Here is a 57,671-nt window from a genome sequence, read left to right as displayed (position 1 = left end):
CTTGAATCCATTGATACTAAGAAATTATTGCTTCGACTTTCAACTTTGAACGAAATAACGCTATCGTCTGATACAATCATTGGTCGCACAAATAGATTATGTGGACAAATCGGCGTTATAATAAAATTAGCTGAATGTGGCATTACTAATGGCCCTCCACAACTTAAGGAATATCCTGTTGACCCTGTTGCAGTTGCTACCATCAAACCATCTGCCCAGTAAGTGTTCAAAAATTCTCCGTTGATGTAAGCATGAACTACAATCATGGAAGACGTATCTGTTTTTGAAATAGCTATTTCATTAAGAGCAAAATTCGTGCCTTCTTCAAACAATTCAGTTTCTGAGTTTGCAGAAATCATTGTTCGCTCATCAACGCTGAAATATCCGTTGACTAATTGATAAATTGTTCTTTCTATTTTTTCAGGAGAAACGGCTGCTAGAAAACCTAATCGACCAAAATTAAAACCTAAAATTGGAATCTCCCGCTTACCCACATGAGCGAGGGTTTCGAGAAATGTTCCATCGCCTCCTAGGCTAAAAGCAAAGTCCGCATCAAAAATTTCATTAGGAGTCACATAAACAGCTTTGCTTTCAAGACGAATGCCAGATTGGAGAAGGATGCGTTTGAATGGGTCGGATAATTGAACTTCTATTTTATGTTGTTTCAATTCATCAAAAACTTGCTGAATATACGGAACCGATTCAACACTAAATTTTCGACCGTGAATGGCTATTTTCATTGGAAATAATTCTGAATGAATGAAAGCGTTTTTCTGAAAAACAAAACACTTTCTACAAATGGATTTAGTGCAAAATTACGAAGGATTGCCTCAAAAACTATATAAAATATTTTTTAGTATGTTATAAATCAAAGCTTTCTCCTTGTGTTGGAATGTAGATTTCGTGGAAACCAACATTATTAAGACGGTTTTTGAATACTAATTGGTTGTCTATTTCGCCATGAACTAAAAATAATTTTTTAACTTTTGTCGCATCCTGACAAGATAAGTGTTTTATCATTTCTTTATAATCAGCATGGGCTGAGAACGAATCCATAATTTCGATGTCAGCTCTTACCTTAAAGGTTTCACCAAAAACCCTTATTTCTTTTGGATGCGTTTTTAAAACAGCTCCCAAGCTTCCAGGAGAGCAATAACCAACTAATAAAATTGTAGTTGATGGTTTTTCTACATTATTTTTGATATGATGTTTTATTCGCCCAGCTTCCGCCATGCCCGAAGAAGAAATAATAATACACGCTTCTCGGCTATCGTTCAGAGCTTTTGATTCCATCACATCGCTTATATAATGTAGGTTTTCAAAAGCAAATGCATCTCCATCGTGTTTGATATAAGCCAAAATTTCAGGATTAAAACATTCTTCATTATCTTTCATCACCATAGTGGCTTTGACTGACAATGGGCTATCAACATAGACTGGTATTTTGGGCAGAAGTCCTTCGTGAGCAAGTTGGTCAAGGGCATAAATTAGTTCTTGCGTTCTATCAACGGCAAACGCAGGAATGAGTAATTTTCCTTTCTTTTCGATGCAAGTTTGATAAACAATTCGTAACAAGTGTTTTTTCATATCAACTTCTGGCTCGTGTAATCGATTACCATAAGTAGATTCACAAATAATATAATCGGCTTGTGGAAAAGGCATAGGACTTCTCAAGATTTTATCGTCAGGTCGGCCAATATCACCTGTAAAAAACAATGTTTTGGTTTTGTACTCTTCTTCAAAAGTCAGATAAATTCCTGCACTTCCCAATAGATGACCTGCATCAAAAAAATTTGCAATAACCCCTTCTTCTATCACAAATGGGGTTTCGTAATCTATTGTTTTAAAGAGTTTGAGTGCAGTTTCAACATCTTTTTCGTCATAAAGTACTTCATAAGGCTCTTCATCTCTCCCAATTCGTCTTTTATTGATTCGTTCGAGGTCTTTTTCTTGAATATGTGCCGAATCAAGGAGCATTATTTCACACAAATCTTTGGTTGCGGGCGTGGCATAGATTGTTCCGTTAAATCCTTTTCTTACTAGCCTTGGCACTAAGCCTGTATGGTCAATATGGGCATGACTTAAAATAAGAAAATCTACATCTTTAGGGTCAAACCCAAAATGTAGATTTAATTCGGTCGTGCCGATTCCTTGAAAAAGGCCACAATCCAATAATATATTTGTTCCTTTATTGGTCGTAACTAGATGTTTACTTCCTGTAACACGTTGAGCTGCTCCGTAAAATTGAATTTTCATACGTAAACCTTTTAATAAGGTGTTTTATTTTTTGCAAATAAGTGAAAAATATAGCACGATTAAAAAGATTTATGAAATTACTGAGATTGATTCTCTCTTTTTCCTTTTTAGGCATTGCTACTAAAACAATTTTCATTCTTATTGAAAAAAATAAATCTAAGTCTGGCTATAAATTTACACCTCTTTTCCAAGGAATAAAATCATCTTGTCCGAGTGTTTCGGCTTTGGTTAAATAATCGCCATTGGCGAGTCCAATCAGCCAATTTAGGAGCGATTCGCCATTTTGTTCAATTGTTTCTTCGCCAGTAATAATTTTGCCTGAGCTAAAATCAATAATATCTGACATTTTTTCAGCCAAACGATTATTAGTCGAAATCTTAACAGTTGGCGTAATCGGATTTCCCGTTGGCGTACCAAGCCCTGTTGTAAATAAAATAATTGTTGCACCCGAAGCCGCCATTCCTGTTGTTGCTAAAACATCGTTTCCTGGTGTGCAAAGTAAATTCAAACCTGCTTGTGTTGGCTGCTCGGTATAATTGAGTACATCTGAAACTGGAGCATTTCCGCCTTTTTTGGCTGCTCCTGCCGACTTTATTGCATCAGTTATTAAACCATCTTTTATGTTTCCAACTGATGGATTCATATCAAAGGTTGCACCAACAGCGGCCGCTTGGTCAGAATACTCTTTCATTAAATGAGCAAATTTTTGGGCTTTCGCTTCATCAACACAACGGTTAATTAGCTCTTGTTCAACACCACAAAGCTCTGGAAATTCGGCAAGAAGCGTTGTTCCCCCTAAACTTACCATAATATCTGATAAATGTCCAATGGCAGGGTTTGCCGAAATTCCAGAAAAACCGTCTGAGCCTCCGCATTTCAACCCGATGTTCAATTTACTCAGAGGAGCTGGTTTACGTGTTTCTTTATTTATTCCGATAATACCTTTAAATGTCTCACGAATGGCGTCTGACATCATAGCATTTTCTGTGCCATACGTTTGTTGGTCAAAGTACAGAATTGGACGGTCAAATTTTGGGTTACGTCTTAGTATTTCTTTCTTTAAATAATCAATTTGTGATTTTTGACAGCCTAAACTTAAAACCGTTACTCCTGCTACATTCGGATTGACAATCATTCCTGCAAATAAATCGCACAAGGCATCAGTATCACGATTGGTTCCTCCACAACCTGTTTCATGTGTCAAAAACTTGATTCCATCAACATTTGCAAAAATATGGTTCGGCGAATTTTTTATTGTCTCATTTTCTTGTTCAGCCAATTGCACTTTTTCAATTTCTGCTAGATTTCCAGATTGATATGCTGTCAGTAAATCTCTTACCTGATTTCGGTAGATTTCGGGTTGTGCGTAGCCTAATTCTCGTTCAAAGGCATCTTTCATTACCATTATGTTTCGGTTTTCGCAAAAAACCAAAGGAACGACCAACCAATAATTACGAATACCAACGCTGCCATCATTTCGGTGATAACCATTGAAAGTTTTTTCTTTCCAAGAAGTAACGTCTAACGGATTCCATACTGGAGCTGGCTGACGCTTTTCAACCGAATATGGGTCAGATTCATGCTTGAGATTAAACGTTGTAATTTGAGCTCCTCGTTTTATAGCTTGCGTTGCTTTTCCAACCAAAACACCATACATTGTTACGTGGTCGCCGATGGCTAAATCTTCGGTAACAAATTTATGCTTGGCTTCGAGGTTATGTTGTATTTCGTAACTTTCGCCTTCGTATGTTACTATTTCGCCAGCTTTTAGATTTTGTAGAGCAACAATTACATTATCGTTTTTATGTAGTTTCAGAACATTGTTCATAGGTTGTACTCCGAAATATTATAGGTTGAATAATTATTTTAGCAAATGTAACTGCAATTTATTTTTTGTTCCAGATTTGACAAGTAATTTTGAACTGAAAAATGGGCATTTTTGACCCAAATATCAAAAAAATATTAGAATTAAGTTATTTTTCACAAAAAGCAGTTTATAAAAAATAGCTATCCATCAAATAAATTATATCAAACTATTTAACCTTCGTCTAAAATGTTTCGTCTTGACAATAAAGTAGCCATCGTGACAGGTGGAGCAAGTGGTATTGGTCTTGCCATTTCTCGTCTTTTTGCTCAACAGGGTGCAATCGTTCATATATTTGAAATGAATGTTGACCTCGCCGAGCGAGAAACCGACCTTATCAATGCCAATGGTGGAGAAGCGTATTTTCATCAAGTTGATGTGTCGAAACAAAAAGATGTAAAAAGAATGGTTGATAAAATTGCTAAAGAAAACACGATTGACATCTTAGTCAATAATGCAGGCATTGCACACGTTGGAACGGTAGAAACAACAATTGAAGAAGATTTCGAGCGAGTTTTCAATGTCAACGTAAAAGGAACATACAATTGCTTGCAGGCAGTTATTCCTTACCTCAAAGATAAGGGTGGCGTTATTTTGAATGTAGCATCGATTGCGGCAACAGTCGGAATTCCTGATAGATTTGCTTATTCCATGTCGAAAGGAGCTGTTTATACCATGACTTTACAAGTTGCCAAAGATTATCTGAAACACAATATCCGTTGTAATAGCATTTCGCCAGCTCGTGTACATACGCCTTTCGTTGATGGTTTTTTGAAGAAAACTTATCCTGGAAAAGAAAAAGAAATGTTTGATAAACTCTCGAAAACCCAACCGATTGGACGAATGGCAAAACCTGAAGAAATTGGTGCTTTGGCGGTTTATCTTTGCTCCGACGCAGCTGGTTTTATAACGGGTTGTGATTACTTAATTGATGGCGGTTTTGTAAAATTAAATAATTGATTTCTTTTCAACCCAAAGAATCACTGTTAATAACTTGTTAAAGAATGATAAGTTATCAAATAATTTCATCAAAAATTGGCTAATTTGTTGTTCAAAACATCAAAAAAACATGAAAAAAACATTTTTGCTTAGCACCTTTCTTCTTATTACAAACATAGTTTTTTCACAAGGAATCATTTTTGAACCAACCATTGAAGGGGCATTTCAGAAAGCAAAAGCCACAGGAAAACCTGTTTTTGTGGAATGTTACCATCCAAACTGCCCAATTTGTATGGCTTTAGAGCCTACGCTCAAAAAAGCAGAAGTTGGGAAATATTATAATCAGACATTCATTAACTATAAGTTAAATTTGAGCGATGCCAAACAGGTTGCATTCTTGACAAAGAAAAAGATATACTTACCTGGTTTTCCTCTTTTCATATTTTTTGATAAAAACCAAAATATTTTACACCATACAGACCCCGTAAATACAGCAAAAGATTTGGTTCAACATGGAAAAGATGCCATGAATCCAGACGTACAAACGGGTGCTTCCTGGAAAAAATATCAAGCAGGAAATAGAGAAATCAGTATTTTATCTGGACTTGCATATTTGCTGCGAATTACACAAGATACTACTCGAAATATCCAAGTGGCGAACGATTTGTATGCCATTTATCCAAAAAAACAAATGAATGATAAATTAAGTTGGTTCATCACCAAAAAATGTATCATGGATTTAGATAATGGTTTTGCAGAGCATTGGTTAAATAATGTGGCAACGGCAAAAAACTATGAAGCTGAGGAAGGACACGCTGGCAATGAAATGAACTCTCTCGGAATGCTCGTTCAAATGGCAATTTACAGTCCAAAAGCTTCTAAATACTCTTTGGCGAAAGTAAATAAACTCAAAAATTATATGGGAGTTGTTGGTGCTGCTCAATATACAACTGGAGCAACTTGGCAAATCGAATGCCCAGCTTTGCTTCGTGAACAAGGTCAAGACCGAGCATTTGCTTTTTTACAAAACCTCATAAATGAGCAAACGCAGCCACAATTATTGGTTTATTACGTAACTTTTTATAACACAAATTTCCCTGATGGAAAATATGCTAATAACGTTCGTCAATGGCTTACAAAAGCCCGACCTCAATTACGAACTGAGTATGACATAGCAAATCTAAACTACGAATCAGCTCGATTGTATAAAAAAGCTGGAGATTTGACCAATGCAAAAAAGGAAATTGCTATCGCAAAAACCAATATCTCGTCGGCCAAAGCAAAAGCTTCTGACCAAAACCTAAAAAAGTTGATTGTTTCTATCGAAGCAAGTATCAATAAATTGGCAGGAGAAATAAAATAAGCATATAACAAAACCAAAGCAAAACATATAAAAATGACTCTTTTTAACGTATATCCTCTTTATGACATAGAGCCCGTGAAGGCTCAGGGTTCTTATCTTTGGGATAAGAATGGCCAACAGTATCTTGACCTTTACGGTGGACACGCCGTCATTTCGATTGGGCATACACACCCTTATTATGTACGAAAATTGACTCAACAGCTTAAAAATATTGGGTTTTACTCAAATTCGGTCAAAATTCCTTCGCAAGATGAATTAGCTGATAAATTGGGAAAACTTTCGGGTTTAAAAGATTACTTTTTGTTTTTGGTAAATTCGGGAGCAGAAGCCAACGAAAATGCTCTAAAATTGGCGTCTTTTTATAATGGTAGAAAAAAAATTATTGCTTTCTCAAAAGGATTTCATGGACGAACTTCAGCAGCAGTTGCCGTAACCGATAATCCTTCGATTAAAGCTCCTATCAATTTTGCTGACCATGTGCAGATTTTGCCTTTCAATGATGTTGAAGCTGTAAAAAAAGCGGTTGACAACGAAACTTGTGCGGTCATTGTTGAAGGAATTCAAGGTGTTGGTGGAATAAATGTAGCAACCGACGAATTTATGCGGGCAATTCGCAAAGCTTGCGATAAAACTGGAGCGATTTTTATTCACGATAGCGTACAATGTGGTTATGGTCGTTCGGGTAAATTTTTCTCATTTCAACACAGTGGCGTAAAACCAGATATTATTACAACTGCTAAAGGTATGGGAAATGGTTTCCCAATCGGTGGTGTTTTGATTGCTCCAAAGTTTGAAGCAAAACACGGAATGCTTGGTACAACTTTCGGTGGAAACCACTTAGCCTGTACTGCCGCTAATGCCGTTTTGGATATTATTAAGAAAGAAAAATTAATTCAAAATGCTGCAAATATTGGTGATTATTTCTTTGAAAACCTTAAAGGACTAGCAGGAATAAAAGAATTACGTGGGCAAGGTTTAATGATTGGCATCGAGTTTGAAAAGCCCGTTGGGCCAATTAGAAATGCCATGCTTTTTGAACACAAAATATTTACGGGTGTGGCTGGCACACACACCATGCGACTTTTACCAAGCCTCGCTATGACAATCAAAGAAGCGGATATTTTCTTAGATGCTTTGAAGAAAGTTCTAGCTCAATAAATACAAAAAGCTCCCGAATGCTATAAAACCTTCGGGAGCTTTTCTTTAAACAGTCCCTTCAACCGCTAACAAATAAAGTGTCATTTGTTGAGCATCGGTTATTATCCAAGTGTCATAATCAGCCATTGCTTGTTTGCGTAATTCTTCCGAACAATATCCATCTTGAACAACTTGTTTTCCACGTGTTTCGGCTACAATATGCCAAATTCTGATGGCAGCCTCAAAACCTTCTTCACCACGCAAGCACGTTTCATGTTGTTTTATGATATTAATATCAGACAAACTTAAACTTTTATAAATACTTGACAAATTATCTGCAATCTGATTATCAAAGCCTGCGTCATGCCGCCAACGCAAAAATGCGTCATAAAAATCTAACATTGATTTTGGCGGAGCAGGCGACCATTCAATTTTTGTGTGATTATAGTCATTAATAGAAACTTTTCCACCTGTTTTCAACAAACTGACCATTTTGGCCACAACTTCCACAGGATTATTGACCCATTGTAACGTTCGGGCAGCAATCACCAAATCAAAAGATTCGTCCGAAACATAATCATTGATATTAGCTACTTCAAAACTCAGGTTTGGAATATGCCCATAGTTTTTTTGAGCCATTTCGATTAAATGTTGGCTAAAATCAATACCCACAACCTTTCCGTTTACTCTTTGAGCAATATCGGCGGTAATCGCTCCCGAGCCACAACCCACATCCAACACCGACAGTTCACTCGTGAGTAGCCCAAGCAGACTCGAATAAGAATTTTCAATATTTCTACGGTCAAGGACTTTATTAGCTCCTTGCGGCATTTCTGCTCGTGCTTGGAAGGTTTGTCTCATTTTTTTTAAACGAATGATTATTCAAAATAGAACACAAAGTTTTATATTATTTTAATACCAAAAAAGTAGAATCTACTCTTTGTAATACCCATTCACAATAAAAGATTCATTGGGTTTAGCATTAAAATTAAAACCTCTACGCATGACAATTACAATAGCACAGTCAACATTGCCATAGGTAGGAGGCACTATATTTTCAAAAATCATAATTTTTTCAACAGATGATGGACTAATATCAAAATCAATATTCGCCATATCTTCTTTTAATAACATTTGAGAATCAATAAATACACGAAGGTTTGCAAACCTAATACCACGCCCTCTCATTAACATCTCTAAAATGCTTGACATTGAAGGTTTATTTACAATCTTTTTTTCTTCAATAACTATGCTAGGCGATATCCCATTTATTGCATTTGGGTCTAGTTTCTTAGCTTTTACAACTATTTCTTCGAGCATTATATTTTCTCGCTCTTTCCTGATTTTCTCTAAAGTCAAAGTGTTTTTTTTCTTTTCTAATTCGGTCAATTCATAAGAATTATCAACCAGCTTCCAATTAATAGGCACTTTTTGTCGATTAATTGACGGAACAGATAATGCGGTATCCATGGTTATGGTATTATTCGGTGCTACAAATGTTACTCGTTTTTTACCATAAAAATCAAGATTTTCAAAAATAAACTTATCCTTGCTGGTAATAAAGAATGGAGTTGTCTTTTGTGTTGTAGTATCATCTTTTGTTGCGGTCAAAACCATTGAGAGTTGCATTTCTTTTTTTTGTTCCTTACCATTCAATCGACTTACTCTTCCAGAAATAGAAAGACCCTTTTCAATAGTAAACGGAAGTGATTTGATAAAGAATAATGAATGGGAAGGTTGTTTTGTCAATAAAATAATATCGTTCGTTAAAATATCAACAAGGGAATCACTTGCGGGTATTTCAACGGAACGTTCAGCTAATTCGGTGCTATTCTTATCGATTAAAAAACATTGAATGATTCCTTTTAAATCATTTTTAGGAATGTTGATTAGCAACGATGGTTTATTATTCTGATAATATTTCCAATAAATTAGCTCACCATTATGCATTAAAACCAAACCAATCGAATCCGTTTTAGCATTATTGTTTTGTATGAAAACGCGTATTTTTTCTTTATTACTCAAATTATCTACCATCAATACAGAACCTTCTGTTTTTGTTTTTGGCAGATAAAATATCTTGTTTTTTACAATAACTTGATACTTTTCATCCAATTTAGGTACTAAATCAAAAACTGCAAGACCCAATGTGTCTGTTTGTGTGTTTACCAAAGTGTCTTTTTTGTTGTTTATCAGCAGAAATGGAACACTTATTTTTAAACCAAAATTATCTTTGGTTTCAATCACAATTTTAGACTTTAATCCATTAACCAATTGACCTCCTTCCACATGAATCAGTAAAGTATCAATGTCTGTTTGTTTATTGACTTTAGACATTTCTTCTTTAAAATTTTGAGAGAAAACTGTGAAGTTTTGTGTAAAAAAACCATTTTCTGAAAAATTTCTCATCCAATTAGTATAAGCCCTTATTTGATAATTACCCGTTACTAACTCTGATGGTAGTGAAACAGAAAGAGAAACTTTTCCATTCTCCATTTTCAAAATATAGTGTTTTATTAACTTACCATTAGCTAAATCAATGAAGTCAACATATAAAGGAATACTTAATTCTGTTTCTTTTTGAGTATCCGATTCTTTGACAATCGCCATCAAGCTAAGTTTTTCGCCCGCTAAATAATAATCTTTAATTCCCGAAGCACAAACTATTTCTCTTGGATTTTCAACTACTTTTTCAAGAAAATGTGGCGTTTGTGCAAGGGAATTCGAAGTTAAAACAGACAGCAATAAAATTATATAAAGTTTCATATGGTTGTTATTTAGGTGGTTAATGTTGTGGTTTTATTGAGACAATGCAACAACTAACTGAATAGTTGTATTACAAAAAAATTATTTGAGTAATTCTCTCAAAATCACAGTTAAACAGTCTTGTTTGATGAAACAAAAAATATTTTTATTAGTATGCTTGCATAATAATTTTAAAAACATTTATCTTTGTAACAGTATGCACGCATAATAATTTCACAGGCAATATTCAACTATAAATACCATGACAGCAACCGAAAACAAAGCATCGATAAAAGGTGGCGAATTTTTGATAAAAGACGTAGAAGCTCACCAAATTTTCATTCCTGAAGAATTTACGGAAGAACAACAAATGATTGCCGAAACGTGTCGTGATTTCTTGAAAACAGAAGTTCATCCACGCCTCAACGAAATCGATTCAGCCAAATCTCCAGAATTAATGTCAACATTGATGACAAAAGCAGGTGAATTAGGACTTTTGGGCGTGGCGGTTCCTGAAGAGTATGGCGGTTTTGGTATGAATTTTAATACTTCGATGTTGGTTGCTGAGGCTCTCGGAACTGGTCACTCGTTTTCGGTGGCTCAATCGGCTCATACAGGTATCGGAACTTTGCCGATTGTTTATTATGGAAACGAAGAGCAAAAAGCAAAATATTTACCACTTTTGGCTTCTGGTGAGTGGAAAGCCGCTTACTGTTTGACAGAACCAGATTCGGGTTCAGATGCTAATTCGGGCAAATCGAAAGCTGTTCTTTCGGGAGATGGCAAACACTATATCATTAATGGCCAAAAAATGTGGATTACCAACGGTGGCTTTGCGGAACTATATATTGTTTTCGCAAAAATTGATGATGACAAAAGCCTTACTGCATTTATTGTAGAAAAATCGTTTGGTGGAATTACGATGAACGAACCTGAGCATAAACTTGGTATCAAAGGCTCAGATACTCGTCAAGTTTTCTTTAATGATTGTCACGTTCCTGTTGAAAATATGCTTTCAACCCGTGGAAATGGGTTTAAAATTGCCGTAAATATTCTAAATATTGGTCGTATCAAATTAGGTATTGCCGTAGTTGGTGGCTCGAAAGGTTCATTGAATTATGCTATTAATTACGCCAACGAACGCAAACAATTTGGGGTTTCGATTGCTACTTTTGGAGCAATAAAATATAAATTGGCAGAAATGGCAACACGTATTTTTGCTTCTGAAACAGCTAATTACCGTGCAGGACAAAATATTGATGATGCCATTGAAGATTTAAAAGCACAAGGATTAAATGATGCCGAAGCAAAATTGAAAGCTTTGGAGCAGTTTTCTATCGAATGTGCAATTATGAAGGTACATAGCTCGGAAGTTCTTGACTATGTAGTTGACGAAAGTTTACAAGTTTATGGCGGAATGGGTTATTCGGCCGATGCTCCAATGGAGCGTTCGTACCGTGATGCTCGTATCAATCGTATTTTTGAAGGCACAAACGAAATCAACCGTATGTTGATTGTTGATATGCTTTTGAAACGTGCCATGAAAGGTGAAATTGATTTAATGGGTCCAGCAATGGCGGTTGCCAAAGAAATCATGTCGATTCCTGATTTTGGAGCTTCTGATGATGAAACAATTTTTGCGGCAGAGAAAAAAGTATTGAAAAACTTGAAAAAAGCTGCATTGATGGTTTCTGGAGCGGCTGTTCAGAAATTCATGATGTCGCTTTCGAGTGAACAAGAAATTTTGATGAATGTTGCAGATATGGCTATCGAAATTTATGTAGCCGAATCAGCATTATTAAGGGTAGAAAAATTAATCGGTATCAAAGGAGAGGCGGCTTGTGAATTGCAAAAAGATATGGCATTAATTTATTTGAACGAAGCTGTAACTAAAGTTAATAACGCAGGACGTGAAGCGATTACCTCTTTTGCCGAAGGTGATGAGCTAAGAGTGATGCTCATGGGCTTGAAAAGGTTCACGAAGATTGAACCAATGAACCTCAAAAATGCTCGTCGTCGTGTAGCCGACGCCATGATTGCGGAAAACAAATACATTTTTTAAAGAATAGGGTATATTTTTTAAAATGGCTTAGAATCAACAATTAAAAACCAATAAACCGTCTTTCTATTTTGAGAGGCGGTTTTTATTTTAAACTTGGTACAAATTGCCAAAAATCAGATACGCCAATATACTTTTCAGTTTTGATAGCCGTTGAACCAATATAATAACCAAATCCAATATATACTTTACCTGAGACCATGGCGGTGGCAACCTTGATATTTCCACTTCCTGGATAAGTTGCAAAATTACGCCATTGGTTTGTTTGAGGGTCGTACTGCCAAATATCTCTAAATCCTTTTGCTTCGGTTTTACTTTGTCCAAGGCCATAATAGATTTTATCATCTACGCCAAACATCGTTCCTTCGTAACGGTCTTCTCCTGGGAAATCTGCTTTTTTTGTCCAAATATCTAAATCTGTGTCATATTGATAAAAATCTTTGGTTCTAATTTTTTCATCTTGACTTTCAGCAATCATAAAACCATAATCTTTATGCTTAATTTTGGCAGATGACATTACAAATTTATCAAAAAAATCGCCTGAAAATGGTTTCTTTTTTTCATAAACTTGAATCTTGCTTATGTACCAAAGCTGTTTTTTTTCATTATTTTCAATAAAATACCCTCCATTGTTGGCCATAAAACTTGTCAGCAGCGTATTTGGTACGATTTCGCCACTTTGGTTAAAATCCGATCTTAACCAACGGTCTTTAAAAAACTCAATACCTGTTGGATAACTTTCATCAATAGAATATCCACCACCAAATAAAGAGAAATAAAGCACATCTACACGGTTAAAAACAGCTAAGGGGCCAATCAAAATGGGTGAATAACGAGGTTTCCCTTCACTTTTTTGTAAAGTCCAATAATTATTTTCAGGAATATACGAACCTGCAATAATTGTGTTGGCATCAATATTTCCCATTATGTCAATATGACTGAAATTATCTACTTTCAAGTGGTCGTTTAATGTATCTGGTCTTGCCATGACGCAAGTATAAAGGTTTTCGGATTGTGTCCTAAGAAGCCCATTTGAATATTCAAAATTAATTGGAGACGCTAGTTTTTTCCACATAGGCGAATCTGGCGTGTACGTTGGAGGTATTTCCTGAGCTGGTGTTTTATCAACTATTGGAAGCTCATTCTTTTTACACGCGAAAATTAAAATTATCAAACTACTGACGAGTAATTTTGTGGCGGTCTTTTTCATAAAAAATATTATTTCCATTCTACGGGTGGAGTACAGCCATAAGAAGGATAAGTGGTTTCGCAATTTCCAGAAAGGCGTGTTGTTACTACAACTGGTGGACGAAGATTTATGCTTTCTTCGGTTGAAAAACTTAGATTGGCGGGTTCAACCATTAATCTTTTGGTAGTCACGCCCGAAACACCAAAAAAACCTAAAGCAAAATCTTTATCATTTTTTTCATTTACTATATTTCCAATAATCGTAGCTGGCAACGGGTCAAAAATACTTCCTGTACGTGTTTTTTGCTCTTCATATTGTTGCCAAAAAAGATACGCTTCTTGTGAAATAGACATCTGCTTTACTTCGGCATAATGTCGAGAAAGTGGAGCGGTTTCTTCAATGGGTGAAAAAAGCACCAAGCGTTTTTTTATTTCATTTCCATTGATATATCTATCTGAAAAAATATTAGCAGCATCTTCTCGATTATATGCCCAACAAGACGTACTACATGTGCCGTTGGCATTTCCACTCTCATTTGAGTTTGACGGTCCAATTGTTGATTTCAAACTTATCGAATAGCTTTTCCAACGGTAATAATCAACCGAATTGGCTGGGTCTTTTGTATCAATATAAAATCGAATAAAGTTCTTGATTTTATTGGCATAAATATTCGTTATTGGTGAAACGTCTTTCATTAACTGAGGCTTAGTAATATAGACTTTTCCATCGGGCATTTCTATTCGCAACGCATACGTTCGACCAATTTCGCACCTAAATTTTGCGTCTGTTTGATAAAGTGCTGGTTCGTAAATATTTTGTTTGAATCGTACCGAGTTTCCCTTCTCGTCCGATAATATTACTCTCGCACCATTCACAGCCAAATTTGATGTAATAATGCTACCCGAAACAAACTTTCCTGAATAGCTTAACCGCAGATTATATGGCGGAGCTTCATTGGTTACTTCACCATCAACAACCAAAATTGGCTCTTCGTTTCGATATGGCAATTCCAATTCTTCAATGCACGATAATTGCATCATAACAGCCAAAAACAATAATATTATGTTCTTTTTCATAGTTTCAGAAGTTGTATGTGACTGATATTGCTGGAATAATATTTCCAAAAACCGACAAACGATACGCTCTAATTGAGTTATTGAATCGAGCAAAATAAACCGAATACGGGTTTCGCTGACCATACAGATTATAAAATGACAGTGAATATGTCTTGTATCGTTTTTGGTCAGATGTTTTTCGACTGTCTTTTATTAAGGCCACATCTAAGCGATGATAAGCAGGAATTCTATCAAGATTTCGTGATGAATAATCAATTACGGTTTTTCCTAAAAGTCGATAGGTTCGGTCTGGATAGGTTGCGGGGCGACCAGAGGCATAAACAAAATTGGATGAAAACGTCCAACCATTTCCTAAAAATTGTTGAATCGAAATCGATAAATTATGCGGCTTGTCAAAGGTTGACGGAAACCATTGGCCTCGATTAATTTGTTCGGTTGGAAAATCTGAATCTACTTTAGCTAGCGTTCTTGAATAAGCATACGCAAATGAGCCTTTCAAGTTTCCTTTGTTTTTTTGAACACTAACCTCTACCCCATAAGCCTTACCTTTAGCAGCCAAAAGCTCGGTTTCGAGGTTTGGATTGAAAAATAATCTAGCTCCATTTTTATATTCTACTAAATTCTGAATATTTTTATAATACGTCTCTATCGACGTTTCGTATGTATTATCTTTAAAGTTTTTGAAAATACCCAATGCCAATTGGTCAGCAATTTGTGGCGGAATGTACGTGTCAGAAACTTTCCAAAAATCGACAGGAGAAATAGCAGTAGTATTTGAAATCAAATGAACATATTGCCGCATTCGATTAAAGTTCACTTTAATAGCAGTCGTTTTTGACAAAGCAACCCTAAAAGAAAGTCTTGGTTCTATACCGCTGTATTGCTGAATTGGTTTGCTTTTGGCAAATAAAATACTGTCTTGAATTGTCTGATTGGTTCGTGATTGTCCTTCAACATAATTAAAGACCAATTTTGGACCTAAATTCTGAAAAGATGAATAACGAACACCTGCTTGCAAGCTCAATTTTGGATTAATCGTCCAATCAAAACTTAAATACGGTGATGTTTCACGAGCAAATTCTCTTGGAAGTTTTATCGAAATGATATTTGACTTCTCCAAATCAGGTTGTAAATCGCCTTGATTAATTGCATAGTCTATGACATTCGCTCCAATTTCAGCCTTAACTTTTTCGTTTGGCGTAAAAAGAGCAAATGCTCGCAATTCGTTGTGTTGAATTTTTGAACTTAACGTAAATTCATAATCTTGCTGAAAACCTTGTGTTCCGAATTTATAATTACAATAAATACCTTGTATATTTAGTGAAACTGACTTGCTCACATTACTGCTATATTGCAAACTTAGGGTTTGTGTTTTGGCAAAATAAAGTGTATCATCGGCAAATTTAAAATTATCAAAACTTCCATAAGTATTGAGTGTCAGCACATTTTTTGCATTAATTTTATACTGAAGTTTGCCGTTAAAATCATAAAAGAAAGCTTTGCTTTTATCGGAAGGGGCAGGAAATTGCTTTATCATAAAATTGGGATAGGCAATTCGTCCTGCGAGCATAAAGGTTAATTTATTTTTCAAAATTGGCCCCTCAAATACAGCTTTTGTTGTAATCAGACCAACGCCAACTGAGCCTTTAATCTTTTCATTATTACCGCTTTTGGTATTCATTTCAAGCAAAGAAGATAAACGGCCTCCGTATTGAGCTGGAATTCCTGCTTTATATAATGAAACGTTCGATAAAGCGTCCGCATTCACACTACTCAAAAACCCCAAAAGATGAGATGTATTATAAATAGGCATTCCATCGAGTAAAACTAAATTTTGGTCAACTCGCCCACCACGAACATTAAATCCGCCCGCCCCCTCTCCTACTGTCGTAATACCAGGCTGTAAAGTCAATGCCTTTATGATGTCTGTTTCACCAAAAACAACAGGGATTTTCTTGAGATTTTTCATTTCAAGTTTTACAACACCCATTTGAGTTTCTTTAATATTTCGGTCTTCTTTGGTGGTTTTTATTTCCACCTCTTCTAATTCGCCCACACGAGTAGAAAGCGGAATTATTTTAGATATATTTTGATTAAGGTTTATGGTAAAAGATTCGGGACGATAACCAAGTGAACGAACAGTAATTGTATATCCACGAGCAGGAAGGCGAACACTAAACTTGCCCAAACTATCCGTAAGTATTCCCCCCGATAAACCCGAAAAAAAAACACTTGCTTGTGGCAATCCTTGCCCCGAAATATTATCCGTAACTGTACCTGAGAGAAAAAACTTTGTTTGGGCAACAAGGCTCAATGAAAAACAAAGAAAAAGAAAACTAAGTAGCGTAGTTCTCATATCGGTTGCCTGAATTTATTGGTTAAAGTATAATATCAAAAATACACATTATTTTCTAAAAGTTATCCTTAGAAACCATTAGTATACAAAAATAATAGCGTTTCTTCATGCTTTTACTTATATGCTTGAAATAGAAGGTTTTTTATTTTTTAGAAAATCGTTACCTTTGAGCCACAAACAGATGTGGACATATAAGAATTAACATTTGAGATATGTCATCATAACTTATTATTCGTAATTCTTTTAACGTAATCAATCGCACGGGCGACCCCGTCGAAAATTCAAATCATGGCATACGGACTCCTTAAAGGTAAAACTGGTATCATTTCTGGTGCATTAAATGAAAAATCAATCGCTTGGAAAGTAGCTTTGAGAGCGAAAGAAGAAGGTGCAAAAATCGTTTTGACAAATGCACCAATCGCAATGCGTATGGGCGAAATCAATAAATTGGCTGAAATTTGTGAAGCTCCAATCATTGCGGCTGATGCAACATCGGTTGAAGATATTGAAAATCTTTATATTAAATCAATGGAATCCTTCGGTGGAAAAGTTGATTTTGTACTACATTCAATCGGAATGTCACCTAATATTCGCAAAGGAAAAGCTTATGGTGATTTGAACTACGATTGGTTTTTGAAAAGCGTTGATATTTCGGCCTTATCATTCCATAAATTTTTACAAACTGCCGAAAAATTAGATGCAATCAATGAATGGGGTTCGGTTGTTGGATTAAGCTATATGGCTGCTCAACGTACGTTTCCTTTTTACACTGACATGGCGGAAGCAAAAGCTATGTTGGAATCAATTGCTCGTAGCTATGGCTACCGTTACGGCAAACTCAAAAAAGTACGTGTAAATACCGTTTCGCAGTCACCAACAGAAACATCTGCGGGTTCAGGTATTGGTGGTTTTGATAAATTCTTTGATTTTGCTGATAAAATTGCTCCATTAGGAAATGCCTCAGCCGACTCTTGTGCCGATTACGTAGTTACGTTATTTTCTGACCTTACTCGTATGGTAACAATGCAAAACCTTTTCCACGATGGTGGTTTTGTAAACACTGGTATTTCGGAAGATGTAATGGCTTTAATGGAAAAATAAGCTTTTAATATATCTCAAAAATCCCCAATAGTTGAAAAGCTATTGGGGATTTTTTTGTACTTTTTAAAGTATTAGCTGTGATTATTACGTAAAATGAACTATTTGGTATAATTTTTCCATTATTTAAGTGAAACCAAAAAAAATTATGGAAACATTAGGATACATAGCGGGCATTTTGACGACATTGGCGTTTGTACCGCAAGTTTTACAAATTTATAAAACCAAATCAGCCAAAGATGTTTCATTGGCCATGTTCTTGATTTTTACAACGGGTGTAATTATGTGGTTAGTTTATGGAATAAAAGCTCAAGCATTTCCAGTAATTGCTGCCAACGCCATTACCTTGATTTTATCTTTAGTAATTTTATTCTTTAAGTTTAAATATCGAAAAACGTCTGTTTAGTTTCTCGGCTTTGCTCAAACAAATGTTTGTTTATGAGAAACACTAATAGCTATTTCTTCTCAATAATTTCGTCAATTACGAAAAATGGGCGTTTTTTCACTTCAATGTAAATGCGACTGATATATTCGCCAATTATACCCAACATTGTCAACATTACTCCACCCAAGAAAAACATTCCAACAGCCAAAGATGCCAAGCCTGGTGTTTCTTCTGGTGTATGTCCAAAAACTTTGAAGCCAAACAATCGGTGAATTAGAAAAAAAACACCTACAATAAGAGAAGGTATCGCAATTGTTATTCCTAAATAAGTAGAAAGTCGCAACGGAAAACTCGAAAAGCCAAATAGCCCATCAAGAGCTAATTGTATCAATTTCTTGAGTGTATATTTTACTTCGCCTGCAGCTCGCTCTGCTCGCTCGTAAGTTACTCCAATTTGTTTGAAACCTGCATAAGCACGCATTCCACGAATAAAACGAATTTGTTCGGGCATATCATGAACAAGTACATTCACGACTTTTCTATCCATTACACAAAAATCTCCCGAATCAAGCGGAATTTCAATATCCGAAATGGCAGCCATGATTCTATAAAAGCTCGAATATGCTATTTTCTTAAAAAACCCTTCTTTTCTTTTTGTTCTGATAGCATAAACTACTTCATACCCTTCACGCCATTTGTCCAAAAAACGATACAACTCTTCGGGCGGGTCTTGTAAATCTCCATCCATGATTATAATTGCATCTCCTTTTGCTTCTTGGATTCCTGCTGAAATAGCGGGTTGATGCCCAAAATTTCTCGAAAGTTTTATCACCCTTACGTGTGTATCTTTTTCTGCCATTACTCTCATCATAGTCAATGAACTATCACGAGAGCCATCATCAATCAATACGATTTCATAATCTTCTTTCCAAGATGGAGCAGCATTGGCTAGACGGGTGTAAAGATTTTGTAGGTTTTCTTCTTCGTTATAAATTGGGATAACAATTGAAATCATGTGTTTGCTAAGTAGGCGAGTATAAATGTTAATAATCAACAAAATAATTGATACCAACAATTCTCATTTTGTGAGTAATTAAAACTTTAATAGTTGCAAAGATATACTTTTTGAAGGAGAATAGGAATGTGAGGAGGTCAAGAAAGCAAAAAAGTCTTACCTAATTGATAGATAAGACTTTTGTTTTTGAAGTGCGTACGATATAAAAACGCATAAATGTTCTAAAAAGTTTTAACCTTGAAAAACTATTTAACTATTTTCCAATTTACTATTAAAACCCAATTTTTGCAGAAAGTGATGCTCCCAAAGGAACAAAGTCAGCATTTATGCCCATTGTTTTACACGCTTCTGCCGCAACCCTGATTGAGTTATTAGTACTTCGTTCGTCTGGATAAATATGAACCATGTTTGCTAAAAACAGATTTTCGGTAGCTGTTTTGCAAGAAGGCACTTTCTCCGAAAAATTCAAATCACAAACAGTTGCTGCTGTATTAGTTTTGAAAACAAAGATGTTTTTTATCCAATCTTCTGAAAAATCAGGGTTTATTCGCTTCAACGGTGGAATCATTACAGCTTTTATTTCATCTTCGCTCATGGTTGCCAAATCTTCTGACATAGCAAAATAACGAGAAAGATAAATAATGTGTGAGCCGTTATATTCTTCTTTTGGAATAAAATTAGTATGCTCTATGACACCCCCAAAAGGAAAACCTTCGTCGGCAACATTCATCCAATAAATATGACTAAACGATTTTTTTAATTCTAAAATCGTACAAACGGCACCAAAATACTCAACGCCATTCGTGCCTAATGAACAATTTTTGATTTTATTAAAATAAATAGATGGAATCGTTATAAGATATTTTCCTCCTTCAATCGTTAGATTATCGGTAACAATTCCTTCAATTTTGCCATTATTAATTTTAAATTCTTGAACAGCTTCGTTTTTAATCAACTCAACACCCATTTCTTGCAAACGAGTTACTAATACGTCCATCATTGTTTTCCAACTTCCATTGATGTAGCCGAGTCTTTCATCTCCACCTTTACGAGAATTTAGGCGTTGAGCCATTCGACCAATCATCCATGCTAATGGAACTTTATTGGCATAAGGTCCAAATTTGATATTGAGCATCGGTTTCCAAAGTGCATCCGTAATGTCTTTTCCTGCCCAACGATAAAACCAATCCAAAGTTGGTATTCCTTCGTTTTTTGTCCAATTAGCCAATTTTCCAAGAAAAAGGCTTGTTAGGCCAAAGCGTACTTTACCTATTAAACCAACAGGCTTGAATTTTAATAAATCAATAGGCGTGTTAAAATCATAGATTTTTCCTTTACGAAAAACACCCATTGTTGTTTTTTTGTAAAATGCCTTATCCGAAATTTTTAAGTCTTCTAGTAACCAACGCAGTTCGGCATCCTGCGTAAAAAAATGGTGATAGTAATGTTCTAGTTGATTTCCTCCAATTTCAAAAGTGTTCAAAAGTCCGCCAAATTTATCACTTCCCTCAACGACCGTAACCTTTACGCCTTGTTTCGCTGCAATATATGCGGCCGCCAGACCAGTCATTCCACCACCAATTATTGTAAGTTTTTCCATAAAAGTCGATTTAGTGTCACAATATTCTCTATTGTATTTTGATTATTTGTTCTTTAATTACTTTAAATTGATTATCTTGAAGTTTGCCGATTTGCATTTTAAACTCTCCAATTGGCAAATCGGGTTTTGCTATTATTGTATCTATACGCGTATTATAAAACCTTTGTGTTGACAAAAATGTGGAAAACTTATTTGCTTGTGTTTCCAAAGGAAAAGCCAATCGGTTATTTTTATTGGTAAATATTGCATAATAACCATCAAACCTTGTGTTAAATGGCACAAAAGCCTTTGTTATTTCGATACGAAAAAAGTTTGACCCCTCTATAAATTTTACATCTTCTTCTGCACTACCAATTACTTGGTTTTCATACAAAGCTTTATTCAAAACATCTATTTCGGCAGGTGGCGTATAATTTTTGAAATGAACTCGACTTATCCACAAAATATCGTTGACATATTTCATCACGCCATGTACAAATCCCGCATAATTATATGGAGGAATAGGAAGTTTTTGGTATTGGCTAATGGGTGCGTGGTCGTCAGGGTTTCGAGAGTTAGCAAAAGCATAATAAAAATAACGACCATTATTTTTCCAGTTTAGAATCGTTGTTCCAAAAAACTTACGACGGTTTTCAACATCATCCCAGCTTTCGTAATAAGAAAACGCACTAAATAAAATAGTAATAATGACCGATATCTTCAGGTATTTATCCCATTTTTTTCTTTCAATAAAGTTAAAAACGCTCAGGTAAATAATTATGAACAATATTAATGATACTGTTTTGTATCTGCTAACAAATGCTTGTTCAAGTCCTTGACTAGCTCTTGACGCCGCAAATGCAGCTCCGCTTAAACCTACAAACACAAAAGAAGCAAAAAGGTATAAATTGAATTTTGGATATTTGACAATATTTTGATACAAAATACTCGTTTTTTCAAGAGAAATGCTTTGTTTTTTTATTTTTAACCAAAAATAAAAAAAGGTAAATAATTGATAAACAACCCAAAGTATCATTAAAACACCTGCTGTAATGGCAACTGTATATTTAAGATTAATACTATAAAACTGCACAGTACTGTCAATTGGTGAACCAAAAAACGCAAAAAAATCACCAAGAATAATATGAGGATATTTTGTGAAATTTATCATCACATCAGGACGAATGCCTGGTTTTTTGAAATCGAAGAAATAGAGGAAGAAACAAAATACAAGAATACCTAAAAACTGAAATTTCTCACTTCGTGTTCGTGCATAAAAAATCAACGGAATAGCTGCTATAAAAGCAAACATTCCGTTTCCGTTGGTAAACATTGCCAAGAAAAACAAAAAGTTAGCTAAATAAAACGCCCATTTTTTTTGATAAAATAACAACAAGGAAAATCCCCAAAGGCCAAAAATAATTACAGTATTTGGTTGTAAGGATGTAATAGCCCAAAAGATATTTTCAATTGGTTGTGTATTGAAAATGATAAAAATAATAGGAATTAAATAGGCTAATTTGACATTTATTTCACGTAAAACCCTATAAAAAACAAAAGGAAGTATTAGCAAATAAGCTACTCCCATAAGCATCATTGTTTTGTAGTTTACTTCGCCAAATAAATGGTAACTCAGTAACGTACTTAGGCGAACGTACAAAATTCGGTGTTCGCACATTTGAGAAAACAGCAGCGTTATTTTATCGCTCACGGTTACTTGTTGCATCCAACTCGCCAAAAAACCTTCTATACCATGCCAATCGTCATTCCATCCGATATTGAAAGCATTCTGAAAAACAAACACATAAAAGACAACAATCGGCAATAAAATCAACAAGTATGTTATTAGTTTTTTATTCATGCTATATTTTGAAGAAAAAGGTTATATTTTTTCAATTGATTGAATATAATCTTGAAAATGTACCGCAGGAAGAAAGTTAAAATTGACACGGTATGAAAGTACAGTAAAAACCAAAATTAATGTGCTAAGAAACGCTTGCATCAGGATGCCAAAAAACAACAACAATCCCCAAGCTGGAAAATGATATTCAAAAAGAAATACAAGTGAAATGCCTAAAATGGCTGTCAAAACCAATAACGAAACCGCAATCAACAAACGAACAGAAACCGTATCAATATAAACAGCTACTGCACTTAAACCATGAATCACCAAAGAAGTATAATTCATTTTAGATTTACCTGTGTAGCGTTCGCCTCGCTCCAAACCAACTGATTTGTATAACAAACGTGAGCGGATAACTCCTCCTGGATAATGATTCCAAATGTCAGAAATGTGCGTTACTTTATCTAAAAGTTTTTGTGGAATAACAGAATAATTTCCGAAGTTGATGACTTTTCCTGTCAAAAAAACAAAAATAAATTTATAAACTCTATAAAAAATCTTGAAGAAAAAGCTTTCTTTTCGTTTGGTTCGACGAGCAAAAACTATCTCATTTGCTTTTTCCTTGATTGCTTCCTCCAATAGTATTGGTAAATGATTCGGTTGGTCTTCGCCATCAACATCCATCACAACCACTAAGTCTTGATTGCCATTTTTATTGAGGTACGAAAGTCCGATGGCTATTGATTTCTGGTGTCCTAAATTTTTATTTAAATGAATTATTTCAATCGGGTGGCCTTCCAGTTTTTTATGGTCAAATTCTAAACTCGAACAATCATCAATAACCACAATTCTGTAATCAGAATATTTAGTAGGTGAAAGTACCGTACGAATATCTTCTACGAGTTTGTACAAACAATCCCAGTCATTAAAAAGAGGAGTAACTATTGCGATTTTATGAGACATACCTCCAGTCCCTAAAGGGGAGATTTTTTTATTGTTGTTTTGCAAATTTTTCTATTCTGCAAATTTATGAAAAATTACCTTCAAGTGCTTGAATTTGTTTGTCGTAAGACATTAATGTTGCCCGAATAGTTGATTCGTATTTAAAATCTAGCCATTCGTTTACCTCACTAAACATTTGTTTTCTATTCTTCAAGAAATAAAGGTTTGTTGACGATTGAACATTACTTAATCCACCACGATGTTTTCTATAAACACCCATTGCTTCAGAGAAATAACGAATTTTCCCAGTGGCGGCCAATTGTATTACCAATGCCCAGTCGCCAGCTGCTGCTCGACTGTGCCAGTCGGCAAAATCATTTTCAAGAAAAATATTTCGATAAAGAGTCGCCGCAGTAGCTATAAACCAACGGTCTTCCAGAACATCAACAATGCTTGATGTGGTTTTCTGATTTTTGTCGTTGAAGAAATGTTCGGGCGAACCATCTTCATAAATCACTTGCATATTATGGTGACTTATGGCATAATCAGGATTGGCGTCCATAAAATCTACTTGTTTTTGCAATTTATGTGGGTCTGTCCAATAGTCATCTCCTTCGCAAAGAGCCACATAACTTCCTTTACAGGCTTTCAAAAGCCCCAAAACATTATTTCTACCCCCAAATTCTTTTGGTTCTTTTGGTCCTTGATTTTCTTTATGTAGAAAAGCACGAATGATGTTTGGGTATTTATCCACATACTCTTGAATGATTTGTTGATTATTGTCCGTAGAAGCGTCATCACCGATAACGATTTCAATGTCAAAATTGGTTTGCTGCATCAACGCACCATCTAAGGTTTGTCGAATAAACTTTTCATGATTAAACGTTGGTACACAAACACTAACTTTTGGCGTCATAATGCAATTCAAGAACTGGTGTTTTTAAAATATTGATTTTTACGTTTAATTTCCTTTTAAACGATGAGGTAAAAGAGCAAAAAAACTGTAAACTTTGCTCAACCATTTCGGAAAAATATATTCTCTAATAATTTCTTTTTTTACTTCTTTACTTGGTTTCGCTAATAATAGATACTGAATCGCAACTGGCATTTGTTTAAAATATTTGCCTACAAATTGTTTGCTATCAAGCATCATTCGGTAATAACGTGCAATATTTTTATTAAGCGTTGTATGAAATTTATGGTTTAGTTCTTTGTCTATTCCTCTGTACATTCCAATCCGATTTTGCAGAAAGTCAGCATCTTTGTAACCATCCGTGAAACTCATACCACTATTACGGTTTTTGCGGTAAACCGACATGACTTCGTTTATATATTTAAACTTCGTTCCTCCCTTTCCAAGTAAAATATAACGAGGAATATCTCCACTTTTTGATTCATGAAACCATTGTGGATAATGATTTATAATGCCATTGCGAAACAAAATAGCTGACGTGGCAATAAACCAAACTTCATCTTCTCCAATAAAATCTTCGACAGTAACTATTTCTTTTTGGTCTGAAGCATTTACAAACTGATTCGGGTGTGAATCATCATCAAAAATAATTTCGGCATTATGAAAACATGCAACAAAATCTTGATTATTATCCAAGAAATCGGCCATTTTTTGAAGTTTCTGGTCGGAAGTCCAATAGTCATCGCCATCCATTGGGGCAATATATTTGCCTTTCGCAATTGCTAATGCTGCTAATGTATTATTCTTCCCAAAACCGCCAAGATTTTTTTCGTGAAGAATTGGAACAATTACATCAGGATATTTTGTGTAATATTCTCTAATTATATCTGCCGTTGAATCTGGAGAAGCATCATCTCCAACAAGCACTTCAAACTTAAAGTTTACTTTTTGCGAAAGAATAGAATCGAGTGTTTTACGAATAAACTTTTCGTGATTATAAGTTAACACCACAACACTGACTTTAATATCCGAATTCCCAACAACATCATTTTTGTGGGAAGCTAACTGTTCTATTTTCAAGGAATTTTTAATTACAATGAATTAACATTAAACTCTCTTTTGCGAATTTTCACAAAACTGTTGACAAAATTAACCCAAAAAGCCCTTTCAATAATATATTATTCTTAAATATTACGTTATTAGACTTTTTTTTCCTTTTAAAATATCTCATACCAAGAAATCGTCTTATTTTTACATCGAAAAATACAAACAAACTATAAAACCATTATGCCTGTTACCGCTGAAACTTACCCTTGGCTCAAACATTATCCCCAAGGAATTCCCTACGAAATTAATCCTGAAGCTTACCCTTCTATTCTAGAATTGATGGATGAAGGCTTCACAAAATTTAGTCATAAGTCTGCGTATGCTTGCATGGGTAAAGAAATGACTTATGGTCAATTAGATACACTTTCTCGAAATTTTGCAGCTTATTTGCAAAGTATTGGCATGGAAAAGGGCGACCGAATCGCTATACAAATGCCAAATGTGCTACAATATCCTGTGGCGATGTTTGGTGCTTTACGAGCAGGATTAACGGTTGTGAATACGAATCCGCTTTACACACCTCGTGAAATGGAACATCAATTTAAAGATTCGGGAGCAAAAGCGATTGTAATCGTTGCCAATTTTGCTTCAAGTCTTGAAAAGATTATTGCGAACACAAATATTAAGCATGTTTTTGTTACACAATTGGGAGATATGCTTGGTTTTCCGAAAAAACAGATTGTTAATTTTGTTGTGAAAAGTGTTAAGAAAATGGTTCCTCCATTCAACTTACCAACAGCTCAATTATTTACAGATGCTGTGCAAAAAGGAGCGAATTTGAAATGGACAAAACCAAGTATGAAAAACACAGACTTGGCTTTTATTCAATATACTGGTGGAACTACAGGCGTTTCGAAAGGAGCAATGCTAACACACCGAAATATCGTGGCAAATCTCGAAGCAAATAATGTTTGGCAAGGTGTTTTGACTAATAAAATTACCGATGATAAAATTGTAATAGTAGCTGCTTTACCTCTTTATCATATTTATGCCTTGACGGTAAACGCTTTAACTGCTTTAAAAACAGGAACAATGAATCTACTTATTACGAATCCTCGTGATTTGGAAGCTTTCATTAAAGATTTAAAGAAATACCCTCCGCACGTTTTCACAGGTGTGAATACATTATATAATGGCTTGCTTAATCATCCAAAAATTGGTGAAGTAGATTTTAGTAATTTAGTTATTACATCGGCTGGCGGAATGGCTTTGCAAGGTGTAGTAGCTAATCGTTGGAAGGAATTGACAGGAAACTTACCTGCCGAGGGATACGGTTTGTCAGAAACTTCACCAGTACTAACCTCTAATCCATTGATTGGTGAAAATAGAGTAGGAACAATTGGTGTGCCTTGGCCAAGTACTGAGATAAAAATCTTAAAAGATGATGAAACTTGGGCAGAAATTGGCGAACCTGGCGAAATTGTAGCTTTTGGTCCACAAGTAATGGCTGGATATTATAATCGCCCTGATGAAACCGCAAAAGTGACTTTTGAAGATAATACAAAAAAATCTTGGTTCAGAACTGGTGATGTGGGTGTAATGAGTGCCGATGGCTACTTTAAGATTGTCGATAGAAAAAAAGACATGATTCTAGTTTCTGGTTTTAATGTGTATCCAAATGAAATTGAAGATGTAGTTGCAACTTGCCCTGGTGTTTTGGAGGTTGCTTGTATAGGCGTAGCCGATGCAAAATCAACTGAAGCTGTGAAAATTTTTGTCGTTAAAAAAGACCAAAATATAACTTCAGAGCAAATTTTGTCTTATTGTCGAGAAAACCTAACAGGTTATAAATGTCCTAAACACATCGAGTTTCGTACAGAATTACCAAAAACCAACGTTGGGAAAATTTTGCGTAGAACCTTGAAAGAAGAAGAAAAGGCAAAGAAGTAAGTTTTGGGGGAAATTGAAAATGAGAGACCTATGCAATCATAGTGTCTAAAAAAAGGCACTTTAATTGCAGAAAAATCCTTAGTAAGCTGTTTTTAGGTATAAATTATACATGAAAAACAATTTCATCGTTTAAAAAGTACCAAATAATATTTTTTTCTCTTTTATATTTTGATTTCAAAATTTTATCACTAATTTTCAGAAACATTTGAAAATCAACCTAATATAATCTATTCTTTACTCAAAAAATTGGCAAAGTATTTGTTTTGTTTACAAAAAAAACAGAACTTTGCACCCCAAAACATATTTACATCAATGACAAACACTAAAAGTCTCTTATTTGATGAGGAAGCATTTATGCGTAAAGCCTCATATAGAGTGTCTCAGAAAAAGGGGATAGTGAATGGAGAGGAAGATGCTTTTGAAAAGTTAAATCTTAATAAACGAGTAATAGAGCATCTTGAAACAAAATTTTTGAACTTTTTAACAGGTAAATCTTTACCGTTTTAAATACTATTTTCTTTAAAGGAAAAGACGGCTTCTATGGGGTCGTCTTTTTATTTGAGAATTTTTTAAATTCATATGGCTGGAAAATTCACTTTCTTATCGGAAAAAGGGGAAAAAGGAACTAAAAGATTAGAAGAAGTAAATCTTTTAGTTGAATCGTTTTATGGTCTATCTAAAACTCCAGACTTCCATGACAAATTCGGTGTAGATGAAATTAATCTCATCCAAGATGCCTCGCTAAAAATATGTGACACATATTATAAGAACTTAAAAGAGAATAAATCTTTTATGGAATCAAAAGATGGTGAAGAAGATACGAGAGTAAACAGGTATAAAATAGCTTCTGGTATAGAAATAGCTATCTGCGAAGTACAGCCATTTGCTACGAGTAGTCATGTTAATAATGTCCGAATAGTAAACTCATACTTTGCTGTTTTTGCGGCAATAGGTATCCTTATGGCATGGGAAGACGGAAATGATTACTTAATGGACTACACCTTCCCTAACTTGAATCCTTCTGAACAAAAAGAAATTCATAGATTACTAATTGAGCATATAGATTGGCTATGTTTAGTAAAAAGTAATGCTCATTTATATTACTTTTCAAATGCTCAAACTTGGTGGGCATTAAGAATGTTATTGAGAGAACTCAACGAAATACGAATATAAAATTTATGTCAACACTTTTAGATATTCTTAAAAATAGTAAGTTAAAACTTCCTTTAGTATATTCAAATGGTGGGGTGGACATAATAGAGCTATTAAAAGAAACTTTTGACGAACTTTCTAAAGAAATGTCGAAAGAAGAAAACTATTCAATTATAGAAAAAGGCTATTATGACCAAATTAATACCTATTCCGTAAAAATAATAGCGACAATTTCCAGATGGTTTGAGGGGAATATTAGCGAAGCCAAAAAGACATTTGATGATACACTAAAAGAAAGTCTCTTAAAACTACCACAAAAAGAACTACCCACAAAGCAATGTTTTTATAGAGTTCGTACTTCTAATGAACATAAAATATTAAGTCGAAAAGACTTGTTTCATATTCCTTTTGAACTTAGAAATAAAATTTCTACTCAACGTTTTAGTATTCCTGGTTTTCCTTGTCTTTATCTGGGAAATTCAGTCTATATATGCTGGGAGGAATTAAATAGACCTAATTTTCATGATATTCAAGTTGCTAAATTTGAAAATAACTCCAAAATAAACCTTTACAATCTATCTTACGAGCAATATAATCTCCAAAAATTAGTAATTCAAAATTTAAACGATGAAGAAGTAATCAAATTACTTCTCGCATACCCCATAATTGCAGCGTGTTCTATTCAAGTTCCTCAGAAACGACAGTTTGACCCCTTCAAACCAGAATATCTAATACCACAAATTGTTTTGCAAACATTGATGGAACAAAAAGATACTGGAACTATTGGTATTGTTTACTCTTCAACAAAGATATATAAAGACAATAGTAAGAATGAGGGTGCTTTCGAGAATTTTGTTTTGCCAGTCACATCAAAAGTCCGACCAGACGGATATTGTTCAGATTTGACCAAACTATTTAATATGACATCAGTTGTTGTAGGTTGGCCTGTTGATTTTGTGAGTTCTTATAATACTACAACTAATGAATGTAGTTTTGCCGTACAGGGGTTGGACTTAGATGGTGTTATTGTAGATTATGCATCAACTCAGTTTGCATTATTAGAGAAAGCTTTAGGGGAGAAAAAACCAATACCTATTTTACGAGATTTTAACGGAGACTCAATATAATAAAGATTAAATCTAAAAACCCCGCAAAATCAAAAACTTTTGAGGGGTTTTTCGTTTCTATGTAGCAATAGTTTAACTTTGCAGACTTAATTTTTGAATACTAAAGAAGATATGACCGAAACTCCGCAAAAATATACCGTTACGGCCGCTTTGATTTATGCCAATGGCCCCATTCATATTGGGCATTTGGCTGGCTGTTATATTCCTGCTGATATTTACGTACGTTATCTCCGCTCAAAAGGGGCAGATGTGGCGTTTATCAGCGGCACTGACGAACATGGCGTTCCGATAACCGTAAAAGCTCGCAAAGAAGGCAAAACACCTCAACAAGTGGTTGATTTTTATTACGAACAAATCAAACAGTCTTTTGCTGATTTCGGCATTTCGTTCGATATTTATTCTCGTACGTCTAATCAAACACATCACAAAAACTCGCAAGAGATTTTTACTACTTTGTTCGATAAAGGCTATTTCGATGAAGAAACTAGCGAACAATATTTCGATGAAGTAGCTCAACAATTTTTGGCAGATAGATACATTGTGGGTGAATGTCCTGTTTGTGCAAATCCAAATGCTTATGGCGACCAATGTGAAAAATGTGGTTCGACACTTTCTCCAACTGAATTGAAAAACCCTCGTTCGACGCTTTCTGGCTCAAAACCTGTCATGAAAAGTACCAAAAACTGGTATTTGCCACTCGACCGTATGCAGCCCGAAATAGAGAAATATGTGAACAGCCACAAAGAATGGAAGCCAAATGTTTTTGGTCAATGCCAATCTTGGTTAAAAGATGGACTAAGACCACGTGCCATGACTCGTGATTTGGACTGGGGAATCAGCGTGCCCTTGCCCGACACCGAAGGTAAGGTTTTATATGTTTGGTTCGATGCCCCGATTGGCTACATTACATTTACACAAGAATGGGCTGCCCTAAATGGCAAAAACTGGGAAGATTATTGGAAAAACGATAAAACGAAGCTTGTTCATTTCATCGGTAAAGATAATATCGTTTTTCACTGTATTATTTTCCCTGCGATGTTGATGGCCGAAGGAAGTTATATTTTAGCTGATAATGTGCCTGCCAATGAGTTTATGAATTTGGAAGGGGATAAAATTTCAACATCGAGAAATTGGGCTGTTTGGTTGCACGAGTATTTAGAAGAATTTCCGAATAAACAAGATGTTTTGCGTTATGCTCTTTCGGCAAATATGCCAGAATCAAAAGACAATGATTTTACTTGGAAAGATTTCCAAACCAAAAACAATAGTGAATTAGTTGCCATTTATGGAAACTTCGTGAACCGTGCCGTTGTGCTTACGCATAAGTTTTATGGAGGAAAAGTTCCTGCTCAGGGCGAATTGACAGAATACGATAAAGAAACAATTGCTACATTATCAGATTTTCCAAAGAAAATCGGTGATTCTATCGAAAATTATCGTTTCCGTGAAGGATTAGCCAATATGATGGATTTAGCACGTTTAGGCAATAAATATTTGGCAGAGACCGAGCCATGGAAAGTCATTAAAGAAAATCCTGCTCGTGTAGAAACGATTATGAATATTGCGTTGCAGATTGCCGCCAACTTGGCAATTTTATCAGAACCATTTTTACCTTTCACTTCCGAGAAATTAAGAAATCAATTAGGATTGAATGAAACAACTTGGGCAGAAACTGGTGGTGCGGATTTATTGCCAGTTGGTACATTAATCGGTGAATCAAGTCTATTATTTGAAAAAATAGAAGATGATGCCATTGAAAAACAAGTAAAAAAATTACAAGAATCAAAACGCATGAATGAGTTAGAAAATATAAAAGTTCCTGCATTGAAGGAAACTATCCAATACGATGATTTTGCCAAATTAGATATTCGTATTGGTACAATCTTAGAAGCAGAAAAGTTACCAAAAAGTGATAAACTATTAAAATTCTTGGTTGATGATGGTTTTGAAAAACGCACTATTTTGAGCGGAATTGCGAAACATTTTACTCCAGAAGAAATGATTGGTAAACAGGTAACTTTCTTGGCAAATCTTGCTCCTAGAAAAATGATGGGAATAGAATCGAACGGAATGATATTGATGGCTGAAAACCGTGACGGAAGTTTGGCACTTCTTCAACCACATAAAGAAGTTTGGAATGGTGGGCCTGTTAGCTAATTTTTATTTGTAATATGGAAGAATGTTTAACATTCTTCCATATTACAAATTCATTTATACGCCTGCTTTCACAAAAGGCAATTTCGTAACTACGCCTTTTAGCAATTTCTCTCTTACTTTGATATATACTTCTGTACCGACTTTGGCAAATGCCGTTGGCACGTGTCCCATTGCAATTCCTTTCTGTAATGTTGGCGATTGTGTTCCTGATGTTACTTCTCCTAATTTATTTCCATTCGCATCACAGATTTCGTAATGGCTGCGAGGAATAGCTCGGTCAATCATTTCAATACCTACTAATTTACGAGTTAATCCTGCTTCTTTCTGAGCTTTTAGGTTTTCTGAATTGATAAAGTTTTTAGTAAACTTAGTCACCCAACCTAAACCAGCTTCTAGTGGTGAATCTATCTCATTGAGTTCATGTCCATAAAGACAATAGCCCATTTCCAAACGTAAAGTGTCTCTTGCTCCTAAACCAATCGGCTTGATGTCAAACTCTGCTCCTGCTTCAAAAATAGCATTCCACATTTTTTCAGCATCTTTATTCCACACATAAATTTCAAAACCACCAGCACCTGTATAGCCCGTTGCAGAGATAATTACGTCGTCAATTCCAGCCAAAGAGCCAGCCTTAAAAGTATAATAATCCATTGACGATAAATCTATATCTGTTAGTTTTTGGAGCGTTGGTAAAGCCTTTGGCCCTTGCACAGCAAACAAACAAAGCCTATCTGAAAGGTTTTCAAGTTCTACACCAAAAGTATTATTCTGTTGTACCCAATTCCAATCTTTATCAATATTTGAGGCGTTTACTACTAAGTAATATTCGTTTTCGTTCCAACGGTAAACCAATAAATCATCAACAACTCCGCCTTCATTATTTGGGAAATAAGCATATTGCACTTTTCCATCAAAAAGGGCAGAAATATCATTCGATACAATATGCTGCAAAAATTCTGTTGCACGCTCGCCTTTCACAACAAACTCACCCATGTGAGACACATCAAAAACGCCCACGCCATTTCTTACACAATTGTGTTCTTCAATATCAGATGAATAACGAACTGGCATCATAAAGCCACCAAAAGGCACCATTTTTCCGCCTAATTTTTCGTGTAAATCGTTGAGAGGTATTTTCTTATTTTCCGCTTCCATTAAATGTTAATTTTTATTGATGAAAAAAATTTGTGTAAAGGTACTTGTTTACTTTTAGAATTTGATTGATTTAGATGCTTTGACTTAGTTATAATCTTTGAATTTATTCTCCGAAAGCTTCTCTCAAAACTTCTTTGTCATCGAAATGGTGCTTTACCCCTTTGATTTCTTGATAAGTTTCATGGCCTTTTCCAGCAACCAAAATGATGTCTTCGGGTTTTGCCATTTTTACTGCTGCAATGATTGCTTCATGTCGGTCTTCAATTATTTGTGTTTTCTTGAAATAAATAGCAGGAACGCCTTTTTCCATTTGAGATAATATATCTAATGGGTCTTCATTTCTTGGATTATCAGAAGTTAAAATCACATTATCGCTAAATTTACAGGCTATTTCTGCCATGATTGGTCGCTTTGTTGTATCTCGATTTCCGCCACATCCTACAACTGTTATTATTTTTTGGTTTCCTTCTCTCAAATCAACTATTGTTTCCAAAACATTTTTCAATGCATCTGGTGTATGAGCATAATCTACAATTCCAACAATGTTGTTTTTAGAAACAACTTGTTCAAATCGTCCTGCGGGTGGTTGAATATCCGATAGTTGCATCAAAACTTCGTCCGAATTTTCACCTAATAATATCGCTGCACCATAAACTCCCAATAAATTATAAGCATTAAACGAACCGATAAGTTTAAACCAGACTTCCTTATTATCAATTTCCATTTGAAGACCTAATAATCCACAAGCCAAAACTTTTCCTTTAAACGTACCTATATTTTTTAGTGAATACGTTTCTTTTCTTGCTGCTGTATTTTGCAACATTACTTTTCCTACCTTATCATCAGTGTTTACTAATGCAAAAGCTGATGCGGGTAATTGGTCGAAGAAGCCCTTTTTGGCTTTGATATAATTATCAACCGTTCCATGAAAATCGAGGTGGTCATGAGTCAGATTAGTAAAAATTCCTCCTACAAATTGTAAACCTGTAATACGTTCCTGTACAACAGCATGCGAACTTACTTCCATGAAACAATACGTTACTCCTTTTTTTACCATTTCTGCTAATAGCTCATTTACTTTCACCGAATCAGGTGTTGTATGTGTTGATGGGATAATTTCGTCATCAATTTGATTCTGAACTGTTGAAAGTAAACCACAACGGTAACCTAGTTTTCGGAAAAGTCTAAAAAGTAACGTTGCTATTGACGTTTTTCCGTTCGTACCTGTTACACCTACTAGCTTTAGTTTTTTGGATGGATGTTCATAAAAGTTGGCAGCAACCAAACCCATTGCTTTTGCCGAATTTTCAACTTTTAAATACGCAACTTCGTCATTTAATTGTTGGGGAAGATATTCGCATAAAATTGCCTTTGCCCCTTTTTCGATGGCTGTTTCAATAAAATTATGTCCATCAACTTGTGTTCCACCAATGGCCACAAAAAGACTTCCCTCTTGCACTTGGCGAGAATCAAAAACTATATTCGTGATTTTTATATCTGTTTTCCCTGAAACTGCCAAGAGGGAAACTTTGTATAGTAATTCGCTTAATATCATCTTTTTATTATTTTACAGTAAGCTTCTTGTTGTTTTAAAATCAAAATTACCAGTTTTTACTCTACTACAAATTCATAATTTCCACCTACAACTTCAAAAATAGCTTTATCTTTTTCGATTTTCACGAATGTGATGCCTTCAACTTTTGCTGGTTTATTTTTTATTGTGAATGGTTTTCCACTTTCTTTTATATTATTGATTGTTTTCCCTTTTGCTGGTAATTGTATTTGTGCTGAACTATTAGTTGGGATGTTTACTTTCAGGATAAATTTTGTTCCTTGTAAATCCCATCTAGTCGAAATTTTTCCATAATTTGAGTCATAACTTCCTTCCGCCCAAGTCAAATTTCCTGCTGGCATTGGTGCTACAATAAAATGTTTAAAACCTGCACTTTGCGGGTCAATCTTGATTCCTGCCAAATATGCGTAGAACCATTCGCCTATTGAACCATAAGCAAAATGATTTCTTGAATTCATCCCTTCTGGTTTTTCGGTGTCAGAATTCCATAATTCCCACATCGTTGTTGCTCCTTTTTCAACCATGTAACCCAAACTTGGATATGTTTTTTGAACCGCAACTTTATATGCTAATTCGTGTTCACCTGCTTCACTTAGACTTGGTAAAAGCATTTCCGTAGAAATAAAACCTGTTGAAAGATGATTATCTTTTGAACGAACATTTTCGGCAATATTTTGGGCAACTGCCAAACGGTCGGTGTCCTTAGTAATTCCTAAACTCAACGGAATCAAGTTTGCTCCCTGTGTTTTTCCTTGATAGTTTTTGCTTTGAGCATCAAAATATATTTCGTTATATTTATCTCCTACTTTTTTTGCTACATCGGTATATTTTTGTGCATCGGCTGTTTTACCAATAACCTTCGCCATTTCTCCTAAAAGTTTATTAGAAAAAAATTGGTAACTGCCGCCTATTGGTTTTGTTGGTGACGTTTCAACTGGTACCCAGTCGCCATATCCGTACCAAGCTTTATCTCCTTCACCTGTTTGAAAATGATAAATTCCATTTTTTTGGGTGTTTGGATGATTATTCAAATATTCAACCCAACGTTTCATCGATTCATAGTTTTCTTCGATAATTCGTTTGTCGCCATAAAATTGATACATTCTATATGGCACGATTACTACTGCATCGCCCCAAGCTGGTTTCGATGGCCCACCAACAACCATTTTAGGATTTACATCATATACATATCCTGATGAATGTTGTGAGTCAACAATGTCTCGTTCCCATTTAGCAAAGAACCCATTCATATTCATTATATAGCTTGCCGTTGGGGCAAAAATTTGAGCATCTCCCATCCATCCTAAACGTTCATCTCGTTGTGGACAATCGGTTGGAACACTATGCATATTGCTCCTTTGTCCCCAAGTAATATTCTTGTATATTTTATTAAGTATGTCTTCTGAGCAAGCAAAGTTTCCTGTAAATGGTACGCTCGAATAAATCACTTTAGCAACCAATGTATTTTCATCTGGTTTTTTAGGTAAGCCTTCAACTTCAACATAACGAAAGCCATGATAGGTAAATTTAGGTTCCCATTCTTCGACACCATACCCTTTTAATATATACTTATCTGTCGGTCGAATACTTCGTAAATTTGCTTGGTCAACCAATCCTTTTTCGGTTAGAAGCTCTGCAAACTTCATTTCGATTTCTTTTCCTGCTTTTCCTTCAACTTTTAGATGAGTGAATCCAACAAGATTTTGTCCAAAATCAAAAACAAAATGACCTTTACGTGGCTCTGTAATTTTGATTGCTTTGATTTCTTGTTGAACCTGTATTTGTGGCACTAATGAAGATTTTAAATTTATGTTTTTTGTGCTGAATATTTCTGATTCTTCATTTTTATTATTCACTTGGTCCTTTTCGTTAGTCGAGAATAGGGTTGTTTTATTCTCAACGTCATCCATGATGGCTGCATTTTGCCAATCTTTTCCATATTCAAGTCGAGCATCATACACCTCGCCATTGTATATTGAATTTGAAACAATTGGAGAAAGTCGGGTTTTCCAACTTCCGTCCGAAATAACAGTTTGACGAGAACCATCATAAAACTCTAATTCCATTTGAAACAATAATCGACACGGCCCATCGCTATAGGCAAATTTTCCTCCACCCCAACCCATTCCGCCACTCCACCAAGCGTTTCCTAAAGTTGCTGTAATAAAATTCACACCAATGGATAAATCATCTGCGGCAATTTCATAAGTCTGATAATGAATTGTTTTTAAGTAATTTGTCCAACCTGGAGTAAGAATATCTTGTCCTACTTTTTTACCATTAAAAATTAGATGATATGCTCCTAAACCTGTTACATAAATTCTGGCACGTACCGCTCTTTTGGCTAAATTAAATTCTTTCTGTAACTCGACCGATTTTGGCGGTTTTCCTTCCGTTCCGTTTTTTCCAATCCAATGTGCCGACCAATCTGTTTTTTGAAGCAAACCCATTTCCCACCAAGAAATGTCACTATAAACCGTTGGTTTATTTTTTTCATTCCAAATTTTTACTTTCCAAAAATATCTTTTACGAGACTCTAGTGGCTTTCCATTATAATTAACCCAAAGCGATTGGTCAGACTTTACAACCCCTGAATTCCATAAATTTCCGTTATCTTTTTTGATATTCGCTTCACTATCAGCGACCAAAATTTGATACGCCGTTTGTTTTGTCCCACGAGTGACTGATTTTATTTGCCATGAAAGTCGAGGATTTATAACATCCAAACCCAATGGTTTTTCTTCGTATTCGCAGCGAAGTTTTTCAATTGTTTGTGCATTTGTGTTGATAAATAATAATAGAGCTAAAACTGAAAAGAGTATTTTTTTCATGGAGTTTTATTTTGTTACAAATTCAAATCTTTCGTTTTTATGATTTTTCGGCAATTTCCTAAAATATTCTCTATTATTTATCCTGATTAATAAGTATTTGTTAGAGAAAATGCTCTCTTTCCCTTTTATCCTGCAAATCTTCTGTTTCATCAAACAAAACTTTACCATCATTTTAAGCGTTATTACATTTGTATCAAAACTTTGTTTTGTATCATAAAAACTACATAACATACTTATTATCAATAATTATTACTACAAAAAATCCAATTTATGAAAAAACTCTTATTGTTCTTTATTAGTCTTTTTTTTACTTACAATCTATCTGCACAAGACAAGTTTACTGTCAGCGGCTATATAAAAGATGCCTCCAATGGTGAAGGGTTGATTGGTGTTTCGGTGTTTGTTCAGGAAATCAAAACAGGAACACAAACTAATCCCTATGGTTTTTACTCGCTTACGCTTCCAGCTGGTACTTATAACATAGTTTTAACTTATGTTGGTTTTGAAAAAATTACAAAAAAAATTGAATTAAGCCAAGACCTAAAACTTGATGTCGAATTAAAAGACGATTCTAAGCTTTTACAAGAAGTTGTAGTTACAACTAAAAAAGCAGATGATAATGTCAAAAACATTGAAATGTCAGTGAATAAAATTGACATTAAAACGATGCAAAAAATGCCCGCTTTACTTGGTGAAGTTGATATTATTAAAAGTATTCAGTTTTTACCTGGCGTAACTTCAGTCGGTGAAGGTGCTTCTGGATTTAATGTTCGAGGCGGCGGAATTGACCAAAATCTTGTTTTGCTTGATGAAGCTCCTGTTTATAATTCTTCTCACCTTTTTGGATTTTTCTCGGTTTTCAATCCTGATGCCGTTAAGGATGTGAAACTCATCAAAGGGGGAATTCCATCTCAATATGGTGGCCGTGTTTCTTCTATTCTTGATGTTAGAATGAAAGAAGGAAACGCAAAAAAACCTCAATTTTCGGGTGGACTTGGAAGTATTTTTTCAAGATTTACTTACGAAAGACCTTTCTTGAAGGATAAAGGTTCGTTTATTGTGGCTCTTCGCCGCTCATATATTGATATTCTGGCAAAGCCTTTTCTAAATTCTGATTTAAAAGGAACAAGTTTTTATTTTTATGATTTTACTGCAAAAGCCAATTTTAGAGCCAACGAAAAGAATACTTTCTTCTTATCAGGGTATTTTGGTCGGGATACTTTTGGTGCTGATTTTGGTTTTAATTGGGGAAATGCAACAACCAGTTTTCGTTGGAATCATGTTTTCAACAATAAGCTTTTTTTGAATAACACTGTTTTTTACAGTAATTATGATTATGCCATCCAAACAGATTTAAAAAAGAAAAATGATCAAGACGCTTTTCGCTGGAAATCAAACATTATCACTTATAGCATAAAACCTGATTTTACTTTTTATCCTAATACCAAAAATACCGTAACTTTTGGTGGACAATTAACTTATTATACATTTAATCCAGGGCAAGCTGTTGCTATTTCTGGCGGTGTTGAAAGGTCAATTGGACTTGATGACAAGTTTGCATCCGAAAGTGCTATTTATCTTGGAAATGAGCAAAAAATCAACAACAAAATTTCGCTTCAATATGGCTTACGTTATTCTCTTTACAATTATTTAGGAAAAGGGAAAGCTTTAGAATTAAGTGCTTTAAACAATGATGGCGAAAGACGAACTGTTACTAACACAACCTTTTTTGACTGGGGAAAAAGTATTCAACAATACGGAAATTTGGAACCTCGTTTTGCTGCCAATTTCGGGCTTGGACAAGACAATTCAATTAAGTTAAGTTATAATCGTTTAGCTCAATATTTACATTTATTATCAAATACTTCAGCATCTTCTCCGCTTGATGTTTGGACTCCAAGCAGTAATAATATTAAACCTCAATTGGCTGACCAAGTTGCGTTGGGCTATTTTCACAACTTTAATGATAATCTTTTTGAAACATCTGTTGAAGTTTATTACAAGAAATTATACAACCAAATTGACTATGTAAGAAATGCTGATTTGTTATTGAATCCTGCTGTTGAAGCTGATTTGCTTTTCGGAAAAGGACGTGCTTATGGCGTTGAATTTTTCGTCAAAAAAACAAAAGGAAAATTTAATGGATGGATAAGTTATACGCTCGCTCGTACCGAACGAAAAATTGAAGGACTAAATCAAAACCAATGGTTTCCGAGTAGAATTGATAAAACTCATAATTTATCTGTCATTGGCATTTATGATTTAAACAAACGTTGGACTTTCTCTTCAAATTTTACGCTTAGTTCGGGCACTCCCGCAAGTTTTCCAACAAATAAGTTTATTTGGCAAGATTATGCTCTTCCTCACAATTTTTATGATACTCGTAATGCTTATAGAATTCCTGCATCTCACCGACTGGATATTGCTGCTACTCGTCAAACCAAGTACGCTTTTTTTAAACATGGTACTGGAGAATGGGTTTTTTCTGTTTATAATGTTTACAATCGTAGAAATCCTTTTTCTGTTTTTGTTCGCCAAAATGAAGCCGATCCAACTAAAACAGAGGCAGTTCGTTATGCTGTTTTCGGCTCGGTTATTCCAGCCGTTACTTATAATTTCAAATTCTAAATCGACTTTTATTTAAAAATAAAAACAAATGAAAATCTCACTTTCAATACTTATTATACTTTTTATTAGTGTTTCAATCTTTTCTTGTACCGATGTTATTGATTTATCAGTTAAAGACGGGGTTTCACAATTATCTGTTGATGCTTTAATTAATAATCAAGCAGAAACACAAACAATTAAATTAACCCTTACTCAAGGCTATTTTGATAATTCATCTGTTAAGCCTGCTTTAGGTGCAAGAGTTATCATTTTTGACCAAGATAGTGTAGCCTACGAATTTAAGGACTTGAAAAATAATGGTATTTACACTTTTGATGCTACTCAAAATCCAATCAATAAAATCGGTAAACAATATGCTCTCTATATTAATTATGCTGGCGAAGAGTATATTTCAGTGTCAAAATTGAATCGAGTTCCAACAATTGATTCGATTAGTTACGCAGTCGAAAAACTTCCTATTAAACCAGAGAATGGCCCACAAGAAGGTTTCCAGCCTCAATTTTATGCGAATGATTTTCAAGGAGAAGGGGATTGTTATTGGATTAAATCTGCGAAGAATAAAAAGTATTTTTCTAAAGCAAACCAAATTACTGTTGCTTATGACGCAGGTTTTAGTCCAGGTTCAAAAACAGATGGTTTGTTATTTATTTTACCAATAAGAACTTCCGTCGGGCGAGAATTATATGCTGACAAAGATACTCTGAAAGTTGATGTTTATTCTATCACTCAAGAACAATTTTATTATTTACAATTTGTTCAACAAGTATCTCAAGATGGCAGTTTGTTCTCTACACCACTTTCAAATTTACCAACTAATATTGTTAATCGAAACTCAAATTCAGCTAAAAAGGCTGTTGGATTTTTTGGACTGTCGGCGATTAGTACTCGTGAAGTTATTATTGATAAAAATAAAGCGAAGCCAAAACAGTAGTGATAATTGATTCAAAATAATTGCTTCCAAGTGCCTTTTAAGAGACTATATTTCAAGGTACTTGGAAGTGCCTTCCAAAAGTACTTATTCATTTCTACAGCAAAAGAAGGCTGCATATAGCAGTTGATTACACATCCTTCACACTCTTTCAATTTTCCTTCTAAAGCAATAATATCCTTTACCACTTCCGACGAATATAATTCTGCGAGTCTTCCTTCAATAGCAAATTCTTTTGTTCCTAAATGATAGCATGGAAGGATAAGTTTGTTTTCTGGTGAAATAACAATCGTACTTGAGGCAGCCTTACAGATTGGATTATTTATATTATTTCCTCCATCTTTTCTTAACTCTATAAAAGCTTCGTTGAGATAAACGTTTTTTTGTTTCCCCCACCACAATAGCTTTTGTAAACTTTTCTCTGAAAGGTTTTCTCCAGTTTCAACATTGTTATAATTGAACACTGGATTTAGAATCAACACTAAATCATTTGGTTGTGTAATTTCCTTCCAAACTCTTTCTATTTTATCTATATTTTGTTCAAAAACTGTAAACAAAATGTCAGGTCGTTCATTATTTTCCTTCGTAATTTGTATTGAATCAAGTATTTTATCGAAACACTTTACCCCTCTCGAAATATTGTGTTCTTCTTCATCAGGCGAATCTAATGAAAAGTGAAGCATATCTATTTTGCCTTTTAGCCGTTCGGAATATTTTGGATATAGAAGACAGTTAGTTGTCACTGTTGTGATAAAGCCAGCTTTTTTAGATTCTTCCAAAAACAGGTCTAATTCCCGATGTAGTAAAGGTTCTCCGCCTGTGAAATCAATAACCTTTACCCCTAACTTTTTTAGGTCTTTTAAATTTTCTCGGAAATTCTCAATTGTAATGTAAGGTGAAGGTTTTTCCCAAATATCACAAAAACTACATGTAGCATTGCAGCGATATGTTACATAATAGTTGCAAAGAATTGGGTGATTGATTATCCTCATTTGAGTTTTATTTTTTGGAATTACAGATTATGAAAACCTGTAATTCCAAATCAATCTATTTTATTGTATCATTCTTAAAAGGCTTGCCAATTTATCTTTTAAGTCTTTTCTATCAACTATAAAATCAAGAAAACCGTGTTCAAGCACAAACTCGGCAGTTTGAAATCCTTTCGGTAATTCTTTGCCAATGGTTTCTTTAATTACTCGTGGTCCAGCAAAACCAATTAAAGCTTCTGGTTCAGAAATATTAAAATCGCCTAGCATCGCATACGAAGCTGTAACACCACCTGTTGTTGGGTCAGTTAGTAATGAAATATAAGGAAGCTTTGCTTCTGCCAATTGGGCTAATCTTGCCGATGTTTTTGCCATTTGCATCAGTGAGAAACCTGCTTCCATCATTCTAGCACCACCAGATTTTGAAATCATCAAAAAAGGTAATTTATGTTCTAATGCGTAAGCTATTCCACGTGCTATTTTTTCTCCTACGACCGAACCCATCGAACCGCCAATAAAGCTAAAATCCATACAGGTTATTACTATATCAATTTCAGACATTTTACCGTAGGCTGTTCTTGCTGCATCTTTTAAGCCTGATTTTTTTTCAGTTGCTCTTACTCTATCAACATACGATTTTGTATCAATAAACTTTAAAGGGTCGCCTGAATGTAGGTTTGCATCTAATTCGTTATATTCCCCATCATCAAATAATATTTGGAAATATGCTTCTGAACCAATTTTCTCATGGTAGTTACAATTGATACACGTGAAGGCATTTAATTTATGCTCTCTTGTGTGCATTGCTTTCTTACAAGTTGGACATTGATACCAAAGCCCATCTGGGGCTTCACGTTTCATTTCCGTTGGAGTCTGAATTCCTTTATCTGTTCTCTTAAACCAAGACATATTTGTTATTGTATTTTGAGGGGACAAAGGTAAATAATCTTAGGCGTTGATTTAAAGATTTATTCTTTTTTTATAAACTTGTTATTTCTAAAAACTAGAAATCTCGCCAATTTAGCGGGATTTCAACATGGATTTGATTTTAATATCGGTTCTTTTTATCTGGTAAATAGCCCTTTTTTTCAATATCATTTACAAAAAAAGTATCCTCCCTCCTACCATCTGGATAAATTCTCATTGCTTTTCCATGCTTTACATTATTTTCAACTCTCACTACTAATCTTATATTATTATTAAATATAAAATACCCTTTTTCGTCATTCATTACACCATCTTTATACTTACCCACATACTTATCCCCATTTTTAAAGAAAAAAGAACCGCTTCCATTATATTTTCCATTTTTAAAATTTCCAACATATTTTTTTTCTCCGTCAGCATAATATTCTACGCCTCTTCCATCTCGTTTACCATTTCTCCATTCGCCCTCATATTTTTCTTCTGTTTTCGGATTTACCATTTTCCCGAAACCATTATTACAATCTCCTTCAAAACATCCTCCTTTCTTATTTTTTTCTCCTTCTTTTTCAACGTTAGTTGAAGTAGTAACTATTATTTCTGGCTTTTTTGTTGGTACTTCTGAGTTCTCCACTTGTTTATCCACATTATCCACACTTCCTTTATTTTCTGATGTTTGGGGATATGTTCTCGTTTGTGGTGGAACTTGCTGAGGAATTGTTCGTGGTTGTGTTTGTGGTTCTTGAGTCTGATTTCGTTGAGGCGAAATCACGACACTTCCATCATTTTTCTTTATATTTGGATATAGGTCTTGGGCATTATCATATCCTTTTTTTATTGCAGCCAACCGTTTTGGTCTTGCTGGGTGTGTTCCGCCATCATAATCTGATGTTAGTTTATTAATTGCTGCTTGAGCATCTTTCAGCGATGCACCCATTTGATACATAACAAAGCCCGAGAATTCATCTGCTTCTAACTCCTTTGCGGGGTCACTGCCACCTTCTATAATCGTATGACCTTGCAAATGATGTCCTATTTCATGTGCTAAAATACTTAATGCTCCCCAATCTGATTTCGATAAATCATTCGCTTTTTTCATGAATGACCCATCATAGACTATTAGGCGAGTTTGTCCTTGAATTGCTGCAAAACAATTATCGGTATTGGGGCATTCCATTACATAAAAATTTCGTTTTAATCCGCTTCTTCTCACAATTTCATCAACGGCTTTCTCCGCAACTTCTTTTGAACGAAAACTAAATTGACTACAAAATGCTTTTTCATTTATCTTTTGTCCGTAATAGTTATAACCCAACGATTGAACTTTTTCTTCCTGTGCATTTGCCACAATTACTATTGTGGATAACACTGTGGAGAGTGTGCATAACATGTATTTCATTGGAAAGTGTTTTTTATTTGGTAATAATTTTAAAACGAGGAAATGTTCTTCGATATGCTTTCGGGGAAGTTTGTTAACACTATTTTAAAAAAAACGCCTCAAAGTCGAAATGTTTGAGGCGTTTCAATAGTATAAATGAAAATAGAATTAATTTATTGTATCTCCTCTTAAATTTCTAAATCGTTTACGTGCTTCTGCTCCATAAATACTTCCTGGAAATTTTTGTAATACCTCTCTGTATAATTCCATTGCTTTATCTTTTTGATTTAAGTTTTCTTCATAAATTTTTGCCTCCAAAAATAAAGCGTCATCTGCCAAAATATCAAAATTGTAATTTTTACGAAGTATTTCTAAATCTTCTAATGCTTTTTGTGCTTGATTAATTTTAAGGTGTGTATTTGCCCTTAACCACAAAATATCATCTGCTAAGCTGTGTGACTTATACTTTTCAAAAATAATATCTAGGGCAATCATTGCTTCAGAATTTTTATTTTGGAAAAGTAATAAATCAATATTAGCATATTCTTTCATTGCTGCCTCAGAAGTATCTAAACCAATATTGTCTTGAATTAATAAGCTTAGTTGCATTGCATCGTTTGCAATTTCACGTGTTGTGGCTTTTTTCAAGATGTCCAGTACTTCTTTTGACAAATCAAATTCACCATTGTAATAGTGAAGTTTTGCATTTCTTAATTTTGCTTCTTGTCCGAGTTGGTCTTCTTTTTGCGATTTTTCAACTTGTGAATATAATAAAGTCGCTTCCCAAGGTTCATTTTTTAGTACATAAATATCCCCCAAATCAAGCTTGCATTTATCTCTAAAAGCATTATCCGAACCTGCAATCATTATGGCAGTTTCGAGCACTGTTATTGCTGTATCTCTTTCATTTAAGTAAAAAGCATATAACTGAGCAGTATTTCTTAGGGCTTCCATTGTTTTCACATTTCTTCCTAAATCTGAAAACAATCCTTGGTAATCTTTAATTAAGCCTCTAATATCATTGATATTTACAGGATAGGTTGTTTTTACTATTTCCTCTTTACAAAAAATCGCATTTCGTCTTGCATAAGTATAATATTGTCCTTGTGGATATTCTTTCATCACATACTCATACATTTGGATTGCATTCCTGAATTCTTTGTTTACAAGTGTTGTTTGAGCCAATTCAAAAACTCTTTGTCCATCTTGTTTTAATCTTCTATCTATTGCTCTTGTTTGTATAAATGCTTTAGTAAACTCTTTCTGTTGAATTAAATGCCAGATCAGCAGGTCAGTGTAGTATTGTTCACTTGGAAACTTCTGTACCTTGCTATAAAGGGCTTTTTCGAGCATATCTACTTCAGCTTCTGTTTTAATATTGTCTTGTAATGTTGCTTTTACATAATCTTGATTGCCTTCCAACAAGCCATATTTTAAAATTTCTTCCACCATAGGTTCTTTTTGTCCGTTGTATAAATACGCCCTTGCCAACAAGATTGCATATTTATTATCATCCTTACTGGTTTCTCTTCCTTTTTTTAGGAGTTGTACAACTTGTTCGGTTTTTGAGTTTTTATACAAAAAGTCTTGTAGCTCGTAAATTGTACCTTCTGCTCTTGCGGCAAAGTCAATTAATAAATCTAACTCCTTTTCTGCTTCTTCTATTTTCCCAGTCATTTCAAGCAAGCTTGTATAATCCGCTCGAAAGATTAATCCGTTATTATCGTTGCTTTTAATTTGTCGTTTTAGATATTTTTCTGCTTCTTCAAAACTTTTCAGTTTAAAGAGACATTGAATATAGTTTTGATGAATCAATCGAATATTGTTTTTGTCTTTTGCAATTTTTTGAAAAAGGTCTTTTGCCTTTTCATATTCTCCTTGTTTAAAATATTCATTGGCCAATTCAATCTCTTGTCCGAATGACATCCAATGAATTGAAAAGAATAACAGAATCAACAAATAGCGTTTCATAATTTCTTAAAAAAAAAGAATAATATATTAATTTTAATTATTGTTATTGGTTATTATGCCTGTGGAAATGTGAATAAACATTTAATGTTGACAATCTATACTTTTTGTATGTCAATAAATAATCATGTTTTCCACACGTTTAGTATTTTAATTAACACTTATTTTATTGATTATCAATTCTAATACCAGTTATTTACATCTTTGTAAATTATTATTGTGTTAATTAAATTCGATTCTATTAACACTATGTGTCCACGTTAATTAACACGGTGTGGATTGAGGATAAACCCTATGTTTTGTTCGATTTCCACTAGCTTTGATTTCTTTCCACGTATTCAAATACTTTCCCACAGTCGTTTCAACCATTGCTTTTGTACAAATAACGTTTAATCCACATCCTTTTCCACAATTTTTTTTGGATATTTTTTATTTTGAATTGACCTTTTAAGGACTTGTTTTTGTCTCAATTATTTTATTATCAATCCTCGCACTTCAAAATTGCTTTTGAGCCTAATGGGTTCTGCATAAAATTGTATTGCTTCTGGTTGAATATTCTTTTCTACGTTGCCAAAATCCCAAAATCCGTTGCCATTTGCATCTTTTATTATTCTCAATAGATAAATACCGGGTTTAATATTTTTGAATAGAAAGCTTTCTTTCGCTTCTTGTTCTGCTACTACTTCATACTTTTCATTTATTATTTGTATGATTTTATTTCCTTTTTTATCTTCAAAAGTGCCTTCAATTAAGGCATAGTTTTCTGATTTTAATATTGGGTTTTTCAGAATTTGTGTTTCATTCGAATCACCTTTTATGCTTATAAATAACCCTTTATTCATTATTATTTTTACTTCTCTTTTTGCATTTATTTCTTTTGTGATTACCAATTTGTTTCTATATTTATTCCATTTTACATTACTTGTATCAATTTTTTCTTCTCTTATTGTATCTGATAATATTTTCAATTTTGTCAAATCAAAAGTCATAACTGGGATTTTGAAATTTATTTCATACTTAATTTTGTTTTCAATATCTTCCCCAGATTGTGGTTTTATCTCATAATTTAGGTACTCGTTTTTCTTGGTTTTCTTTTTTTCAGGGTCTCTAAATTTGATTTTTTGTACATGTGTCAATATATTATTACTTGAATCTGTGACCGTAATATTTACTTTTAATGTATCTGTTCTTTGCTTTGTATTAAAGAATTTTATTTCTTTTCCTTCAAAAATATTAGGAATACTATCATTTGAATTATTGAAACTCACCTCATACGATTTAATATTTTTATCATATAGTACCGTATAGTCCTCTGCTCTTGCTAACCCTTTTTGATTTTTTGGTTTTTCATTATTAGCGTTTGCTATCAATAAATCTATATTTGTCAGGTTTTTTATTAAATTTAAAGTATCGTTTCTAAATCCAATAGATTCTGTTTTTGTGTCATATTTTAGATTACTGTTTTTATCTAAAAAGCCATATATTTTATATTTACCGCTTTTTAAATTTTCAAATTGATAATTCCCACTTGAATCTGTTTTAATAAAATAATCAGGTTTTGTCTTTTTCAAATCTATCGAATCCTGTAGTTTATACAATGCGATATTTGCCTCCAGTATTGGCTGGTTGGTTAACAGACTTTTTACATTTCCATTTATTTTTAGTGAATCAATTGTATTTCCAGTACTAAAAACAACTTTTAGATTTTTTGCTTCGTTTCTTTCATTTACATCTTTTATTCCTTTTCTAAAGTTTAAAGTATATGTAGTACTATCTTTAAATGCCTTGTCAAATTTTAAAATTACTGTATTTGATTTTGCTTTAATGTCGTAAGTTCCTTCTATGTCTGGTATTATTAAAAGTTCTTGTCTTAAACTCGTAACATCAATCAATTCATCAAATGTCAAACTAATTGATTTTTCTTTAAAGTTTTTCTGTCCCGCTTTTGGATTTGAATTAATTAATTTTGGCTGTACTTCATCCTTCTTTCCACCTGTTGGAGGTACAAATTGAGCACATCCACACATTACTAGAATAATAATTAGTATTAAACCATTATTTCTTTTGTTTACTATCATATAATTATTCATGTTCAATTTATTTTCACAATGTTTTTAATTTTTATCCAAAATAATACCCCCAAGTTATAAACAATTGAGGGTATTATTCTGAAAACTACTATTTTAGTGTTATTTATTGTTATTTATCTATTTTCAAATATTCAGATATTAATATATTTTTCTTAATTTGGTTTCATTTTCTCCAGTATTAAGTATTTTTCTTCCCAATATATTTTGTTGTAAAAAAAACACTTCTTTAAATACTGTTTTTTTATTTTAATTGCGAAAGTTATTCTAACCCTATAATCTGCTAAAACAATGTTGATTCTTTTACTTTTATTATTTATTTTTATTGGTCTTTTTCTTCGTTTGACAACTGTTAAAAACGAACTTTATGCACCAAAATCTTATATGTTAAATTTGAATACTCGTCCTTCTCTTTCTATTCATTATTAGCATATTGTTTATTTTACCTTCCTAGGTGAATCATAATTACTGAAATATCTGCTGGTGAGACTCCACTTATTCTAGAGGCTTGCCCTAAAGTTTGTGGCTTTATTTTCTTAAGTTTTTGTCTTGCTTCAATCGAAATAGAATGTAATCTTTCATAATCAAAGTTTGGATTGATATTTAAATCTTCCAAACGAGACATTTTTTCGGCCATTAGTAATTCTTTTTCTATGTAGCTTTCATACTTTACATGAATAACTGCCTGTTCAATCACTTCTTCGTCGAAGTTTCTCAAATATTCAGCCATTTCATTATCCAAGGTTTTGATATGTTCAATATCAATTTCGGGTCTTTTTAGAATACTATAAAATGATGATTTTTCTCTCAACATAGCTGAACCTATTTGTTCTAGATATCCGTTTGCATCGTCTGGAGAAATTTTCCTATTTTTTATTTCTTTTACAATTTTCTCTGAAGTTTCTTTTTTGTAAAGAACTCTTTCTAATCTATTCTCGTCTGCCAATCCTAAGTGATATCCTTTCACAGTTAGTCTTATATCTGCGTTATCTTGTCTTAACAAAGTGCGAAATTCCGCTCTTGAAGTAAACATTCTGTATGGTTCATCCGTTCCTTTATTTACAAGATCATCAATTAGAACTCCTATATATGCTTCGTTTCTTTTAAGTATAAATTCATCTTTTTCATGCACTTTGTTATGTGCATTTATTCCAGCCATTAATCCTTGGCATGCAGCTTCTTCATATCCTGTCGTTCCATTTATTTGTCCTGCAAAATAAAGGTTTTCTATTAAGTGCGTTTCTAGTGTTAATTTTAATTGAGTTGGGGGAAAAAAATCATATTCAATTGCATAACCTGGTCTAAACATTTTTACATTTTCAAAACCTTTTATTTTTGTTAACGCTTCGTACTGGATTTCTTCAGGTAATGATGTTGAAAAACCATTGATATACATTTCTACCGTATTCCAACCTTCAGGCTCTACAAATATTTGGTGATGATCTTTATCTGCAAATCGATTGATTTTGTCTTCAACTGATGGACAGTATCTTGGCCCTAAGCCTTTGATTCTTCCACTAAACATTGGAGATTTGTCGAATCCTTTTCTTAGTACTTCGTGAACTTTTTCGTTTGTATATGTTACATAGCAACTCCTTTGCTTGGTAAGTTTTGGTGTATTTGTGTATGAAAACTTTTCTGGATTATCATCTCCTTTTTGTTCTTCCATAAAATCCCAGTTCAAAGAACGCCCATCTATTCGTGGCGGAGTTCCTGTTTTCATTCTTCCTGATTCAAAACCTAGTTCTACTAATTGTTCAGTTATTCCATGAGCAGCTTTTTCTCCTGTTCTTCCTCCTCCAAAGTTTTTCTCACCAATATGTATTTTACCATTTAAAAATGTACCATTGGTTAGTACCACACTTTTGCTTTTTATTTCAATACCCATCCCTGTACGCACTCCTACCACCCTATTGTTCTTTATTATCAGTCCTTCTATCATTTCTTGCCAAAAGTCAAGGTTTGGGATGTTTTCCATCGTATCTCTCCATTCTTGGGCAAACATCATTCTATCACTTTGGCATCTTGGACTCCACATTGCTGGTCCTTTAGAACGGTTAAGCATTCTGAATTGAATCATTGTCTTATCACTTATAATTCCAGATTGACCACCTAAAGCGTCTATTTCACGAACTATTTGTCCCTTTGCGACACCACCCATTGCTGGGTTACATGACATTTGAGCTATGGTATGCATATTCATTGTTACCAATAATACTGACGAGCCCATTTTTGCTGCACTTGCTGCTGCTTCACATCCTGCATGACCAGCACCCACTACAATTACATCGTATTCTTTAAACATTGTGTTTTTATTTATGTTTCCACGTGAAACGTTTGTGTTTTTATAAAATCCATTGTTTCACGTGAAACGTGAAAATTTTGTATTGTTTATTGGATGATTTCCTTCCGATAAACGGTGTTAAAAATAAGTAAAGTAAAAGTGTTTGAAAAAGGGATAATTAAAGCCATATAATAGAACCTGTTCAAAATTAATTAATAGTGGATTAATTAAAGAAACAAAAAAGGGACGCAATTGGTGCGTCCCTGCAAATTTAAGAAGAATAATGTTTACTTAATTTTTCTGAAATAATTATCAGTTTGTTTCTTATAGAAAGGTGTATAATTGGGAGGAACTGTGCGAATTAATTCCACTTGCTTTTGTTTTTCCTGTAAAAACTTATCCATTGAAGGTGGAGAAGAACGATTAAATTGTTGAGCTGCTTTAGATTGACGAGTTGGATCTTCTTCTTGTTGTTGAACCGCCTTCTCCGCTTCAAGCAAACGAGTTTGAACATCACGAGAGCGTTTTATTAAATCTGGATTGATTCTTTTATTAACTAAATCAGTTTCGTTTTCGTCCATTTTTTTCTCGAGTTCTTTTAATTCATTACCTAGCTTTTTGCCAATTTCAGTGCCTTTTAATTCATCTTGCATTTGCTTGATACGTTTTCTAAGTTGCGATTGTTCTTGTGCAAGCTTAGCAGCTTCTTCTGATAAGCCTCTTCCAGATTTGCCTGACTTAGAAAGCTTTTCCATAGATTTGTTTAAATCATCCTGCTTTTCTCCAATTGACATAGGAGAAGCACCTTTTCCTTTCTTACCTTTTCCGCCTTGCCCAGGCATAGCATTAGCCATCATTTGTTGCATTTGACTAAAAGTGTCGCTGAGCATTAATGCAAGGTTATTGATGGCGGTCATTGAGAATTGTTGTTTAGCTGATGCCACATTCAGTTTACGTTCTTTGATAAACTTTACACTTTCATCCATTGAGTTTCTCATAGAAGTAACTTCTTTTGTAACGAAAGATTGAATCTGAAGAACTCTTTTAGCAAGAGAATATAAACTGTCTTCAATCATTTTGGCATCATCTTGAAGTTTAAGTTGCTCTTGTGAAAGTTTAACAAAACGAGGGTCAGACACATTCATGCTACGGAAATCTTTCATTATCTTTTCTTGGTCAAAAGAAAGTTTAACAAGGTTTTCAAGAATCGCTCTTAAAGCATCCATATCTTCATCCATTTCTTTCATTTCTTGGCTCTTCATAGATTCTTTCATTTTCTGAGCCATTTGCTTCATTTTCTTGGCAGCTTTCTTTTGATTCTTAGCAGCGGAATCATTTTGATTTTCCTCAAGTTGTTGCTCTGAATTTTCTTGATCATTCGAAATTTCTTCCTGTTCTTCTTTTTGTTGGTCAATCTCTTTTTTTAATTCTTTACTTAGTTTTTCGATATCTTTCAATTGTTCTTTTTTATCATCAAACTCTTTAGATAATTTTTCTTGTTCCTTTTTTAAATCATCATTTTTCGCATCTTTTTGTTGAGTGTTTTGCTCTTTGCCATTTTTTTGAGTTTCATCAGCAAGTTTTTCTTGTTTTTCAGCAAGCTTTTCTAATTCATCAGCTGCCTTTTCAACTTTCTGCTGCAATTGTAGTTGCTTGAATAGTTTAAGTGTTCTATCAATATCTTTATCGATATTACGCTCTTGATTTTTGAGTTTTTCTAATTGTTCAACTGTTTTTTCATCAAGCCCTTTTTCCATCATTTTTTTCAACTCTTCATACATTTTGTTGGTTTCATCATTCATGACTTCATCCATAAGTTTTTTGAGTTGCTCCATTTTTTGTTGGAGTTCAGGAGATTGTTGTTGAAAACGATTTGTTTTTTCTTGCATTTTTTCAAATTGTTCTTGCAAGGCTTTCATTTCAGAAACGAGCTCATCACGCTTTTTTAATAATTCCTCTAATTGTTTTTTCTCTTGAAAGTCTAAGTCTTTTTTACTTTTCAGTTTATTCTCAAGATTGTTAAGGTCATTCTTTAATTTCTTAGATTTTTCATTTAGCTTTTCAAGCATGTTTTCGGTCTTCTCAGTGGCTTTTTCAACTTCGGCTTCATAATTCTTCACTGAAGGCAAAGAAAACGTCAGAATGGGCGTTTTTGTGCTTTTAGAGCCATTCACACCATCATTATCCCAAAGCTGTAGGAAGTATTCAACTTTTTCACCAGGATTGAGCTTCAAATCAATAAGTGGAAACTGGTAATAGAAACTCTGAGATATTTGAGATTTGTTGAATGCGACATCAATAGAAGTAAAAACAGGCGTTTGATTGAGTGAAGATTCACGTACTGGACGATAAAAAAGTTTAAATAGAGCTAAACCATAATCATCATTTATATTTCCTCCCAAAACTATATAGTTGAAAAGCGTAGTATCTCGAATTTGCTCTAATTGAATTTGCGGATATTTATCAGGAATAACGTTAATGTAAAAATCAATGTTTTCTCGATTAGAGCTAAATTCATTATTAAGTTGAATTTTATAAGAAGAAGAGTTTTTTAAGCGACGTACATAAGAAAAGTTATCGCCAAAGCCATCTTTAGATAAATGCTTAGGTTCATTTTCAAATAATAAATATAGAGAATCTGTATTTGTAGCACGGAAATTCCATTCAACAGTAGTTCCTTCGGGTACGACAAGGTTTCCAACATTATCAAAACTTTCGTTAGATTTATTGAGATAAGAAGGATAATTTAAGGAAACATCAAAAGAAAGTAAATTTGGCCGACTAATTAATTCGAGTTCAAATTCATTAGATTTAAAGCCAGAAGCTAAAAAATGAAAATCAACAGGATTTTGAACTTTCGAGAAAACAAAAGTATAGTGTTTATTATCAACCGAATTCATTTTAAACTTACGGTCATTGGCGACTAAATAAACAGCTTCCGGAACTGCATTACCAATCAAAGTAAGGCTCAAGTTAAAATCTTCGTTTTTAACAGCTTTTAGTTCAGAATTAGTAATTTTAAACTTAAAAGGGGCTTCTTCAGCGAAATCTTTTTGAAAGTAAACAATTCGTTCTGTGCTACTTTTAAAAAATTTAGGTGAGATAGCTGCAATCAATAAAATAAGTATTAGTGGAGGAATGGTATATTTTAGATACTTTTTATTTTCATTGATTTTAATGGCGTCCGCAAATTTAACAAATCTCAACTCATTTGTTTTTTGACTAATGCTTGCTTGAAGCAGAGAATTGTCAGTATCTGAAAGTTGAGCTAACTGAAGCGTATTCAACAGCCTATCTCCTACCTCGGGAAAAAACTTGCCAATTTCTTGAGCAGCTTTTTCATAAGTTAAAGGTTCATTAAAGTGAAAAAGATAAAGTAAAGGCTTTATTATCCAATAAATAATTGAATAAATAACCAAAGCTAAAAAAGCAAAAAACAATAAAGCTCTAATTGTAGAGTTAAAACGACCAAAATATTCTACTGTATTAACAAGCAAAAAAGAGGAGAATATCAAAGCCAATGTAAATAAAGACCCTTTAATGAGTAGGTTTTTATAGTACTTTCGTTTATAATCATCTATTTTTGAAAAAATAGATTTTACAGATATTGACATGATTTATATGAGTTTAATAAATTTTAAAGTAAACAAAGTTCTATTGGACAATGGTCAGACATCAATTGTTCGGGATAAATGGCAGCATTTTTAAGTTGATTTTTTAGACCCACAGAAACAAAATGATAATCTATTCGCCAACCAAGGTTTTTTTGTCTTGCACCAGCTCGATATGACCACCAAGAATAATTATGTGGTTCTTGGTTAAAATACCTGAATGAGTCTATATAACCCATATCAAGAAATTTGCCAACCCATGCACGTTCTTCAGGTAGGAACCCAGATGAATTTGCGTTACTCTTAGGGTTATGGATGTCAATCTCCCGATGACAGATGTTTACGTCACCGCTAATGATTAAATTTGAAAAATCTTTTTGAAGTTCTTGAATGTAAACGTAAAATTCGTCTAAGAATTTTATTTTTAATCCTTGTCGTTCATCGCCAGAAGTGCCAGAAGGGAAATAGGCACTAATGATAGAAAAAGAATCGAAATCAGCACGAAGAACTCTGCCTTCAGAATCATACAAATGATTACTAATTCCGTATTCAACATGATTTGGTTTTTGCTTAGATAAAATAGCAACGCCACTATAACCACGTTTTTGGGCAGGATACCAATAGCAAAAAAAGCCTAATTCTTCAAAAAGGGGGCTAACCAACTCTGTTTCTGATAATTTGATTTCTTGTAAACATAGAATATCAGGTTTACTTATTTGTAGCCAAGAAATAAGACCTTTATTGATTGCCGAACGAATACCGTTAACGTTGTAAGAAATGATTTTCATATTTAGTAAAAATTTTAGATTAGAAAGATTAATATTTTTACAAAAAAATAAATTATATGTGAAGTCCAACCTCTTTTCTGAAATATTCTAATACAAAATGTTTAAGAAGTTTTTCTTGTGAAAGTATATCAAAATTGGGTAATGGGTTAATTAATTTCCAATGAGGCCAACCATCTTGGTCTCTTCCTTCAAGTTCGTAGTAATTTCCAAAGCTTAAAACTTTACAAATTGCAATGTGCATTAAGTCTTGTTTTTGCTCTTTTGTAAAAACTTTTTTACCTTGTCCAAGTTCTTGAACGCCAATGAGAAATAAAACGCCATTAAGGTCTGTTGGTTTTTTGCCAAGGTTATTCTTTAAAAAATTTAATAACGTTTGCCAGTTTTCTTTTAAAATATTGTCTTCTTGATTCATACATACATATTATTTACACACAAACTTAAACAAACACTATGAAATGGTTTACGCATTTTTTAGATATAATCTATCCAAGATGCTGCGAAGCATGTGGAGATACACTTTTAGGCGGAGAAAATCTTATTTGTATAAAATGTATCGTAGACTTACCAAGAACAAATTCACATATTGAAAGTCTAGAACAAATTTCAAATCGGTTTTGGGGTAAACTTTTAGTTTCTAATACGCTAACGTTTATGAAGTTTTCACAAAAAGGAAAAGTTCAAAAGCTTTTACACGAACTTAAATATAGAAATAAACCAGAAGTTGGGAGGCTGCTTGGAAAATTATATGGGGTTGATTTAAAAACAGTTGGCTTTGAAAATAAAATAGATGTATTGATAGGTGTACCGTTGCATGAGAGCAAACAAAAACAAAGAGGATATAACCAAGCAGATTGTATCGCTGAAGGCCTCTCAGTGGCATTAAATAGGCCGTTTGAATGTAAAGCTATAAAAAGAAATATTCATACAGATACGCAAACAAAGAAAAGTAGATATGAACGATTTCAAAATGTGGAAAACATATTTGAAGTAGTGGATAAAGATAAAATAGTGGGTAAAAGAGTTGCAATAGTCGATGATGTATTAACAACTGGAGCTACGATTGAGTCTTTCGGTAAAACACTGTTAAATGCTGGAGCTAAAGATATATCAATTATAACGATTGCTGCGGCCTTCTAAAAATAAAAAATCCCCTCTTTTTGGGAGGGGATTTTAAAATTCGTTTTATAATTTTCGTTTACCTTTTGGACCAATTGCAATCATAGCACAACGGAAACCAATAGTTGCAGTAGAAGAATCTTGGTCTAGATAACGGCGAGTACCTGGTGATAACCAATAAGCTACGTCGTTCCAAGAACCTCCTTTATAAACTCTCAAATTATTATCAATTAATGAATTAAAGTTCTTTTTATCGTACATTTTTTCTTCATCTAAGAAATCATTACGACGAATTGGATTTAAGTCATTCACATCTTGGAAAGAGTTTGGTCGGTAAAGGTCATAAACCCATTCGTTTACATTACCACCCATATTATATAATCCAAAATCATTAGGTGGGAATTCGTAAACTTCCATAGTAATAATACCTCTATCGTTTTGATGCCCAGCGATACCAGCATAATCACCACGACCACGCTTGAAATTGGCAAGCATTGTACCTTTTTGTTTGCCCTTGTTTTTACGCATCGAAGAGCCATCCCAAGGATAAATACGTTGATTTGACTGATTTTCATCCATATATTGAGTTCCAATCATGGCTTTTGCAGCATATTCCCATTCTGCTTCAGTTGGAAGGCGATATGCTGGAAGCACATTACCAGATTCAATGGCTAAACGACCGCCAGTTTTAGCAGTTGGAGCTTCAGCAACAGGTTCTCCTTTCTTTTTCTTACCAAATCCTTTAGCATTATTTTTAGCTGTCTTGGTTTTATCACCAAATCTTTTTGCCATTTCCCCGTTAACAGCTTCTGTTCTCCATTTACAAAAATCTGAAGCTTGAACCCAAGAAACACCAACAACTGGGTAGAATCTAAAACCAGGATAACGTAAGTATTGGTCTGTGAATTGGTCGTTGAATGAAAGTTTGTTTAGCCAAACCGTTGTATCAGGAAGAGCTGTTTCATAAAACTCTTGAGAAGAATCTTTTTGAATAGCATGAAGGTATTCCATCCAGTGAAGATTCGTAATTTCAGTTTCATCCATATAGAAAGACGAAACTGTTACAGTTCTTTCAAGGTTATCACGAGAAAAAGTCACATCTTCTTCAACAGTTCCCATCGTAAATCGACCACCTTCGATAAAAACTAGGTTCGGTCCAGCAGGTTGACCCTTAAAGTCTTTCACTTGTAATCCTTCAGGCTCTTTCCCTTTCTTACTTTTT

At 34.1% G+C, this 57,671-nt stretch carries 41 protein-coding genes (2 of these 41 only partly in view); 14 read left to right on the top strand and 27 right to left on the bottom strand.

Annotated features, from left to right (window positions below):
• The 3 genes from MJQ71_RS15210 to MJQ71_RS15200 form a co-directional block, all read right to left on the bottom strand.
• A protein-coding gene (locus tag MJQ71_RS15210) for an NAD kinase (RefSeq protein WP_238807485.1) crosses the window boundary here: on the bottom strand, positions 1-740 show its 5' portion. Its footprint begins 145 nt before the window's first position; only the first 740 of its 885 coding nucleotides appear in the window; it begins with the start codon at positions 738-740; the stop codon falls past the left edge of the window.
• A 121-nt stretch (positions 741-861) separates the two neighbouring features.
• The gene (locus tag MJQ71_RS15205) at positions 862-2,256 is read right to left on the bottom strand and encodes an MBL fold metallo-hydrolase (protein WP_238807484.1); all 1,395 of its coding nucleotides are present in this window, start codon (positions 2,254-2,256) and stop codon (positions 862-864) included.
• Between the two features lie 166 nt (positions 2,257-2,422).
• A complete protein-coding gene (locus MJQ71_RS15200; RefSeq protein WP_238807483.1) occupies positions 2,423-4,084 on the bottom strand; it encodes a UxaA family hydrolase in 1,662 nt (553 codons plus the stop codon).
• A 225-nt stretch (positions 4,085-4,309) separates the two neighbouring features.
• Here MJQ71_RS15200 and MJQ71_RS15195 point away from each other — a divergent pair, with 225 nt between their 5' ends.
• The 3 genes from MJQ71_RS15195 (at position 4,310) to MJQ71_RS15185 (ending at position 7,580) form a co-directional block, all read left to right on the top strand.
• On the top strand, positions 4,310-5,080 hold the full coding sequence (locus MJQ71_RS15195) for an SDR family NAD(P)-dependent oxidoreductase (RefSeq protein ID WP_238807482.1): 771 nt from the start codon (positions 4,310-4,312) through the stop codon (positions 5,078-5,080).
• A gap of 109 nt (positions 5,081-5,189) precedes the next feature.
• Positions 5,190-6,422, top strand: a complete 1,233-nt coding sequence (locus tag MJQ71_RS15190) for a TlpA family protein disulfide reductase (protein WP_238807481.1) — start codon at positions 5,190-5,192, stop codon at positions 6,420-6,422.
• Between the two features lie 33 nt (positions 6,423-6,455).
• A complete protein-coding gene (locus tag MJQ71_RS15185) occupies positions 6,456-7,580 on the top strand; it encodes an aspartate aminotransferase family protein (RefSeq protein WP_238807480.1) in 1,125 nt (374 codons plus the stop codon).
• Positions 7,581-7,625: 45 nt separating this feature from the next.
• Here the strand turns inward: MJQ71_RS15185 and MJQ71_RS15180 are convergent, their stop codons facing one another.
• Entirely contained in the window at positions 7,626-8,420 is a 795-nt protein-coding gene (locus tag MJQ71_RS15180; RefSeq protein ID WP_238807479.1) for a class I SAM-dependent methyltransferase, read from the bottom strand.
• A gap of 72 nt (positions 8,421-8,492) precedes the next feature.
• On the bottom strand, positions 8,493-10,325 hold the full coding sequence (locus MJQ71_RS15175) for an alpha-2-macroglobulin family protein (RefSeq protein ID WP_238807478.1): 1,833 nt from the start codon (positions 10,323-10,325) through the stop codon (positions 8,493-8,495).
• 241 nt (positions 10,326-10,566) lie between these two features.
• Between MJQ71_RS15175 and MJQ71_RS15170 the strand changes: the two genes are divergently transcribed.
• Positions 10,567-12,366, top strand: coding sequence for an acyl-CoA dehydrogenase FadE (locus tag MJQ71_RS15170; RefSeq protein ID WP_238807477.1), 1,800 nt, complete (start codon positions 10,567-10,569; stop codon positions 12,364-12,366).
• Between the two features lie 82 nt (positions 12,367-12,448).
• Here MJQ71_RS15170 and MJQ71_RS15165 read toward each other — a convergent pair whose 3' ends face one another.
• From MJQ71_RS15165 to MJQ71_RS15155, 3 genes are read right to left on the bottom strand one after another with little or no spacing between them, the layout of a single operon-like run.
• The gene (locus MJQ71_RS15165; RefSeq protein WP_238807476.1) at positions 12,449-13,573 is read right to left on the bottom strand and encodes a Kelch repeat-containing protein; all 1,125 of its coding nucleotides are present in this window, start codon (positions 13,571-13,573) and stop codon (positions 12,449-12,451) included.
• Positions 13,574-13,581: 8 nt separating this feature from the next.
• The gene (locus MJQ71_RS15160) at positions 13,582-14,628 is read right to left on the bottom strand and encodes a DUF4249 domain-containing protein (RefSeq protein WP_238807475.1); all 1,047 of its coding nucleotides are present in this window, start codon (positions 14,626-14,628) and stop codon (positions 13,582-13,584) included.
• 4 nt (positions 14,629-14,632) lie between these two features.
• Positions 14,633-16,984 (bottom strand): TonB-dependent receptor, encoded by a 2,352-nt coding sequence (locus MJQ71_RS15155; RefSeq protein ID WP_238807474.1) that lies wholly within the window; start codon positions 16,982-16,984, stop codon positions 14,633-14,635.
• Positions 16,985-17,272: 288 nt separating this feature from the next.
• Between MJQ71_RS15155 and MJQ71_RS15150 the strand changes: the two genes are divergently transcribed.
• Complete coding sequence (locus MJQ71_RS15150) at positions 17,273-18,085, top strand: enoyl-ACP reductase FabI (protein ID WP_238807473.1); 813 nt, start codon at positions 17,273-17,275, stop codon at positions 18,083-18,085.
• 145 nt (positions 18,086-18,230) lie between these two features.
• Positions 18,231-18,488: an SWEET family sugar transporter gene (locus MJQ71_RS15145; protein WP_238807472.1), complete on the top strand. Its 258-nt coding sequence runs from the start codon at positions 18,231-18,233 to the stop codon at positions 18,486-18,488.
• Between the two features lie 49 nt (positions 18,489-18,537).
• Here MJQ71_RS15145 and MJQ71_RS15140 read toward each other — a convergent pair whose 3' ends face one another.
• The 6 genes from MJQ71_RS15140 to MJQ71_RS15115 all read right to left on the bottom strand — a co-directional run bounded on the left by MJQ71_RS15140 (position 18,538) and on the right by MJQ71_RS15115 (position 25,839).
• Positions 18,538-19,482 carry a glycosyltransferase family 2 protein gene (locus MJQ71_RS15140; protein ID WP_238807471.1) on the bottom strand — a complete coding sequence of 315 codons (945 nt, stop codon included), beginning with the start codon at positions 19,480-19,482 and terminating at the stop codon, positions 18,538-18,540.
• 271 nt (positions 19,483-19,753) lie between these two features.
• A complete protein-coding gene (locus tag MJQ71_RS15135; RefSeq protein ID WP_238807470.1) occupies positions 19,754-21,082 on the bottom strand; it encodes an NAD(P)/FAD-dependent oxidoreductase in 1,329 nt (442 codons plus the stop codon).
• Between the two features lie 28 nt (positions 21,083-21,110).
• Positions 21,111-22,922: a hypothetical protein gene (locus MJQ71_RS15130; RefSeq protein ID WP_238807469.1), complete on the bottom strand. Its 1,812-nt coding sequence runs from the start codon at positions 22,920-22,922 to the stop codon at positions 21,111-21,113.
• Between the two features lie 21 nt (positions 22,923-22,943).
• Positions 22,944-23,867 carry a glycosyltransferase gene (locus tag MJQ71_RS15125; RefSeq protein WP_238807468.1) on the bottom strand — a complete coding sequence of 308 codons (924 nt, stop codon included), beginning with the start codon at positions 23,865-23,867 and terminating at the stop codon, positions 22,944-22,946.
• A gap of 64 nt (positions 23,868-23,931) precedes the next feature.
• Positions 23,932-24,762 (bottom strand): glycosyltransferase, encoded by an 831-nt coding sequence (locus MJQ71_RS15120; protein WP_238807467.1) that lies wholly within the window; start codon positions 24,760-24,762, stop codon positions 23,932-23,934.
• Between the two features lie 45 nt (positions 24,763-24,807).
• Positions 24,808-25,839 (bottom strand): glycosyltransferase family 2 protein, encoded by a 1,032-nt coding sequence (locus tag MJQ71_RS15115; RefSeq protein ID WP_238807466.1) that lies wholly within the window; start codon positions 25,837-25,839, stop codon positions 24,808-24,810.
• A gap of 207 nt (positions 25,840-26,046) precedes the next feature.
• Between MJQ71_RS15115 and MJQ71_RS15110 the strand changes: the two genes are divergently transcribed.
• The 5 genes from MJQ71_RS15110 to metG all read left to right on the top strand — a co-directional run bounded on the left by MJQ71_RS15110 (position 26,047) and on the right by metG (position 32,192).
• The gene (locus MJQ71_RS15110) at positions 26,047-27,756 is read left to right on the top strand and encodes an AMP-binding protein (RefSeq protein ID WP_238807465.1); all 1,710 of its coding nucleotides are present in this window, start codon (positions 26,047-26,049) and stop codon (positions 27,754-27,756) included.
• 312 nt (positions 27,757-28,068) lie between these two features.
• Positions 28,069-28,263: a hypothetical protein gene (locus MJQ71_RS15105; RefSeq protein ID WP_238807464.1), complete on the top strand. Its 195-nt coding sequence runs from the start codon at positions 28,069-28,071 to the stop codon at positions 28,261-28,263.
• Between the two features lie 72 nt (positions 28,264-28,335).
• Positions 28,336-28,929: a hypothetical protein gene (locus tag MJQ71_RS15100; RefSeq protein ID WP_238807463.1), complete on the top strand. Its 594-nt coding sequence runs from the start codon at positions 28,336-28,338 to the stop codon at positions 28,927-28,929.
• Between the two features lie 5 nt (positions 28,930-28,934).
• The gene (locus MJQ71_RS15095; protein ID WP_238807462.1) at positions 28,935-30,035 is read left to right on the top strand and encodes a hypothetical protein; all 1,101 of its coding nucleotides are present in this window, start codon (positions 28,935-28,937) and stop codon (positions 30,033-30,035) included.
• Between the two features lie 111 nt (positions 30,036-30,146).
• Complete coding sequence (metG, locus tag MJQ71_RS15090) at positions 30,147-32,192, top strand: methionine--tRNA ligase (RefSeq protein ID WP_238807859.1); 2,046 nt, start codon at positions 30,147-30,149, stop codon at positions 32,190-32,192.
• Between the two features lie 54 nt (positions 32,193-32,246).
• Here metG and gcvT read toward each other — a convergent pair whose 3' ends face one another.
• The 3 genes from gcvT to MJQ71_RS15075 all read right to left on the bottom strand — a co-directional run bounded on the left by gcvT (position 32,247) and on the right by MJQ71_RS15075 (position 37,751).
• Complete coding sequence (gene gcvT / locus MJQ71_RS15085; RefSeq protein WP_238807461.1) at positions 32,247-33,347, bottom strand: glycine cleavage system aminomethyltransferase GcvT; 1,101 nt, start codon at positions 33,345-33,347, stop codon at positions 32,247-32,249.
• Positions 33,348-33,450: 103 nt separating this feature from the next.
• The gene (locus MJQ71_RS15080; protein WP_238807460.1) at positions 33,451-34,902 is read right to left on the bottom strand and encodes a UDP-N-acetylmuramoyl-L-alanyl-D-glutamate--2,6-diaminopimelate ligase; all 1,452 of its coding nucleotides are present in this window, start codon (positions 34,900-34,902) and stop codon (positions 33,451-33,453) included.
• Between the two features lie 56 nt (positions 34,903-34,958).
• Positions 34,959-37,751: an alpha-L-rhamnosidase gene (locus tag MJQ71_RS15075; protein WP_238807459.1), complete on the bottom strand. Its 2,793-nt coding sequence runs from the start codon at positions 37,749-37,751 to the stop codon at positions 34,959-34,961.
• 270 nt (positions 37,752-38,021) lie between these two features.
• Between MJQ71_RS15075 and MJQ71_RS15070 the strand changes: the two genes are divergently transcribed.
• Together MJQ71_RS15070 and MJQ71_RS15065 are read left to right on the top strand one after the other, a co-directional pair.
• On the top strand, positions 38,022-40,379 hold the full coding sequence (locus MJQ71_RS15070; protein WP_238807458.1) for a TonB-dependent receptor: 2,358 nt from the start codon (positions 38,022-38,024) through the stop codon (positions 40,377-40,379).
• Positions 40,380-40,407: 28 nt separating this feature from the next.
• Entirely contained in the window at positions 40,408-41,310 is a 903-nt protein-coding gene (locus tag MJQ71_RS15065) for a DUF4249 domain-containing protein (protein ID WP_238807457.1), read from the top strand.
• 11 nt (positions 41,311-41,321) lie between these two features.
• Here the strand turns inward: MJQ71_RS15065 and MJQ71_RS15060 are convergent, their stop codons facing one another.
• From MJQ71_RS15060 to MJQ71_RS15020, 9 genes are all read right to left on the bottom strand, one after another.
• Entirely contained in the window at positions 41,322-42,299 is a 978-nt protein-coding gene (locus MJQ71_RS15060; protein WP_238807456.1) for a radical SAM protein, read from the bottom strand.
• Between the two features lie 60 nt (positions 42,300-42,359).
• Positions 42,360-43,202: an acetyl-CoA carboxylase, carboxyltransferase subunit beta gene (accD, locus tag MJQ71_RS15055; RefSeq protein ID WP_238807455.1), complete on the bottom strand. Its 843-nt coding sequence runs from the start codon at positions 43,200-43,202 to the stop codon at positions 42,360-42,362.
• A gap of 139 nt (positions 43,203-43,341) precedes the next feature.
• Positions 43,342-44,565: a hypothetical protein gene (locus MJQ71_RS15050; protein WP_238807454.1), complete on the bottom strand. Its 1,224-nt coding sequence runs from the start codon at positions 44,563-44,565 to the stop codon at positions 43,342-43,344.
• A 198-nt stretch (positions 44,566-44,763) separates the two neighbouring features.
• A complete protein-coding gene (locus tag MJQ71_RS15045; protein WP_238807453.1) occupies positions 44,764-46,566 on the bottom strand; it encodes a tetratricopeptide repeat protein in 1,803 nt (600 codons plus the stop codon).
• Positions 46,567-47,033: 467 nt separating this feature from the next.
• Positions 47,034-48,653, bottom strand: coding sequence for an Ig-like domain-containing protein (locus MJQ71_RS15040; RefSeq protein ID WP_238807452.1), 1,620 nt, complete (start codon positions 48,651-48,653; stop codon positions 47,034-47,036).
• A gap of 439 nt (positions 48,654-49,092) precedes the next feature.
• Positions 49,093-50,955: a tRNA uridine-5-carboxymethylaminomethyl(34) synthesis enzyme MnmG gene (gene mnmG, locus MJQ71_RS15035; RefSeq protein ID WP_238807451.1), complete on the bottom strand. Its 1,863-nt coding sequence runs from the start codon at positions 50,953-50,955 to the stop codon at positions 49,093-49,095.
• Between the two features lie 266 nt (positions 50,956-51,221).
• Positions 51,222-54,548 carry a DUF4175 family protein gene (locus tag MJQ71_RS15030; protein ID WP_238807450.1) on the bottom strand — a complete coding sequence of 1,109 codons (3,327 nt, stop codon included), beginning with the start codon at positions 54,546-54,548 and terminating at the stop codon, positions 51,222-51,224.
• A 23-nt stretch (positions 54,549-54,571) separates the two neighbouring features.
• Entirely contained in the window at positions 54,572-55,333 is a 762-nt protein-coding gene (locus tag MJQ71_RS15025) for an exodeoxyribonuclease III (protein ID WP_238807449.1), read from the bottom strand.
• A 52-nt stretch (positions 55,334-55,385) separates the two neighbouring features.
• Positions 55,386-55,745, bottom strand: coding sequence for a hypothetical protein (locus tag MJQ71_RS15020; RefSeq protein WP_238807448.1), 360 nt, complete (start codon positions 55,743-55,745; stop codon positions 55,386-55,388).
• A gap of 38 nt (positions 55,746-55,783) precedes the next feature.
• Here MJQ71_RS15020 and MJQ71_RS15015 point away from each other — a divergent pair, with 38 nt between their 5' ends.
• On the top strand, positions 55,784-56,470 hold the full coding sequence (locus MJQ71_RS15015) for a ComF family protein (protein ID WP_238807447.1): 687 nt from the start codon (positions 55,784-55,786) through the stop codon (positions 56,468-56,470).
• Between the two features lie 45 nt (positions 56,471-56,515).
• Here MJQ71_RS15015 and MJQ71_RS15010 read toward each other — a convergent pair whose 3' ends face one another.
• On the bottom strand, positions 56,516-57,671 hold the 3' portion of the coding sequence (locus MJQ71_RS15010) for an SUMF1/EgtB/PvdO family nonheme iron enzyme (RefSeq protein WP_238807446.1). It continues 137 nt past the right edge of the window; 1,156 of the gene's 1,293 nt are visible here — the last part of the coding sequence; the start codon falls outside the window, past its right edge; the stop codon is at positions 56,516-56,518.

The sequence above is a fragment of the Emticicia aquatica genome (assembly GCF_923079645.1).
In the GTDB taxonomy this organism is placed as follows: Bacteria; Bacteroidota; Bacteroidia; order Cytophagales; family Spirosomataceae; genus Emticicia; species Emticicia aquatica.
Note: the sequence above shows the minus strand (reverse complement) of the source record. Positions and strands in the feature narration are given on the sequence as shown.

Bases quoted from the DNA above. Each gene is read 5' to 3' on its own strand.
- MJQ71_RS15205 (WP_238807484.1), bottom strand. From the start codon at position 2,256: ATGAAAATTCAATTTTACGGAGCAGCTCAACGTGTTACAGGAAGTAAA.
- MJQ71_RS15200 (WP_238807483.1), bottom strand. From the start codon at position 4,084: ATGAACAATGTTCTGAAACTACATAAAAACGATAATGTAATTGTTGCT.
- MJQ71_RS15195 (WP_238807482.1), top strand. From the start codon at position 4,310: ATGTTTCGTCTTGACAATAAAGTAGCCATCGTGACAGGTGGAGCAAGT.
- MJQ71_RS15190 (WP_238807481.1), top strand. From the start codon at position 5,190: ATGAAAAAAACATTTTTGCTTAGCACCTTTCTTCTTATTACAAACATA.
- MJQ71_RS15185 (WP_238807480.1), top strand. From the start codon at position 6,456: ATGACTCTTTTTAACGTATATCCTCTTTATGACATAGAGCCCGTGAAG.
- MJQ71_RS15180 (WP_238807479.1), bottom strand. From the start codon at position 8,420: ATGAGACAAACCTTCCAAGCACGAGCAGAAATGCCGCAAGGAGCTAAT.
- MJQ71_RS15175 (WP_238807478.1), bottom strand. From the start codon at position 10,325: ATGAAACTTTATATAATTTTATTGCTGTCTGTTTTAACTTCGAATTCC.
- MJQ71_RS15170 (WP_238807477.1), top strand. From the start codon at position 10,567: ATGACAGCAACCGAAAACAAAGCATCGATAAAAGGTGGCGAATTTTTG.
- MJQ71_RS15165 (WP_238807476.1), bottom strand. From the start codon at position 13,573: ATGAAAAAGACCGCCACAAAATTACTCGTCAGTAGTTTGATAATTTTA.
- MJQ71_RS15160 (WP_238807475.1), bottom strand. From the start codon at position 14,628: ATGAAAAAGAACATAATATTATTGTTTTTGGCTGTTATGATGCAATTA.
- MJQ71_RS15155 (WP_238807474.1), bottom strand. From the start codon at position 16,984: ATGAGAACTACGCTACTTAGTTTTCTTTTTCTTTGTTTTTCATTGAGC.
- MJQ71_RS15150 (WP_238807473.1), top strand. From the start codon at position 17,273: ATGGCATACGGACTCCTTAAAGGTAAAACTGGTATCATTTCTGGTGCA.
- MJQ71_RS15145 (WP_238807472.1), top strand. From the start codon at position 18,231: ATGGAAACATTAGGATACATAGCGGGCATTTTGACGACATTGGCGTTT.
- MJQ71_RS15140 (WP_238807471.1), bottom strand. From the start codon at position 19,482: ATGATTTCAATTGTTATCCCAATTTATAACGAAGAAGAAAACCTACAA.
- MJQ71_RS15135 (WP_238807470.1), bottom strand. From the start codon at position 21,082: ATGGAAAAACTTACAATAATTGGTGGTGGAATGACTGGTCTGGCGGCC.
- MJQ71_RS15130 (WP_238807469.1), bottom strand. From the start codon at position 22,922: ATGAATAAAAAACTAATAACATACTTGTTGATTTTATTGCCGATTGTT.
- MJQ71_RS15125 (WP_238807468.1), bottom strand. From the start codon at position 23,867: ATGTCTCATAAAATCGCAATAGTTACTCCTCTTTTTAATGACTGGGAT.
- MJQ71_RS15120 (WP_238807467.1), bottom strand. From the start codon at position 24,762: ATGACGCCAAAAGTTAGTGTTTGTGTACCAACGTTTAATCATGAAAAG.
- MJQ71_RS15110 (WP_238807465.1), top strand. From the start codon at position 26,047: ATGCCTGTTACCGCTGAAACTTACCCTTGGCTCAAACATTATCCCCAA.
- MJQ71_RS15105 (WP_238807464.1), top strand. From the start codon at position 28,069: ATGACAAACACTAAAAGTCTCTTATTTGATGAGGAAGCATTTATGCGT.
- MJQ71_RS15100 (WP_238807463.1), top strand. From the start codon at position 28,336: ATGGCTGGAAAATTCACTTTCTTATCGGAAAAAGGGGAAAAAGGAACT.
- MJQ71_RS15095 (WP_238807462.1), top strand. From the start codon at position 28,935: ATGTCAACACTTTTAGATATTCTTAAAAATAGTAAGTTAAAACTTCCT.
- metG (WP_238807859.1), top strand. From the start codon at position 30,147: ATGACCGAAACTCCGCAAAAATATACCGTTACGGCCGCTTTGATTTAT.
- gcvT (WP_238807461.1), bottom strand. From the start codon at position 33,347: ATGGAAGCGGAAAATAAGAAAATACCTCTCAACGATTTACACGAAAAA.
- MJQ71_RS15080 (WP_238807460.1), bottom strand. From the start codon at position 34,902: ATGATATTAAGCGAATTACTATACAAAGTTTCCCTCTTGGCAGTTTCA.
- MJQ71_RS15075 (WP_238807459.1), bottom strand. From the start codon at position 37,751: ATGAAAAAAATACTCTTTTCAGTTTTAGCTCTATTATTATTTATCAAC.
- MJQ71_RS15070 (WP_238807458.1), top strand. From the start codon at position 38,022: ATGAAAAAACTCTTATTGTTCTTTATTAGTCTTTTTTTTACTTACAAT.
- MJQ71_RS15065 (WP_238807457.1), top strand. From the start codon at position 40,408: ATGAAAATCTCACTTTCAATACTTATTATACTTTTTATTAGTGTTTCA.
- MJQ71_RS15060 (WP_238807456.1), bottom strand. From the start codon at position 42,299: ATGAGGATAATCAATCACCCAATTCTTTGCAACTATTATGTAACATAT.
- accD (WP_238807455.1), bottom strand. From the start codon at position 43,202: ATGTCTTGGTTTAAGAGAACAGATAAAGGAATTCAGACTCCAACGGAA.
- MJQ71_RS15045 (WP_238807453.1), bottom strand. From the start codon at position 46,566: ATGAAACGCTATTTGTTGATTCTGTTATTCTTTTCAATTCATTGGATG.
- MJQ71_RS15040 (WP_238807452.1), bottom strand. From the start codon at position 48,653: ATGAATAATTATATGATAGTAAACAAAAGAAATAATGGTTTAATACTA.
- mnmG (WP_238807451.1), bottom strand. From the start codon at position 50,955: ATGTTTAAAGAATACGATGTAATTGTAGTGGGTGCTGGTCATGCAGGA.
- MJQ71_RS15030 (WP_238807450.1), bottom strand. From the start codon at position 54,548: ATGTCAATATCTGTAAAATCTATTTTTTCAAAAATAGATGATTATAAA.
- MJQ71_RS15025 (WP_238807449.1), bottom strand. From the start codon at position 55,333: ATGAAAATCATTTCTTACAACGTTAACGGTATTCGTTCGGCAATCAAT.
- MJQ71_RS15020 (WP_238807448.1), bottom strand. From the start codon at position 55,745: ATGAATCAAGAAGACAATATTTTAAAAGAAAACTGGCAAACGTTATTA.
- MJQ71_RS15015 (WP_238807447.1), top strand. From the start codon at position 55,784: ATGAAATGGTTTACGCATTTTTTAGATATAATCTATCCAAGATGCTGC.